This window comes from Metabacillus niabensis, from assembly GCF_020524345.1.
Lineage (GTDB): Bacteria > Bacillota > Bacilli > Bacillales > Bacillaceae > Metabacillus > Metabacillus niabensis_B.
The window spans coordinates 1-57,671 of sequence record NZ_JAIVLH010000025.1; the positions used below are offsets into that span (position 1 = coordinate 1).

General features: G+C 34.4%; 59 protein-coding genes, 3 pseudogenes and 3 other annotated features (1 of these 65 running past the window's edge). Of the genes and pseudogenes, 16 read left to right on the top strand and 46 right to left on the bottom strand.

The genetic code is table 11. From position 1 onward, the window contains the following. Positions 1-169 precede the first annotated feature (169 nt). Positions 170-448, bottom strand: a pseudogene (locus LC095_RS22040) (hypothetical protein). A gap of 183 nt (positions 449-631) precedes the next feature. Beyond that, positions 632-865 carry a hypothetical protein gene (locus LC095_RS22045; RefSeq protein ID WP_319005832.1) on the bottom strand — a complete coding sequence of 78 codons (234 nt, stop codon included), beginning with the start codon at positions 863-865 and terminating at the stop codon, positions 632-634. Positions 866-1,588: 723 nt separating this feature from the next. Between LC095_RS22045 and LC095_RS22050 the strand changes: the two genes are divergently transcribed. Continuing rightward, positions 1,589-1,732 (top strand): hypothetical protein, encoded by a 144-nt coding sequence (locus tag LC095_RS22050; protein WP_226530226.1) that lies wholly within the window; start codon positions 1,589-1,591, stop codon positions 1,730-1,732. A 566-nt stretch (positions 1,733-2,298) separates the two neighbouring features. Here LC095_RS22050 and aroA read toward each other — a convergent pair. Then, entirely contained in the window at positions 2,299-3,582 is a 1,284-nt protein-coding gene (gene aroA / locus LC095_RS22055) for a 3-phosphoshikimate 1-carboxyvinyltransferase (protein ID WP_319005833.1), read from the bottom strand. 118 nt (positions 3,583-3,700) lie between these two features. Here aroA and LC095_RS22060 point away from each other — a divergent pair, with 118 nt between their 5' ends. Further along, on the top strand, positions 3,701-4,594 hold the full coding sequence (locus LC095_RS22060; protein WP_226530227.1) for a LysR family transcriptional regulator: 894 nt from the start codon (positions 3,701-3,703) through the stop codon (positions 4,592-4,594). Between the two features lie 328 nt (positions 4,595-4,922). Here LC095_RS22060 and LC095_RS22065 read toward each other — a convergent pair whose 3' ends face one another. The 3 genes from LC095_RS22065 to LC095_RS22075 form a co-directional block, all read right to left on the bottom strand. Beyond that, a complete protein-coding gene (locus tag LC095_RS22065; protein WP_226530228.1) occupies positions 4,923-5,423 on the bottom strand; it encodes a DinB family protein in 501 nt (166 codons plus the stop codon). Positions 5,424-5,448: 25 nt separating this feature from the next. Further along, the gene (locus LC095_RS22070) at positions 5,449-6,003 is read right to left on the bottom strand and encodes an HPP family protein (RefSeq protein ID WP_226530229.1); all 555 of its coding nucleotides are present in this window, start codon (positions 6,001-6,003) and stop codon (positions 5,449-5,451) included. A 123-nt stretch (positions 6,004-6,126) separates the two neighbouring features. Beyond that, a complete protein-coding gene (locus LC095_RS22075; RefSeq protein ID WP_226530230.1) occupies positions 6,127-6,708 on the bottom strand; it encodes a CGNR zinc finger domain-containing protein in 582 nt (193 codons plus the stop codon). 541 nt (positions 6,709-7,249) lie between these two features. Between LC095_RS22075 and LC095_RS22080 the strand changes: the two are divergent. Continuing rightward, positions 7,250-8,485, top strand: a pseudogene (locus tag LC095_RS22080) (IS110 family transposase). Between the two features lie 179 nt (positions 8,486-8,664). Here the strand turns inward: LC095_RS22080 and LC095_RS22085 are convergent. The 9 genes from LC095_RS22085 to LC095_RS22125 form a co-directional block, all read right to left on the bottom strand. Beyond that, positions 8,665-8,826 carry a hypothetical protein gene (locus LC095_RS22085; protein WP_226530231.1) on the bottom strand — a complete coding sequence of 54 codons (162 nt, stop codon included), beginning with the start codon at positions 8,824-8,826 and terminating at the stop codon, positions 8,665-8,667. A gap of 234 nt (positions 8,827-9,060) precedes the next feature. Beyond that, a complete protein-coding gene (locus LC095_RS22090) occupies positions 9,061-9,567 on the bottom strand; it encodes a DNA topology modulation protein (RefSeq protein WP_226530283.1) in 507 nt (168 codons plus the stop codon). A gap of 237 nt (positions 9,568-9,804) precedes the next feature. Continuing rightward, positions 9,805-10,644, bottom strand: a complete 840-nt coding sequence (locus LC095_RS22095) for a nucleotidyltransferase domain-containing protein (protein ID WP_226530232.1) — start codon at positions 10,642-10,644, stop codon at positions 9,805-9,807. A 157-nt stretch (positions 10,645-10,801) separates the two neighbouring features. After that, positions 10,802-11,284 carry an NUDIX hydrolase gene (locus tag LC095_RS22100; RefSeq protein WP_226530233.1) on the bottom strand — a complete coding sequence of 161 codons (483 nt, stop codon included), beginning with the start codon at positions 11,282-11,284 and terminating at the stop codon, positions 10,802-10,804. Positions 11,285-11,562: 278 nt separating this feature from the next. After that, complete coding sequence (locus LC095_RS22105; RefSeq protein ID WP_226530234.1) at positions 11,563-12,429, bottom strand: GNAT family N-acetyltransferase; 867 nt, start codon at positions 12,427-12,429, stop codon at positions 11,563-11,565. Between the two features lie 130 nt (positions 12,430-12,559). Further along, positions 12,560-12,811 (bottom strand): GNAT family N-acetyltransferase, encoded by a 252-nt coding sequence (locus tag LC095_RS22110; RefSeq protein WP_226530284.1) that lies wholly within the window; start codon positions 12,809-12,811, stop codon positions 12,560-12,562. After that, entirely contained in the window at positions 12,808-12,969 is a 162-nt protein-coding gene (locus LC095_RS22115; RefSeq protein WP_226530235.1) for a hypothetical protein, read from the bottom strand. The genes LC095_RS22110 and LC095_RS22115 overlap by 4 nt, the downstream gene beginning before the upstream one ends. Before the next feature lie 53 nt (positions 12,970-13,022). Further along, complete coding sequence (locus LC095_RS22120) at positions 13,023-13,526, bottom strand: DUF402 domain-containing protein (protein ID WP_226530236.1); 504 nt, start codon at positions 13,524-13,526, stop codon at positions 13,023-13,025. 490 nt (positions 13,527-14,016) lie between these two features. Beyond that, positions 14,017-14,574: a cysteine hydrolase family protein gene (locus LC095_RS22125; RefSeq protein ID WP_226530237.1), complete on the bottom strand. Its 558-nt coding sequence runs from the start codon at positions 14,572-14,574 to the stop codon at positions 14,017-14,019. 380 nt (positions 14,575-14,954) lie between these two features. Between LC095_RS22125 and LC095_RS27315 the strand changes: the two genes are divergently transcribed. Further along, positions 14,955-15,257, top strand: coding sequence for a hypothetical protein (locus tag LC095_RS27315; protein ID WP_413467530.1), 303 nt, complete (start codon positions 14,955-14,957; stop codon positions 15,255-15,257). 124 nt (positions 15,258-15,381) lie between these two features. Continuing rightward, positions 15,382-15,852 (top strand): DinB family protein, encoded by a 471-nt coding sequence (locus LC095_RS22135; protein WP_226530239.1) that lies wholly within the window; start codon positions 15,382-15,384, stop codon positions 15,850-15,852. Positions 15,853-16,242: 390 nt separating this feature from the next. Here the strand turns inward: LC095_RS22135 and LC095_RS22140 are convergent. Further along, a pseudogene (locus LC095_RS22140) lies at positions 16,243-17,000 on the bottom strand (class I SAM-dependent methyltransferase). A 221-nt stretch (positions 17,001-17,221) separates the two neighbouring features. Continuing rightward, a complete protein-coding gene (locus LC095_RS22145) occupies positions 17,222-17,674 on the bottom strand; it encodes a GNAT family N-acetyltransferase (RefSeq protein ID WP_226530240.1) in 453 nt (150 codons plus the stop codon). A gap of 213 nt (positions 17,675-17,887) precedes the next feature. Between LC095_RS22145 and LC095_RS22150 the strand changes: the two genes are divergently transcribed. After that, positions 17,888-18,895, top strand: coding sequence for a DUF3231 family protein (locus LC095_RS22150; RefSeq protein WP_226530241.1), 1,008 nt, complete (start codon positions 17,888-17,890; stop codon positions 18,893-18,895). A gap of 76 nt (positions 18,896-18,971) precedes the next feature. Here the strand turns inward: LC095_RS22150 and LC095_RS22155 are convergent, their stop codons facing one another. From LC095_RS22155 to LC095_RS22195, 10 genes are all read right to left on the bottom strand, one after another. Next, positions 18,972-19,355 (bottom strand): YobA family protein, encoded by a 384-nt coding sequence (locus LC095_RS22155; RefSeq protein WP_226530242.1) that lies wholly within the window; start codon positions 19,353-19,355, stop codon positions 18,972-18,974. Positions 19,356-19,548: 193 nt separating this feature from the next. Further along, positions 19,549-20,406 (bottom strand): alpha/beta hydrolase, encoded by an 858-nt coding sequence (locus tag LC095_RS22160; protein WP_226530243.1) that lies wholly within the window; start codon positions 20,404-20,406, stop codon positions 19,549-19,551. 190 nt (positions 20,407-20,596) lie between these two features. Further along, the gene (locus LC095_RS22165) at positions 20,597-21,235 is read right to left on the bottom strand and encodes a DUF1349 domain-containing protein (protein ID WP_226530244.1); all 639 of its coding nucleotides are present in this window, start codon (positions 21,233-21,235) and stop codon (positions 20,597-20,599) included. A gap of 82 nt (positions 21,236-21,317) precedes the next feature. Continuing rightward, positions 21,318-21,797 carry a YjdJ family protein gene (locus tag LC095_RS22170; RefSeq protein WP_226530245.1) on the bottom strand — a complete coding sequence of 160 codons (480 nt, stop codon included), beginning with the start codon at positions 21,795-21,797 and terminating at the stop codon, positions 21,318-21,320. A 979-nt stretch (positions 21,798-22,776) separates the two neighbouring features. Then, on the bottom strand, positions 22,777-25,068 hold the full coding sequence (locus tag LC095_RS22175) for a phosphatase PAP2 family protein (RefSeq protein ID WP_226530246.1): 2,292 nt from the start codon (positions 25,066-25,068) through the stop codon (positions 22,777-22,779). Between the two features lie 308 nt (positions 25,069-25,376). Next, positions 25,377-26,132: a class I SAM-dependent methyltransferase gene (locus tag LC095_RS22180; protein ID WP_226530247.1), complete on the bottom strand. Its 756-nt coding sequence runs from the start codon at positions 26,130-26,132 to the stop codon at positions 25,377-25,379. An 84-nt stretch (positions 26,133-26,216) separates the two neighbouring features. After that, positions 26,217-26,666: a hypothetical protein gene (locus LC095_RS22185; RefSeq protein ID WP_226530248.1), complete on the bottom strand. Its 450-nt coding sequence runs from the start codon at positions 26,664-26,666 to the stop codon at positions 26,217-26,219. A 138-nt stretch (positions 26,667-26,804) separates the two neighbouring features. Next, on the bottom strand, positions 26,805-27,950 hold the full coding sequence (locus LC095_RS22190; protein ID WP_226530249.1) for an MFS transporter: 1,146 nt from the start codon (positions 27,948-27,950) through the stop codon (positions 26,805-26,807). Between the two features lie 40 nt (positions 27,951-27,990). Then, positions 27,991-28,125, bottom strand: a complete 135-nt coding sequence (locus tag LC095_RS26960) for a hypothetical protein (RefSeq protein WP_264196162.1) — start codon at positions 28,123-28,125, stop codon at positions 27,991-27,993. Beyond that, the gene (locus LC095_RS22195) at positions 28,097-28,612 is read right to left on the bottom strand and encodes an AAA family ATPase (RefSeq protein WP_226530250.1); all 516 of its coding nucleotides are present in this window, start codon (positions 28,610-28,612) and stop codon (positions 28,097-28,099) included. The genes LC095_RS26960 and LC095_RS22195 overlap by 29 nt, the downstream gene beginning before the upstream one ends. A gap of 164 nt (positions 28,613-28,776) precedes the next feature. On the opposite strand from LC095_RS22195, the gene LC095_RS22200 reads away from it, so the two are divergent. Then, positions 28,777-29,010, top strand: a complete 234-nt coding sequence (locus LC095_RS22200; RefSeq protein WP_226530251.1) for an aspartyl-phosphate phosphatase Spo0E family protein — start codon at positions 28,777-28,779, stop codon at positions 29,008-29,010. A gap of 37 nt (positions 29,011-29,047) precedes the next feature. Here LC095_RS22200 and LC095_RS22205 read toward each other — a convergent pair whose 3' ends face one another. From LC095_RS22205 to LC095_RS22215, 3 genes are all read right to left on the bottom strand, one after another. Then, positions 29,048-29,539, bottom strand: a complete 492-nt coding sequence (locus LC095_RS22205; protein ID WP_226530252.1) for a hypothetical protein — start codon at positions 29,537-29,539, stop codon at positions 29,048-29,050. A 396-nt stretch (positions 29,540-29,935) separates the two neighbouring features. After that, entirely contained in the window at positions 29,936-30,127 is a 192-nt protein-coding gene (locus LC095_RS22210) for a family 1 glycosylhydrolase (RefSeq protein ID WP_226530253.1), read from the bottom strand. Between the two features lie 121 nt (positions 30,128-30,248). Next, a complete protein-coding gene (locus tag LC095_RS22215) occupies positions 30,249-31,805 on the bottom strand; it encodes a histidine kinase N-terminal 7TM domain-containing protein (protein ID WP_226530254.1) in 1,557 nt (518 codons plus the stop codon). A 257-nt stretch (positions 31,806-32,062) separates the two neighbouring features. Between LC095_RS22215 and LC095_RS22220 the strand changes: the two genes are divergently transcribed. From LC095_RS22220 to LC095_RS22245, 6 genes are all read left to right on the top strand, one after another. Beyond that, positions 32,063-32,578 (top strand): DUF3189 family protein, encoded by a 516-nt coding sequence (locus tag LC095_RS22220; protein WP_226530255.1) that lies wholly within the window; start codon positions 32,063-32,065, stop codon positions 32,576-32,578. 129 nt (positions 32,579-32,707) lie between these two features. After that, on the top strand, positions 32,708-33,094 hold the full coding sequence (locus LC095_RS22225) for a BlaI/MecI/CopY family transcriptional regulator (RefSeq protein ID WP_226530256.1): 387 nt from the start codon (positions 32,708-32,710) through the stop codon (positions 33,092-33,094). Position 33,095: 1 nt separating this feature from the next. After that, on the top strand, positions 33,096-34,895 hold the full coding sequence (locus LC095_RS22230; RefSeq protein WP_226530257.1) for a BlaR1 family beta-lactam sensor/signal transducer: 1,800 nt from the start codon (positions 33,096-33,098) through the stop codon (positions 34,893-34,895). A gap of 179 nt (positions 34,896-35,074) precedes the next feature. Further along, entirely contained in the window at positions 35,075-35,974 is a 900-nt protein-coding gene (bla, locus tag LC095_RS22235; RefSeq protein WP_226530258.1) for a class A beta-lactamase, read from the top strand. 80 nt (positions 35,975-36,054) lie between these two features. Further along, positions 36,055-37,473 carry a Na+/H+ antiporter NhaC family protein gene (locus tag LC095_RS22240; protein WP_226530259.1) on the top strand — a complete coding sequence of 473 codons (1,419 nt, stop codon included), beginning with the start codon at positions 36,055-36,057 and terminating at the stop codon, positions 37,471-37,473. Positions 37,474-37,689: 216 nt separating this feature from the next. Next, positions 37,690-38,919: a macrolide family glycosyltransferase gene (locus tag LC095_RS22245; RefSeq protein ID WP_226530260.1), complete on the top strand. Its 1,230-nt coding sequence runs from the start codon at positions 37,690-37,692 to the stop codon at positions 38,917-38,919. Positions 38,920-38,959: 40 nt separating this feature from the next. Here LC095_RS22245 and LC095_RS22250 read toward each other — a convergent pair whose 3' ends face one another. The 5 genes from LC095_RS22250 to LC095_RS22270 all read right to left on the bottom strand — a co-directional run bounded on the left by LC095_RS22250 (position 38,960) and on the right by LC095_RS22270 (position 42,806). Next, positions 38,960-39,436, bottom strand: coding sequence for a YusW family protein (locus LC095_RS22250; RefSeq protein ID WP_226530261.1), 477 nt, complete (start codon positions 39,434-39,436; stop codon positions 38,960-38,962). A gap of 160 nt (positions 39,437-39,596) precedes the next feature. Next, complete coding sequence (locus LC095_RS22255; RefSeq protein ID WP_226530262.1) at positions 39,597-39,995, bottom strand: effector binding domain-containing protein; 399 nt, start codon at positions 39,993-39,995, stop codon at positions 39,597-39,599. Between the two features lie 112 nt (positions 39,996-40,107). Then, positions 40,108-40,578 carry a hypothetical protein gene (locus LC095_RS22260; RefSeq protein ID WP_226530263.1) on the bottom strand — a complete coding sequence of 157 codons (471 nt, stop codon included), beginning with the start codon at positions 40,576-40,578 and terminating at the stop codon, positions 40,108-40,110. 69 nt (positions 40,579-40,647) lie between these two features. Next, complete coding sequence (locus LC095_RS22265; protein WP_226530264.1) at positions 40,648-41,883, bottom strand: replicative DNA helicase; 1,236 nt, start codon at positions 41,881-41,883, stop codon at positions 40,648-40,650. Beyond that, complete coding sequence (locus tag LC095_RS22270) at positions 41,883-42,806, bottom strand: DnaD domain-containing protein (protein ID WP_226530265.1); 924 nt, start codon at positions 42,804-42,806, stop codon at positions 41,883-41,885. Before LC095_RS22270 ends, LC095_RS22265 begins: the two co-directional genes overlap by 1 nt. A gap of 423 nt (positions 42,807-43,229) precedes the next feature. Between LC095_RS22270 and LC095_RS22275 the strand changes: the two genes are divergently transcribed. Then, complete coding sequence (locus LC095_RS22275) at positions 43,230-44,921, top strand: hypothetical protein (protein WP_226530266.1); 1,692 nt, start codon at positions 43,230-43,232, stop codon at positions 44,919-44,921. A 158-nt stretch (positions 44,922-45,079) separates the two neighbouring features. On the opposite strand, the gene LC095_RS22280 is transcribed toward LC095_RS22275, so the two are convergent. The 3 genes from LC095_RS22280 to LC095_RS22290 form a co-directional block, all read right to left on the bottom strand. Further along, positions 45,080-45,424 (bottom strand): hypothetical protein, encoded by a 345-nt coding sequence (locus tag LC095_RS22280; RefSeq protein WP_319005835.1) that lies wholly within the window; start codon positions 45,422-45,424, stop codon positions 45,080-45,082. Between the two features lie 269 nt (positions 45,425-45,693). Continuing rightward, positions 45,694-47,616: a threonine--tRNA ligase gene (gene thrS, locus LC095_RS22285; RefSeq protein WP_226530268.1), complete on the bottom strand. Its 1,923-nt coding sequence runs from the start codon at positions 47,614-47,616 to the stop codon at positions 45,694-45,696. Positions 47,617-47,669: 53 nt separating this feature from the next. Beyond that, positions 47,670-47,892 (bottom strand) — a binding site (T-box leader). 38 nt (positions 47,893-47,930) lie between these two features. Continuing rightward, positions 47,931-48,151: a binding site (T-box leader), on the bottom strand. Between the two features lie 38 nt (positions 48,152-48,189). Further along, positions 48,190-48,410: a binding site (T-box leader), on the bottom strand. Positions 48,411-48,673: 263 nt separating this feature from the next. After that, a complete protein-coding gene (locus LC095_RS22290) occupies positions 48,674-49,549 on the bottom strand; it encodes a protein kinase domain-containing protein (protein ID WP_226530269.1) in 876 nt (291 codons plus the stop codon). A 252-nt stretch (positions 49,550-49,801) separates the two neighbouring features. On the opposite strand from LC095_RS22290, the gene LC095_RS22295 reads away from it, so the two are divergent. Further along, positions 49,802-50,335, top strand: coding sequence for a GNAT family N-acetyltransferase (locus LC095_RS22295; RefSeq protein ID WP_226530270.1), 534 nt, complete (start codon positions 49,802-49,804; stop codon positions 50,333-50,335). A gap of 109 nt (positions 50,336-50,444) precedes the next feature. Here the strand turns inward: LC095_RS22295 and LC095_RS22300 are convergent, their stop codons facing one another. After that, positions 50,445-50,804, bottom strand: coding sequence for a VOC family protein (locus tag LC095_RS22300; RefSeq protein ID WP_226530271.1), 360 nt, complete (start codon positions 50,802-50,804; stop codon positions 50,445-50,447). A gap of 271 nt (positions 50,805-51,075) precedes the next feature. Next, a complete protein-coding gene (locus tag LC095_RS22305; protein ID WP_226530272.1) occupies positions 51,076-52,035 on the bottom strand; it encodes an NAD(P)H-dependent flavin oxidoreductase in 960 nt (319 codons plus the stop codon). A 358-nt stretch (positions 52,036-52,393) separates the two neighbouring features. On the opposite strand from LC095_RS22305, the gene LC095_RS22310 reads away from it, so the two are divergent. Then, entirely contained in the window at positions 52,394-53,290 is an 897-nt protein-coding gene (locus LC095_RS22310; RefSeq protein ID WP_226530273.1) for a LysR family transcriptional regulator, read from the top strand. Between the two features lie 98 nt (positions 53,291-53,388). Here the strand turns inward: LC095_RS22310 and LC095_RS22315 are convergent, their stop codons facing one another. The 6 genes from LC095_RS22315 to LC095_RS22340 form a co-directional block, all read right to left on the bottom strand. After that, positions 53,389-54,015: a class I SAM-dependent methyltransferase gene (locus LC095_RS22315; protein ID WP_226530274.1), complete on the bottom strand. Its 627-nt coding sequence runs from the start codon at positions 54,013-54,015 to the stop codon at positions 53,389-53,391. Between the two features lie 219 nt (positions 54,016-54,234). Further along, positions 54,235-54,990 carry an SDR family oxidoreductase gene (locus LC095_RS22320; RefSeq protein WP_226530275.1) on the bottom strand — a complete coding sequence of 252 codons (756 nt, stop codon included), beginning with the start codon at positions 54,988-54,990 and terminating at the stop codon, positions 54,235-54,237. 481 nt (positions 54,991-55,471) lie between these two features. Further along, entirely contained in the window at positions 55,472-55,891 is a 420-nt protein-coding gene (locus LC095_RS22325) for a DoxX family protein (protein WP_226530276.1), read from the bottom strand. Between the two features lie 7 nt (positions 55,892-55,898). Next, entirely contained in the window at positions 55,899-56,540 is a 642-nt protein-coding gene (locus LC095_RS22330; RefSeq protein WP_226530285.1) for an alpha/beta hydrolase, read from the bottom strand. After that, positions 56,537-57,481, bottom strand: coding sequence for a ring-cleaving dioxygenase (locus LC095_RS22335; protein ID WP_226530277.1), 945 nt, complete (start codon positions 57,479-57,481; stop codon positions 56,537-56,539). The genes LC095_RS22330 and LC095_RS22335 overlap by 4 nt, the downstream gene beginning before the upstream one ends. A gap of 29 nt (positions 57,482-57,510) precedes the next feature. Next, a protein-coding gene (locus tag LC095_RS22340; protein WP_226530278.1) for a flavin reductase family protein crosses the window boundary here: on the bottom strand, positions 57,511-57,671 show its 3' portion. The gene runs 448 nt beyond the window's last position; 161 of the gene's 609 nt are visible here — the last part of the coding sequence; its start codon lies off the right edge, out of view; it ends in the stop codon at positions 57,511-57,513.

Genomic DNA, 57,671 nt, shown 5'->3' on the forward strand with positions numbered 1-57,671 from the left:
GCTAGGTGTGTGAGAAGCTTTTTCTTTGGTTATCTTAGGAAATTTATTAATCTTTATAAGAACATTTTAAGAAAATAAAAAAGCTTGTAGAGAAAAACACCCACTTTCTCTACAAGCTGTAAAGTAGTCCTATGGGCTACTTTTTTTATTTATCTTGCACTAACCTGCCTTAATCTTTTAGTTCTAAAAGTATAGGTGCTATATTTAATAAGATAGAAACAATTGTCAAAAACCATAATGCCCTTTCCAAAGTAGGTACAACATCCAATAAAACCGACCAATCTTAACCTTTTACCCAATTAGATACAAGGCTATGTTCTGCAAAGAGTGTCAATGCTGTAAATGATAATCCCATTGCCATCGCAAGTTTATAATCTTTTCCTGTTTTATACATATAAAAATTTATAAAAGTTGCTACTATGGCAATAAGTCCTAATATTAACCACATAATTATGCCTCCATTATATTTTTAATTAAGATGAAAATTTATCTAAAATATATATTAAAAGGTCCAGTTATCCTATTTTGAAATCCTGCTCCTTTAGTCCAATAACTTCATCAAAAAAGGGCACTTCTCCTTTTAAAGGTAAGCACCCGTACGCAGCAACCCCTTGTAAAACTCTTGCACCCGTTACTTGGATAAAGGTGTTCCATTTACCTTTACATTTTTATAAGCGAATATGAATAAAAACCACCAAACTACTAAATACAAATAGCCTAAAACAGCATAGAAGGACCACATTGAACCTTGTTGTAATTGACTTATTAAATATTCATATTCATTTAGTCCTTCTTTTCTTCCAACACTATTTAGCAAACTAATTATTGGTACAGTAATTACGATAACGATGGCGACTAAGGACATTCTTAAATTTTTTTTAGAATCAGGCTAAATATTACAGTGCCTAATGTTATAAACAAAAATAGGTAATAAATAATCCAAAACCAAGTTGGAAGAGTTTCTGTACTCAAATTTCCACCTCATTTTAAGTACATAATTTCACAAACCCACTTAAATTTTTACATATATATCCAATTAAGCAGACAGGTATTGTTCATCAATATGGCCCTATTATGAAAAAGAGCGACATCCTAATTCAAGAATGGCGCTTCTATTGCTGAAGATCCTACCTTCACAATTTCTTTGAACTGTCATTAACATAATTGTTTTTTGATTGGTAATTTGGACTCAAACATGCTTTATTCTGAATAAATAAAACGTGTCATTTTTAGTAAAATAATTTATTTAGGAAATAATATCTCCATCTATAATTTTGGAGGTGATAAGTTCAATAGCAAAAGCAGTTCATTGTTTGGCGTTGCAATCTTGAGCATACTTTTAACCACTATTTACACTGCAATACTTGCATCACAACTAATGGCCACTAAACATAAGGTTGATTACCTATACTTCAAGGATAAGTTCGATGGACATAAGAATTAATCTAATTAGACGATGTAGATTCATCGTCTTTTCCTTGAACAGAATCCACTTCCTTTATTTCACTTTTAAGCGACGTCCGCACTAACTACATATTTTTTCTTGTTTTGTAAAACATACAAATAACCACAAAAAAGGAGATTGAATATGTTTCCAAATTACAAAGGTAAGCTTTTAACAATTATGTGGATGGGTGTTGGCTCTGCATTACTTTCCAGTATTTTTAGTGCTATCCTTATAAAAATTGCTCTTGATACAAACAAAAGGATCAAAAGTAACTCCAAAAACTAGGGCTATCCTAGCTTTACCTATTTCGCAATTTAAATCGATTTATATGCGAACTGTGCATTACTACATGAATATTTAATTTAATCGTAACTTTTTAATAGTTATGATTCTACATAGAAGGGATGGTTCAGATTGTTAAATAAAAATGTAACTAATGGACTTCTTTATAGTACGATTCTCTCTACGGTTCTAAGCCTTATCGGTATTGCTTTAACAATTTATAACCATACTAAGATTGAAAATTTAATAATTAAATCTAATCAGAATATGAATTAAGAATAACCCTACTTATTTGGTTGTTCTTAGTTCTCTATTTCTCTATTTTCGTCAATTCAATATTTTCCAAACCATAAATAAGCACTTTTCCTTGTTCAAGAATAGCGCTTAGATTGTGGAAAATAGTTTATTAAACTAAACATCAAATAGGTTAAATCTTATTTGTAGAAAAGGCGACCAATTTCTGAACAACCGACATCAATATTAATTAACACCCTTTATTATTAAAAAATCTAATGTTGAACTATGTTTAAACCTAAGCTTTCCAACAAAGCAAAATACTGAGGGCAGGTTTAAGATACACATCCTGGATCATTTATTTGTATACCTTCAACTCTTGAACCGATAAGTGCTAATGACATAGCGACTCTATGATCATCATGCGTATTTAATAAAGTTGGTTTTGGGTTACCTGGGTATACTTTTAATCCATCTTTAAATTCCTCCACTTTAATTCCTAACATAGATAGTGATTCGCATATCACACTAATTCGATTTGATTCATGATGACGAATATGTTCAACATCTTTTATGGTTATTGGCCCATCTGCGAATGGAGCAATTGCTGCCAATGTTAATGTCTGGTCAGACATCTCCCTCATAGAGATTTCAAACCCACCTTTTAATTGTTTAGCCCCTTCAATTTCAATATAAGACGACCCCTTTGTTACTTTACATCCCATTTGTTCAAGAACATCAACCATTTTTATATCTGGTTGTTTTGTTTCATAAGTTAAATTATTAATTCGTATTCTACCATTTGTTAACGCAGCTAGAGCAAGAAAATAACAAGCAGTTGAAACATCTGCTTCTAGATTTATATCTTGTGCTGTGTACTTGGATGGATAAACGACTATTTCTTTTAAATTATGATCATATTGAACTTTCGCACCAAACTTTTTCATTAATTCTAAAGTTAATAGTACATATGAGTGTTGCACAATATGATCCCTAATTTTTACTGTGATTGTATCTTTTAAATTAGGTGCAGCAATCAATAGACCGCTTATAAACTGACTAGAAATCTTACCAGAAAGACTTATCTCGCCTCCAGTTAATTCTTTTCCTTGAACTAATAATGGGTAGTAACCTTCATTACTTAGATATGTTATTTCAGCACCAAGCTCCCTAAAAGCATCTACTAAGGGGGAAACAGGTCGTTTACTCATACTTTCACTGGCTTCTAATTTCCATTTTCCATCACCAGATACTGCTAAAGCTCCAGGCAAAAATCGAGCAATTGTACCTGCTGCACCAATATATAAATTTCCTGATTCCCATTTGCCTCCATTTCCCTTAATGAATACTGTCTCACCTTGAATTTCTATATTTACACCTATCTTTTTCAAGGAATCTAAACACCAAAACGAATCATCACTCTTTAAAATACCTCTCACTTTAGACTTACCACTGGCTAATGCACTTATAATTAGTGCCCTATTAGTGAAACTTTTGCTCCCAGGAATAGTAATAGATCCATCTATTCTCCTTTTGCTTGGTGAAACATTTACCATCTTAACATCTTTTAACGGTGTCCATGGGCTACGGGCTCTTACATCAAAATTATACTTTTCCAATTCTGAATTCCCCTTTATTAACAATTCATTTATTATGTTCTTATTTATTATTATAATTAGAATGAAGATATAAATGAAATTAATATAATATACAACAGTTATAGGTGGTATCTATATCATGCAATTAGATCTTTATCGAGTTTTTTATGTTACGGCAATAGAAAAGAATTTCAGCAAAGCTGCAAAAAAATTATTTATAACACAACCAAGCGTAAGTCATGCAATCAAACATTTAGAAGAAAGACTTGAAATAGAATTATTTGTTAGAACATCAAGAGGAGTATTATTGACAAATGAGGGTGAGATATTATTCGGATATATTAGTCCAGCTTTTGGTCTAATTGATAATGCCGAGCGAAAGTTGTCGGAGTTAAAAAATTTAAAAAGTGGTCAGGTTACGATCGGAGGTAGTGATTCAACTTGTAAACACTTTTTATTACCACATATACAAACATTCCAAGACATCTATCCAGAAATACAGATTAAGTTACAACATGGTTCTACGCCTCAGATAGTAGATAAATTAAAAAACGGACATATTGATATAGGTATCATTCATTTACCGATTGATCAAAATCAAATAAAACTAACCGAATTTTTAAACATCAGTAGCACCTTTATTGTAGGCAAAAAATATAAAGATTTAGCTGAAAAAACACTTTCCCTTGAAGAGATTCTCAACTACCCCATAATCTCTTTTTCAGAGAAAAGCAGTTCAAGAACATTTCTTAATCAACTATTTCAAGAGCAAGGGCTTAAAGTAACCCCCGACATTGAAGTTGGAAGTGTTGAATTGCTCATTGAATGTGCGAAAATTGGAATGGGAATTGCATTTGTTACAAAAGAATTGGTATTTAAAGAATTATCTGAGGGTGAATTAATTGAAGTACGTTTTGAAGAAAAATTAGAAAACAGAAAAATTGGGCTAATAACAAAAAAAGAGATTCCTTTGTCAGTAGCAGCAAATAAGTTTTTTGAACACCTAGGTGAATCAAGATCAAGACAATGTTGAAAAGGGCAAACTGATATTTTGTTTGCCCTTCTATATACTTCGCGAACTAACCTGTCTTCTAGTTGATAATACAATAAATTGTGCTTGACAACCAATTATATTTCAACACTCGCGCCTAGATTGTTGAATAAGATTAAAAATGTGAATTTTTTGATTAACTATTTTAATATATCCCAGTTAACTTAATCTTAACTTTTTACATAATGGAAACAATAATATAAATCATGTAATTGTTCATGATTACCTTTGTTTAACCTGCAACTAGATTGATTTGAATCAGAAAATTTAATGTTGTTTGACAATAAAATTGATTAAAAAACTAATACTTTTATATCTCTCTAAATCCTACGCTCTTCCTCCCACTTCGAATAATTCGTTTGATTGATTTAATCGCATCAAAGTGCATGCCTTCATGGTATAAGCAAAAGCTAAGAAATTCTTCTACTGTCGATAATGTAAGACCTGTGGATGTTGTATAAGGTTGTTCTACAGCTTCTTTGATCCTAAATTTCAATACTTTCTCAATCCTACAAACTTGATTTTCGAGCAAAAAGATTAATTCATGAATTGGTGGCACCTCTTCTCCCCAATCGCTTGGTTTAGTACCTGGACTGAATAATTCTGTAAATTGATCAGGTAAGTTCATTTCTTCTCCAGTAAAATGAAAGGCGAACTTTTCTTGGACGACATATATATGCCCGAGATTCCATTTAATATTGTTATTAAATCCTTCTGGAATGGAAAGTGATGTTTCATCATTCATTTCTGCCACATGACCAATCGTTTTATCCCGAACAAATCTTAATTGTTTAAAGATATAGTTTTCCACTTTATTCCCTCCTGAACATTCTTAATCATATCCAAAATGTAGGATATTCCCGGTTACTGCGCAAATTATTAATAATCAACGCAAAGAAAACAATTATCACCGAGCCGATTAATACCGGTGTAATTAAGTAACTCCAACTGTACGCGCCCAGCATAACAACAAGTGGGTCTGCCCCTGCTGGTGGGTGAGTCGTTTTTGTAATCATCATAAATGCAATCGCTAAGCCGACAGCTAAACCAATCGTCCAAGGTTCATTACCCAATAGCTGATATATGGCTAATCCAACGAATGTTGAAACAAAATGCCCCCCAATAATATTTCTCGGCTGTGATAAAGGCGCGTTCCATGCACCAAATGCCAACACACAGCTAGCACCAAAGGGAGCCATTAACCATACGGCTGCTGTCATGTTTGTTAAAAGTACTAACACAAAAATGGTTAAAAATCCACCGATTAACCCGGTTATTATGTCCTTTACATCTACCTTTAATGGACTTCTTCCTTTCCCTTTCATTTTAGATAAATAGCGTACGTGAAATAAATTTACTTCTTCTCGCTTTACTGTTATAGCACGATCCATTATTTCCCCTCCTTCAACTTAATTTTTACTTTACACCAATATAACTAACCTGTCAAAACCTATTTTAAGGGTTAGTTGTATTGTGTGCAAAAAAAACCAACTCTTGAAATAAGTTGGTTCTCATCATTCATCGGATTTACTTTGTTGAAACCGTGCTACTTTTTTTCTGTTTCCACATATCTTCATTGAACACCACTTGCGTCTTCCACTTTCATCAATAAATAAAAGTACACAATCTGGATTGGAGCATCGTTTGAGGAAGGCAAGTTTATTTTCTCCAATTAAAGTTAATGCATCAAAAGCAATCAACGATAGAAGAACATCTTCTACCTCTCCAAAAGGAATGGGAGTCAGTTTTTGATTGATTAATTTATAAGTGAAAGGTGCTTTATCGATCTTTTTTTCTAGAAAATTAATAAAATCATCTTGAATGGTCTCTCCATCTGCTATTGATTCAAAACTATCTCTTAAAACGGCACGAATTTCTAGCACACATAACAATACCTGTCTGATTCTCTCCTTAACCTTTGAGTATAGCTTATCATCCCAAAAGAAGCTTTCTTTGTTAATTACATAAAGCCAGTCCAAAACATCCCCTTCCGATAACAATAAATCCTGACGCTGACCACGCCTTACTAGTTCCGTGTTTACCAAATCAAGAGAAAGCTGACCTGAAATGAGTGGGAATTTGTTTGTTTCAGTCATTAAGTTTACCTCCCAATTTCCCTATATAATCTAACCAATAAAATAATCGTTGAAAGGTTATATAATCATTATATCTTATTTTAGATTCATATTTGCCAGCAACTTATCAAGTAATGATTTCATCAACTTCTTTAGCAAATAACGTATACTTTTTAATCAACTTTATTGGAAAATAGTTGACTTTATTTTAAATACTGTTCATTTAACTCCTTTCTATACTTGTTACATTACACTATTCAACAATCTGGCCTTTTACATAAAAAACGCAAATGCTATTACACATTCGCGCTTCGTTCGTAATATAAGTTTAACCAGGTTTTACTGGTTGAACTTTTTTTATTTAGTTTTATTATAGCGGTAGTCGGAGTAGAACGAAGCGCTCGTGGGACATTGATCCCGTCAGCAAAACTGTTCACTCCCTACTTGTATTAGCATGTTTCAGGCTGGTTGGGACAAAGATCCCGTTTAACAAGCGAACCTATGACAGTACAAGCAGCTCTAGGGACAACCGACTAATCTTAATTTTAAGGAGGAGATGATGATGAATCCAGTAGTAGGTCTGGATGTATTTAAAGGTGAGAGTCAGGTACAAGCATTCTTGGATAAAGGTCAACCTTATCGTAAAAGTTTTAGTATAAAGCATACTGTGGAAGGCATTGAGGTTTTATTAGAATTCTTAACAGAGATTGAAAGGGTAGCTGATAGTAAGAAACCTTCGGTTATCTTAGAATCGACAGGACATTACCACTCTCCTATTGTTCAATTTTTGGAGGGGCAACAATATGTTTATATTATTGTAAATCCACTTATTTCTCATCGAGCAAGGAGTACAAGTTTAAGAAAGGTAAAAACAGACGCTGTCGACGCCTATCTTCTATGCGAACTATTCTATAAAGAAGAAGTTGAGCCGTATAAGAAAAGAGGTATTCAACTCTTAAACCTTCGGAATCTTACAAGACAACAAGAGACAATTTCAGGTATCTCTACACAGACCAAGGTACAGCTTCTAAGTACTAGATCAGGTATTTCCAGAATATAGAGGTGTCTTTGGTGATTTATATTCGAATGTCTCTTTACAGACGCTTTCCTTATTTCCTACTTCTGAACATGTACTAAATACGACCGAATCCGTCTTAACTGACAAGATTGTATCGTTATGTACCAGACGTTCTGAAAAGTGGGCAAAAGAAAAAGCACAAAAGCTTATGGAAGCAGCATTAAGAAATCCATTTCAAACCAACTTGTATGAAAGCCATATTTTCAACCTAAAGATGTTAATATCCATCGTTCTTCAATATCAAGAGCATCTATCAAAATTAGAAGCAGAAATAGATGCCCTCGCTAAAGAAATGGAAGATATAAGATTATCGAGTCTATTCCTGGTATCGGAGGTAAGATTGCGGCAACAATCATTTCCGAAATTGGAGAAATAGATCGGTTTAATCATCCTAAAAAATTAGTTGCCTTTGCAGGAGTAGACCCAAGCGTTTACTCTTCTGGAAGATTTACCGCAACCCAGAATCGGATAACGAAGAGAGGATCCAGAAGGTTAAGGCAAGCATTATATATGGCTGTATACTGTGGAATTCGAGATGCCCGAAAGCAAAAGACCAGTGATACTGTTATACCTCGGAATAAAAAATTAAGAACGTTTTACGATAAGAAACGCGAAGAAGGTAAACCATATAGAGTAGCAATAATCGCTTGTGCTAATAAGCTTTTACACTTGATTTATGCGCTTTTAAAGAACAAGACCACTTTCCAAGAATTAGCTTAAAAACTATATTTAACAATAAAAAACAAAACCTTCCAAATTATAAAAACAGGAAGGTTATTCGGCATACTCATTTTTAGTATATCATCTATATTTTAATTTTTTCATTGAAAAATGTTGACAACTATTAGCTGGTTTTGCTGTGTACCCTGTAGAGTAGATGCTATGAATGAAATTTAGTGCTATTGTTCTCTTTTTTCAACAAATAACAAAATTAGTGTTGCCAATGGACCTAATACTAGTGAAAGCAAAAACCAGTTTAATCCTGTCCTATTCTTCCCTTGTGCAAGTGCAGCATTTATTAACGCAAGTGTACCCCAACCAACAAAATATTGGTTCTCCATCATCTGTCCCCCTATTTACGTTAAAACCACTTTACTTTAAGTACTTTTTTCAGAGAAAGTAGTACAAATATATGTTTTTTATATACGCAGTGTTTCTATACTGCGCAGCAAATGTCTTTCTTTGTTTTTATTCTTGTTCCAAAATAGCGCTTAGATTGCTGAAGATCAGTGGCTGCTGAAGATGGCTAGCTCTTATTGAACTCTAGCACTTGTTATTTCGGAAAGAAAAAATCGTCATTTGACTTTTTTAAAAAAATCGTCAACTTCTTTTGGTGATTTCAAGATGATAACTTCTTTCTTTTTAGAAAGCTGTTCAAGTCTGTTTAAAATTTTAGGTCTTTTCGTTTTTGGATATTCCCAAATCCATTTAAAAAACTCAAATGAAAACCTCTCTTCACAACCTTCACCCATATCTGGTCTAGTCTTATTTCGGTATTGAAGCATTCTTTTAAATGCACGATACACGCAAATTATTCTAGGAATATCAAGGAAAATTATTGTATCAGATGCATTCAGCCTTATATCTATTGTCCCACCATAGTTCCCGTCAATTATCCAGCTTTCTTGTTTTACTAAATCATATTGAACAACAGTTTGTTCATCTTTAGGAACACCTACCCAATTAGGCTTCCAAAATAATGCGTCAAGATGAAAAACTTTTATTTTCAACTTTTCCCCTAATTGCCTCGCCAAAGTAGATTTTCCTGAACCGCCAGAACCAATTAGTACGATTTTTTTCATTACAAACCCCTTATAAATTTGAATTAAGTCTATAAAAAATATTATTTCCTTGTTCAACTAACCTTCGTTACCTTAAGTACAATTATTCACAATGATCTAACTAATTTCACATTGATCCTCCACAATTAATAAAGAGCTTACATACCTATTTTAAGAATGGTGCTGATTATTGAAGATAGTAATTAAATTAATGCATCCAATCTTAATACAATAAATTAATACTATCATCTGCTTTTCTTATGATTCTATAACCATACCTAAAATTCTATCAACCCATTCAGAATTTTCTTCAATTTTAACTTTTTCACATAAACTTTTATGTGTTTTTTTGAATTCAGGAATGATTAGCTCGATTACTTCCATTAAATTATCTGTTTCTCGACTGCTTTGCCAGTCTGCTAAGAGTGAAAATTGCCAACTCTCCAATTTACTTCTTTCACCTTCATATTTTGCCCAATCTCCGAATGCATTGGGTTGTATTCCTTTATCCATGTACCAAGCAATTACCATAGACATTCTTAAATTATCCAAGCAATTTAGTGCATAATACAATTCTTGTCTGTTTACCCTTCGATAAGCTTCATGAACATAAGCAAAAAATTTAGATCTCCATAGCTCAACATCTTGTACAGACGGACAATAAAATAATTTCTGAGATTCCTCTATTATCTCTTCTATAAATCCTTTTTTATCATGTGCGATACTGATATTTTGCAGCCAGATAGAGGGTTGAATATCTACTGTTTTATAGTAGAATGTATCAACCTTTATAAAAGTGTCATAGTGAGCAATACTATGAGTTGTCGAAGGATAATCTTCAAAATACAGTACCTCTCCCCAATTTTTAGCCCTCTCTTTTTTGTTCTTCCTATACCTTTCAAATTCTTCATCTTTAACAACTATACGAAGGTCAATATCAGAATATATGTCTGTATTTCCATTACCTATAGACCCGCCGTAAAAAACAGATAATACATTTTCATCATTAATTAAGTCCTGCTCAATCTTTTGCAACATAATTTTACGATACTCAGGAATTTTCAAGTCTCTTTGACGATATTTAGTTTCTAATCCCACACATAAAAAAACAGCTCCTTTTAAGAATCTTTTAATCCAAATTCGCCATAAGGAAATGAATTCCTTCTAACACAATGTTGTTGTAAATTGAAAAAACACCTTTTCTATTCCAAAAAGGTGCTTTATTGTTGAAGATTTTAATGTAAAATAATAAAAATTAGAATATATCTTTATAGTAACTGAGTGTTGGCACAATTAGATCTGAATCATGCATACTATCAAGCTCTAATCTGTTTACCCACTTAATATCTACAACCTCATCTTCTTGCAGAACCGCACTTGAAAGATTGAAGGTTTGATCAAAAATCCAAATATCACAGAAATTATTATATAGATCTCGTCTTTCACTTTTTACTAGCTTACCGTTCGATTTTACTAATTCTATTCCTATTTCTTCTTTTACCTCACGTAAAGCTCCTTCTAAGCTTTCCTCACCTGCCAATACAGATCCTCCAGTACACTCCCACAGATTTGGATGTGTCTTATCAGGATGACGCTTAGTAACAAGAATTTCTCCTTTTTCATTTCTTATCCATACATGAACAACTATATGATATTCACCTTCTAGTAATGGAATTCCGCGTTTATGTGTTCTATTTAACTTATTCCTATTCAAATCATATAGATCCCATAGCTCCAAAATATATCCTCCTAACAATTTAATATTTTCAATTATTAAACATTTTATATTCCATACACTAGGAAACATTCCTTCTTGAATATGAAAAAGAGAAGTTAAAAAAAGTACATTCTTTCTTAATAATGCGATTATGTATTATATAGACTACTGATTACATTTATCATGGGTTTGGGTTCCATTCTTCTTTTAATAAAACGCGTAAATAACCCTATCGTGGTATTCTCCAATCTGGCCTTTAACATGAAAAAGCACTTACCTTTTATTCAAGATAAGCGCTTCTATTGCTGAAGATCAGTAATTTTTTTGGGTATAACATCGGCATTGCATGCTTTTTCATAAAATTCAAGGGGACCAGCTTCTCCTATAACAGCATATTCATATCCTATTTCCTTCATCTCAACTAAACAATAATGAAGCAGCGTATATCCTATTCCTTGTATTCTATTTGAAAATGAGGTACCCATTGGACCAAATAATCCTTTTTTTCTTCGAACTACATCAAAGCAAGCGAAACCTATAATTCCTTGGTCATCTTGAGCTATAAAAATAGGTATATCTTCTTTTAAAAAACCGTTTTTAATTGAATCTAGCCATCCATTCCCAAATTCTTTTTCCACAAAGATTTTTAAAGATGATGCATCACTTAGTTTTGCTTTTCTAAATGTTATACCACTTGTTGGAATAGTAGGAAACGAATAATCTCTTAAAGAAACAATCATATCTCTAGGAACAGACACAATTTCAAGGATGCGAGAAACGTCCAAACCATCAATTATTGCTTTAGTTATACGGTCATTATTTTTAAAAATGGCATCTACTATATGTCCTTCATTTATATAAACTTGTTTGAAACGTTTCATTTGAAAATCTGCGTGCTCCAATACTGTTTTCGTGGTTTGCGAAATATTAATATTAAAAGGTTCATAAATAATCCCTTTATCTTCTATATCAAATTGCATTTGCTCTATTCGATCATTTAATATCTCAGTAAGACTTGGATAATTAATATATAGCTCAGCACACACACCTGTCTTATCGAGTAATATCCCTAATAGTAAATGAACTGGATAAACAACCTTGGTCGTCCTTTCAGCTTCCATTTCTGCATATTTTAGAATTCTTAAAGAACGATCAGTGTATCTCAAGAACATTCAACCCCCGTTAATTTATTTTTGGTTCTATAAATACGTGAAAACGCTTCAGTAATAAGGCAATTTGTAAATCGCGCTTATTTGTTGAACATGGTTGTTGAATTAAAATGCTTAGAAAATACCATTAAAGTCTTTCAGCTCTATATTCACACAAAAACCTTTCTACTCCTGGATATTTTTCTCCTAAACTTGTTATAAAAAAGCCATATTTCCGATAAAAATCTACGGCATCCTTATCCGTTTCAGCAGTGATAAATGGGTATTGATCGGTAAGAAATGTAATCATTTTGCTACCAATTCCCTTTCCTCTTTGTTTTGAAAATACAGCAATATGTTTAATTACACACTCTTTTGAATTTATAATTTCAACCCCTATGCAACAACAATTTCCTCTTTACGTTCAAAACCAAATAAAATTCGGTTTAAGGATCCCAAGTATTTTTCATAATCTTGATCGATCTTATGATCTGAAGTGGCAAAGGTAAGAAGTTCCCGTATAGATGGATCAATTTTTTCACTGAGTATTTTTTTCATATAATTATCCTTTTCTTTATTAAAGAGCATTGATAAACCATTTGACAATCTGACTAGTAAGTTTTCAAGTTGAAAGTAAATTGATTATTGAATGGGAAATTTCCTTTTCTTACTTCTTCTTTTAACTTTGCGAGAGCTTTTATAGCTCCATCTTTTAGCTCTTCTGTATACTTGTATTTAATACTATTTGCTTCAAATTCATCCTCATCAACTACTTTCCATTCATTGTTCTTTTCCCAAACGGAATCCAAATCCAAATCAATAAAACAGATTTCTTCGTTATTAAAAACGCAAGGTTTTGCGATATTACAGTAAACAGAAACAACCTCTTCCTTTTCAATTTCCATAGCAGCAGTGTACCATTCTCTCAATGAAAAAAATTCTATTGAGGTATTGTTGAAAGTAAAAACCTTATTTTTGCTATGATGAATCAGTTTACGGCCTGGTCTACAAATGAGAAGTAAATAGTCAGAGGTTTGGTGAAGTAATTCTCCTTCCCATTCATAGTGTGGAATATCAGGGAATTTAAAAGCCTTAATTTTTAGAACTTTACCCAATTTAATCATCCTTAGAATAATTTATATCCTAAATATTTCTCCTAATTATTAGGAAGTTCCTTCTTTATTGGACAGGTTGTAACTTCTTAGAGAAATTTCCCATAACTTAATTGCCATTTTTATAAGTGAGATCATTCAATCAGGAGCTTTAAATACTAAGAAGCACACATCCTTGTTCCAGAATGGCGCTTTTATTGTGGAACATGATTACGATATGTAGATTCGTTCCTGATACAATAAAAAAACGCCTCATATCCTGTACTATCAAGGATTTAAGGAGTTTTAACTACTAAATCTTAGTTGTCTTGATAGATATTTTACACGAAGTTAAGCTTTAAGAATAAAAAGGGAGTTTCCTCCCGCTCTCCTAAACTGTTCATTATTAGTCCCTCTGGAAAAGTATTAATTTAGTTTAGTTAGATAAAATGTGAAATTAGATCTTCATCACTTGCGCTTGGTTGCTGATAAATAAACCAGTACATATAACCTATTATCGGTAATTATTATGTCTAGGTTTAAATAAGTCTTCATGTGAACTTCTAACATCAGAAAAATGATCAACATTATAATGACCATCAAGTATTTCATTATGATGCATGATAATCTGTTCGGCAGATAAAATTGAGGAGTCCGTAGTTGAATGTCCATCCTGAACTAAAGTGACATCAAAATTATTGACTGTGGCAGTTCTTACCGCTGTGTCAATACAATGTTCTGTTTTGCACCCCATAATAACAAGATGTTCAATCTTTTTTTCTGTTAAATAGTTTAGTAATGGGGTTCCATAAAAAGAATTCGTTGCTTCTTTATCAAATATTTTTGAATCAGCAGGCACTTTAATATCCTGATGTATTTGAAATCCGTTACCTTCGCCATCTGCTACATCTTTATCTCTCATAAAGACCACTAAAGAATTGGATTTTATAGCCTTATCAATAACCAAATTAATATTTTTTACTAGCTTTTTCTTTTCGAAAATGCTTTTTTCATTCTGATTACCTTCAATTAATTCTTGCTGTGCATCAATAACTAACAAAGCTTGCTGCAATAGAAAAACTCCTTTTCGTTATTATTCTTATATGCTCTCTTTAACCACTATTCGATTCTATTGTAGATACAATGGCACTTCATACCATTAATACTAATTTCGTTCATAATCCGATATACTCCTCTTTAAATTTGGCATTATTTCAAATTTACTTCTCTCTATTACTAAACAATCGTGCTTGATCGTAAAGAGCCAACCTTTTCGTAAAAGCTTTTGTGTAAAACATACAGTTGAGGGTTTCGAGAATTTAATAGAATTCTTAAAAGAGACTGAAAGAGTTGCTGATGGAAAACAACCTTCCGTAATCTTAGAATCAACAGGACATTACCATTCTCCTGTTTTTCAAATTTTTGGAGGAACACCTATGTATTTATATTATTGTGAATCCCCTAATCGCTTATCGAGCAAGAAGTACAAATTTAGGAAAGGTAAAAACAGACGCTGTAGATGCCTATCTCCTATGCAAACTATATAAAGAAGAAGTTGAGCCATGTAACGAGGTCCATCCATTCTTACATAAGAACCTATTTCATTGTAATCTGAGGATCCTGCCCAACCTATATACGTTTCTTCCAGAGCATCCTCAGATAAATAAGCATCCAGTAAACAAAAATTTGTTGTGCTCTCGCTTAACACATTTTTCTTTTCAGCGCTCCATGTATGCGCTGTTCCCGAAAAACTAATCGATCGTTGAAGTTGACTCCTTTCTCTTAACATGAAATGCGTATTTTTATCCTCCTATCGTAATATTTTCACGAACGTTTATTCGTGTATAATTAAGGTATACCTTTTAAAGGAGGATTTTGTATGAACTCTGTTGATTTAATTATTTTAAACTTTAATGAAATTCGAAGAAGAAGTATAAAGGTTTGGACATCTATTCCAGATGAATACCTTCTATGGAAGCCAGATCACGAGGCCATGAATTGCCTAGAAATGATTAGACATGTACTGGAAAGCGAATATTACTATCATTTGGCCATTCAAAATAGAGGTAGTTTATCTATTTTCAACTCCCCTTTCGAAAATCGGCCTTTCACATCTGTAAAAGCAGAATTAGAATTTGCAGATACATATAGAAATCAGTTTATCGATACGATCAAAGATTTTTCACAGGAAGATTTAGAGAACATACTGATAGACAGATCTGATGTAGGCTACATAAGGAAATTAGGTGATATGCTACTTCGTGTTGCCTATCACGAATCTGTCCATACAGGACAGCTATTGGATTATTTAAGAATAGCAGGCGTTCCAAGAATACGTATTTGGGATTAATTTGTTTGATTGGTGTATTCACAAAGTGATACACCTTTTTTCTATCTTTTCTAATCCTGCAAAAGTACTCTTTTTAGTTACAGAAAAGTTGAGTTTGCTACTTCATTCTTTAAGCGAATTGCACGTATTAATAACCCATTTTTCACAAAAAAAATAAAGTTCCATTTTATTGCCGATATACATTTAAGTGTAAACGAAAGGAGCAAGATTTATGGAAAAAACGGTTTCGCAAGGCAATCAATCTAATCCATATGATCTACTCATACAAATAAATAGTTTAAAGAGTTTTGTCAACAATCCATTTCTTAGGTGAAATGCCCCCTCAAGAATCCATCGTTCCGAAGTGTACTCTGATAGTATGTAAAATACTTATTTACCTAACCTGCCATTCTAGACATTTCCTAGATAACTTCGCGTAATGTTTTGGAGTACAATGTTTCCATTTTCACTGTACCTTTCGAATAACTCTGAAAGAAGATAAACAAAACGTTTATACTCTTTGTCAGTTTCTTTCGGAGCATAGGACGCTGATAAATTCCTCCCTAAAAACCCTTCATAATCATATTGCAAATCATTTTGATACTTCTTAAATTCATACTTTCCTTTCTTAAAAAAACAGTTAAACATTTCTGGAGATTCCTCCATTCCACCACTAAATCCTTTGAAATTCGGACAGGTTTTTTGGCAAATTACTGCAATTTCTTTAGTCATTGGATTAGTTAAATCTCTACTATTCCAAACAAGAGCGACATTTGCCTTTTGTTTCAATATCCGCTGGCATTCAATTTTGAATGCTTTTTTATCGAACCAATGAAATGCTTGGGCAACAGTTACTAAATCAATACTTTCCCCTTTTAATGTGGTATGTTCAGCTGTTGCTTTAATTGATGTATAACGAGAATATTGTTTTAATGATTGCTCAGCCAACTTTCTCATGTCATCATTTGGCTCTACTCCAATAACATTTAAACCTTTTTCAAGCAACTGAAGGCTAAAAATCCCAGTACCTGAACCAATATCGGCAACATTTTGATCCTCTTTCAGTTGGTTTGATGAAAATAAATAATTAAAATATTCATTTGGGTAATGTGGCGATATTTCGCATATATATCGGCTTTGTCGGTAAAGTTTTCTGTTGTTTTTTTCACAATACTACCTTCTTCCCCTCGATAGTAAGTTCAGATCCATCTACATAAGTACCCCCTTCTAGTCTCACTAGGTCTACCACTTATGTAGATGGATCTGCCTCCGTGATTTAAGATTCCCAATAATATCTCGTGATTTTTGTGAGAACGAACTTTTCTCAATATATAACGTAAAAAATCGGGTTTTTTCCTTACGCTCCCGATGGTTGCTTAATACAACCATATTAAATTTCCTTTATAAAAGAAGTTAGAGAAAGGCGGTCTGTTACTTTTGTTTCTCCTGCTTTTATAAATCCATTTTGCAAATAGAAGGTTACAGCTGGTATATTTTTGGATCCAGTTGACACGATCATTGTTTCATTTCCTTTATTATTGCTTTCAATGAACTTCAATAGCATCTTGGCCATTCCTTTTCTAAAATGTTTAGGATGCACTATTAACCTATGTATATCAATTACTCCATTTTCTGCTGTTATAGAAATGACTCCGCATAACTCTTCATTGATAAAATAGCCAAAGAAAGTCTCTCCACATTGTTGTAGAGTGTCAACTGTGTCTTTTAATGGCGGTATTTCATAAAAGTCAATTATTTCTGCCTCTATCTTATATGAAAGTAGTTGAATGTGTAATACTTCTTGGGCAAGTATTGGATTCGTCATATCAATTTTTTTAATCATAGCTTTCCCCCGTATCCTTTTTAATTAGATTGCCCATTTATATATTGAAGTCACTGGTTTTATTCAAAAACAGCCCTTCGTATATTGAAAATTATTGGCTCTTGAACTTCACCAAAGATTTATAAAACTCGTTTATATAAGAAAGAAGAATAAATTGTTCTCCTATGAGAAATACTTACCTAAGAAAAATCCAATATTATGAGGAGTTCTTCAATGAATACTAAACATACTGTAGGTTTATCATCAACTGAAATTGCAGGATTATGGGCCACTTATATTAATGATAGCATGTCTATCTGTCTCTCGAAGCATTTCATGGAACAGTCGAACAACGAAGATGTTAAACCTATTATTCAATTAACGTTAGATATATCACAAAAACATATTGAGGAAATCAAGAATATTTTTAAAAAGGAGAATTTCCCTATTCCAAAGGGATTTTCCGATGAAGATATTGACCTTTCAGCTCCACCTTTGTTTTTTAATTTATTTCCTGTCAGTTATGCTTACGGGATGAGTCGTATGTCTATGGTAAACTATAGTATGCTAATTTCTAATGTTGCCCGCGAAGATATTCGATCTTTCTTCTCTAAGTGTTTAACTTCCACATTGGATCTTTATAATACATTAGTAAATTTAATGCTTTCAAAAGGAATATACGACCGCCCAACAATGATCCCTTATCCCGATAAAGTTGAATTTATTAAGGAGAAGGAAACTTTTTTATCCAAATGGTTCGAGAAGAAGCGTCCTCTAAATGTTCTTGAACTATCTGAAATATTTTTTAACATTGAAAGGAACTATTTTGCTTTCGTTTTACTCACTGGATTTATTCAAGTTGTAAAAGATGACCAAATAAAAAAATTTTTGACAAAAGGAAAAGAATTAGCACAAAAACAAATTCAGTTCCTAAACCAAACTTTAATCAAGGAAGATCTGCTTGGCACTATAATGGTTAACTCGGAAGTGTCAACTTCTACTTCATCTCCTTTTTCAGAAAAGCTCATCATGAACCTTGTGACTATACTCAATACTCAAGGAATAACCTATATTGGTCATGCATTAGCTTCATCAGCACGAATAGACCTCGCTACTGAATATTCAAAACTTATTCCTGAAATATTGCAGTATGGTAAGGAGGGCACCGACATTTTGATCGAAAGAGGATGGCTTGAAGAACCACCACACACTCCGAATAGGAAGGAGTTGGCGGAAAATTAGATTTCAAATGGAACAAGGGATCCCAAAGATCTCTTGTTCCATTTTTAGCAAAATCCATCGTTTTAGCAAATTAGTATTACATAAAACAAAAAAATGTTTTAACATTAATATTTACATTCATTCTAATTCGTAAATTACTCAACAGGTTCAACAGTAGTGTATTAATTTGTAATGGAAAACTTTCCATTATCGTACCATCATATCCTACTTTTATTTTGTCTCCTAGTTGAAATGTTTCTGTAGGGTTAACCGAAAGATTGACAGATACTCTACTACCAGAACTAAGAATTTCTCCTTCTACAATGTCTACAAGTCCGATTTGATTATCCGTAATTTCTTCAATTGTTCCGATAAATGTTGCTTTTACCTCTTTCTTTTCATTTTTGGTATCTTCTGAATTACATCCATATAGTAAACAACTTAATAAAATTGCAATGAACAAACTCCTTCTTTTTATCAATATAAATCTCTCCTTTAGTAAAAATCTCCTTCCCTAAATTAGTTGAAGAAATGGGCATTAAAGTTACAGTTTCAAAAGAAAGAATAACGGATAGAAGGTGTCCATCCTCAATAAGTATTAATAACACTCATCCTTAGTTACTCATAATGAAAGTTTTTATGAAAAAACTTACAGATTTATCGTCTGTAACTGATTATTTCGTGTGAAGTTCTAATTGTCTCAAAATCCATTGCATACGTTCTTTATAAGCGGTATGACATTCTTTGAAAAGATGGTCCGTTTCATACCAAGCAACTTCCTTCGGTGAACTTGCAACATCGTAAAATGTATGTGCTTGGTCTTTTGATATAAATTCGTCATTGCGGCTAAATTGAAAGAAAAGTGATGCAGGTGCAGCTTTTTTTATGTAATGAACTGCATCCAATAGCTCAATTTCAGAGATAAATTTATTAAACTGTTCCCTGGTTAGCTTATTACGAATCAACTCAGCTAATGGGTGTTCGCTTGATTTATGCCAAGTAGATACATTAGAGAGTCCTGCCATAAGAACATATGCCTTAATGCGGTTCTCAACTCCAGCAAGCACCCCGCCCCAAGTAGCCCCCAAACTATGACCAACATATGCAAGTCGATTAGAATCTACATTTTCTAAGCTTGAAAGCAGGTCAATTCCCCTTTGAAGGTCTACAACTGTCTGAATGTATCCCTGAATGTTGACCACTTCCTCAACCATAAGGTTTAGCTTATGTTCTTGAGACAAAGATTGAGGCGGAGTTTTTCGCATAGAAGGTGCATCAATTAAAAGAGAAATTACCCCTTTCGAAGCTAAATCCACAGCTTCCGATAGAAACGTTGTTCGATCCCCTTGGCCAGGGTGCAAAAAAACCGCTGCTGGAAAAGACTTCCCTTCTTTATTGGGAACAACTAAATAAGCAGGTACGTTCCCACTAAGCGGGCTTAAATAGGATAAATCCCTAACTGTATACCCATCCTTCCTAATAATTGAAAGTTCTTTAAAACCTAAAGGCAACGAACGCTCATACTCAAACACTAATACCACTCTCCTCGGATAGTTTAGTAATGTATGAATCTACAAATCAAATATACCACATTTTCCCATTTCTAGACACTTATATCGTTTATTCAACAATCCTTAAACATGCTCAAAAAAAACGCTTTATCTTTGATCAAGATAAGCGCTTCGTTACTGAATTTTATTTTAAGAAAGTAACCTTTTGATATTATAGGTAAGCTTCTTTTGGATCAGAAGAAAGCTCTTCAATAGTAAGAAAATCAAAACGCACAGTAAGATCCTTTCCTTGAGGGCTGCATGCGAATAATCCGGCTGAAATTGTTGAATCAGACGGAATATCCAAGTGAGCTATGCGTATTTGCATCCATTCTTTTCCATCCAAGGAAAAATCAACATAACAATTTTGATCAATCCTGGATACTCGAAAATATTGGTCAATCTCTTTAGACTCCATATATTGTGTGGACCAGTCAGAGTAACCCCCATTTGTAACTACTGTCCCCATTTTACTCAAAGTATTTGTTATAAACTCTAGAGAAGTTTTAACCCACACATTCTTTGAAAAGCGAATCATCAACCCTGCGTGATCATACTTTGACTTTGGATAAGTTTTGACCTTTGTTGTCATCCTAAAATTCTTGTCTGTATTCATATAAAGAAAATGACCATTATCTGCTTCAAAACCGTAATGTGTTTTTTGCCAGTAATCTGTTTCCTGATCGGTATTTAAAACCAATTGAGAACTCGTTGTGTCAATCATCCATTTCTTAGGTTCACAACGCCATTTTAGTAAGCTATTTAATTGTTCACTTTGAAATTTCTCCTCAAGAATCCATTGTCCCCCCAACTAAACCCCTCCATTTTTTTACAATTATTACCTTTCTTATTCATTATACTGCATCTGTCCTTATTTATAAAAGAGTTCGTAATTAAACTAAATTCTCTAAATATCCCTTTCTCTTTTTCATCTTTAAATAAATTAAAAATGCTAGAGCTAAATGAATAATTCCAAGAGAAGTAAAGATCTTGGCAAAGTATCTACCTCCTATTGTTGGGGAGTCTGTTACAATTGCTCCAATTAAAAAGGTTATAATACACAGGAATAGGTAATATGTCATTCTTTTCCTATCACTTTTTAAGAGCAAGTAACCACTTAAAGTCAATATATAAAATAAGCTTAAAATAATAAACGACGGATAGATAGGGCTAAATTTTGCTGCATATATAAAATGATCTAATTGTGATAAATCTGCTCTACTTGTAATTTCACCATTTAGTAATTTCGAAAAATAGGCAGAGTATTTCCATTCCCAAGGGTTTTCTCTTATAGCACTTCCTTCATACCATGCAGCAAACATTGAAAAAACCATTACCATAAATGCTATTAAGTACTGAATCAAATATTTCACAAAAACATTCCCCCTTTAATGAAAATGACATTTCTATATTACAATCTATTTACCAGAACGAACGGTGTTATTGGAATGGCAAAGAGAACAAGTAAACCCTTCTTTACAATTCCCCTCTGAAACCTCTTTAAATAGAAATAATACCTTTCTACCTATTAATCAAAATGATAAATATTACTATTGTGATTAATAATGCTATGATTACAGAAGCAATTATAAACTTACATCGTTCAACATTATTCATAAAGTATACACTCGACACTCTTTTACATTCATTTCAACATACCACCTATAATTTTAACATAAATATCCATATTTCTTTAAGTGGTTATTCAATATGTTGAAGGTTTAAATTAATCTCTAATTACCTCCATCCTTTTTATTGTTTTGATATATCTTTTTCAAAGTATGATTTATGTTATTAAGGCTCAATAAAATAAATCCAAGCATAATAAATGTTACGATCTCTCCTGTAAAGAAAGATAATACTCCTAGTATTAAAAAATAAAAACCATACCACCAATTACTCATTATCTAACCTCGTTTCTATGGTATATCTCCTAAACTCTTATTTTTCTCCAAAATCTAGTTTCATTCACATTTACTACTGTTTCTCTAACCATTTGTTTCCTACAGTATATTTTTCTTCTTTTTTTACTTAACCCAATTACTGCAAGTATAGTTTTTGTACGTTGCTACACTATTCCTTCCTAATATTAACATATTATGTCTATTCGTTATTGCAACAACTGGTTCAATAAATAAAAAAAGCGACTATCTTTATTCAAGAACAGCACTTGATTGCGGAAGATTGCTCTTGACTGTGATACTGTTTGTTTTAGCGCTAATCCATCATACTGGATTTTCCCAATAAAGAGTAAAAAAGACCACTATTTTTTATTAGTGGTCTCAAGGCCTCTCTCCCAGAAGTCGGGGATTTCTTCACCCCCTCCTACCAGTTTCAAATCACCAAACGCTATTATTTTACTTTGATATGTGCAACGACACTATTATTTCTGTAAGTAACCGTTACCTTGTAACCATCAGCAGTTACATGATCGAATTTACCTTTTACCTTGTTGGCAGTCATTAAAGTAATGTTTGTACCTTTTTCTAATTCATAATTCGAAAGGTCCAAATTCAAGTTCCCACCATCAAGGTATAACAGTCCATCTATAGTTAGTTGACTTTTGTCATCATCCATTGCAATATCAAGGTTTCCAGCTTCCATTGTTAAATTGCCATTTATTTTTAAAGGTCCATTTCCATTAACTAAAACTGTACCATTTTCTACATAAAGATCGCCTTCACCAAAAGCAGTCTTAGAAGTAGCTTCTAACGTACCTCCTTGTAGCAATGTGCCTCCTGAATAACTATTATTTCCTGTCAGTGTAAGCGTTCCTGTCCCTTTCTTGGTAAGCATACCACTGCCAGTGATATCATTTTTCCACCAATCATGGGCATTAAATCTTCCTTTTGAAGCATCCATATCCACTGTTACATTGCTTAAAAACGCACCATATCCATCAGATGCTGTTACCAAATCAAGTCTTCCCCACCCATTTGACTCGTCGATGACAGGGTAGCCTGATTCAATTTCTGTGGTATATAATACTTCTCTACGTTGTTTATCTGTCAAATAAGGTTGACGAGTTTCCAATAAAACTTCTGCCCCTTTGGGAACTACAGGGTCTAAACCTTTTGTTCCTGTTTGAGGTAATCCGTACGTAAGTTTTTCCCGATAGAACGCTTTATTTGCTTCATAATCTTCCCACTTTTCTTCATCGTACGCACTTTCAAACTTATAATCTTCAGTTACCGTATGTGCATATTCGTACAAGCTCATATCTTTTGATTTAGCTAATTCACCGAATACTTCTCCAGCATTTTCATAAGCCTTATCCAATATCTCTTTGTTTTCTGGAAGATTGTATGCATAAGCAGTCATAGCTGTAGATTGTATTCTTGCTCCTATCACATCAAGTGGAGAGTGCATTCCAGTCACTATTCTGTTTTCTCCCATTTGAGCTGCTCTTGTTAAAAATTCAGCATATCGTTCCGGTGTTGCGTAGGCAAATCCGAATGTTGACAAATAAGATGCGCTTGTATGCCCACTTGGAAAAGCTCCGTCTTTGCCTCTTCCGTCTTCCGCTTCTCGTTTTACATATTCTAATGCAGGAATGACTGCCACATTCGTTTCATATTGTTGGTAATGTCTTTCTCCCGTTTCTTTTTTGCCACCTGAAGGTAATTCTTCTACTGTACTTTCGCCACTTCCGATTGTTTCCCACACAGGTAAACCGTTCTGATCAACAACTTCTTTCACTTCTCCATTTGAATTCATTCTGTAAGGTCTTGGAGAAGAGAAAAAGTACTTAGAAGGGTTTGACGATGAAGGGCTCCTGAATCGAATTAAATGAACTAAATCCATCGCATTTGATAATTCAGATCCCTTCCATTGTCCCATTCCTTGACTTTCATCTTCAACAGTTGTTTCCTCCAATACTTTATTCATGTCCTCTGTTGATCTTACAACACTTGTGATCGGGTTAACGATATCAACATATGTATTAGCTAAAGGCCCATAAGCTTCCATCATACTATATATCTTATCTCTTTGATCATCATAATAAGCCGCTAGAGCCTCTTCATCCGTTCTGTTATTGGTAACGTCTTCTACATATTTAATATTAGCTTCCCAAGTCTCTGCATCTCTAATTTCTTCGTTAGCATATGTTTTCTTATCTGCTACTATTTTTGTCATATCATTTTTATATCCATCAAAATAAACGGTAGGTCCGTCCCCATAGTTTGCAACCTCACCGTTTGCACCTGGTTTTGTTAACGCTGTTCCGTCTCTCCAATCTGCTTGATTCATAGACCATATTTGATCAAAACCATCTAAAATAGTAATAAAAGGATTAGTCGCAGCTATATTCTTTAAGATCGCATCATTTGCATTTCCACCGTTATCCACTGCTGGTAAAGTGTGATCAACATCAGGAGCATCAATATTTACTTCTTCAGTGGTCCCTTGTGGCTTTGCAGGTTTTGAAAACTTACCTTTTTTAAAAGAATTAGTTGATGTAATTACTGCTTCTGTACGAGAAACTTGAGGATATCCTTTTATTGAGACATTATCAAACTCAGTTTGAATTTCATTTTTCGCAGTGCTCCGCTCGATAGTAGAATATTGACTGGCGGCTTGAACAGGCAGCGTAGAAGATGCCATCGTTAGTGTTGTAAGGATTATGATTGATTTTTTGTTCATAAATTTCATACCATTTGTGTTCTCCTTTTCTGCTACAAATTTTTAAATGACTAATACTACATATTTATTCAATCTCCTAGACGAAATGTCAGACACAAATTTCACTATAAGGATTGGATGTTATTTGAATATAGGGAAAATGTTAAAGTTATGTAAATTCAAATAGCAAAGTACGAATTTCTTTGAAAAATTGTAGCTTTTTGCAGAAATCCCTAAACAGAAAAGGAGTGGCTTTAAAACTAAAATGAAACTAAACAAGAAATAACGTTCCTACTTTTTATAGGAACGTTTAATTTTGAAATGATCACCTACATTTCATTTGAAGATGTATTCTCCTTTACTGCTAAGATCATTAAAAACATGGGTCTTCGGAGTTCATCAGTCATTCCGGGTATATTCTTTAACATTTTATCAGAAGGAGTTGGTTCTTTTACTGCTCTTATACTAAAGCCTGTACCAATTAAGTTATTTAAATATGTCGAGAATGTCCGGTGATATTTTATAACATTTTCTGTTAAAAATGTCGTTTCACGTACTCCTTCTGATTGATAATGGTCTACTGGCCAATGTAGCGGATTCCCTTGTTCATCGTAATACCAATCTTGATCGTTTCGTGAAGTAAAGATTGGATGTTCAACTGAGAATAAAAAAGTCCCGCCAGGTCTTAGACATTTGTAGACTTTTTTGCAGATTTCTTCAAACGACTTAATATAGTGAAAAGCCAACGAACTAATGACCACATCAAATTGATCGTCTGTAAAATTGATTTCTTCAATTGGCATCTTTAAATAAGAAATTAATGGGTCATCTGTGTTTTCACGAGCTTTTTGAAGCATTTTTTCCGATATGTCTACACCTATTACTGAACTTGCTTCTTGCTCACGAACATAACGGCAATGCCAACCAAAACCGCAACCCAAATCAAGCACATTCTTATTCTTCAAATCTGGCATCAGTGCTTTTAAAACATGCCATTCTCCCGCCCCTTCTAGTCCTTTGACCGATCGTGGCATTTTTTCATATGCAGAAAAGAAATGTTCATCATCATATTTGTTTTGTTTCATCATTCATACATCTCCAATATAGTAAGGTAGAAAATACTAGTGTGATGTGGAAGTGCTCTATTTAGTTAAATAGTTCAATAAGAACTACTTTACTTCTAGAACTAATGCGTAAAAAGCATCTCCATTAGATAGGTTCTCTTTCTTTTCATCCATCCACCATACACCATAAGAATAATAATAAATTCCTTTTTGTGTTGGTGCGGAAAAACTATTTTCTTTAACTTTGATTTCATTCTCATTATTTTCATTCATTTGGATAAGATGAAATTCATTTGGTTTAGGTTCATAATCCATTATAAAAGATATTTTCTCACCAGGTATTACTTTGATTGGTTCTTTTCCCTTTAAAAGCTCAATAGGTCCAGCCGTATCAATGCATGTACCTTTCCAACAATAAGCACCAAGTTTTGTTTCATACCTTTCATTTCCAATAGTTATATATACCTCAGGAGGTTTATCTCCAGACATGTCCTTAGAGCATCCCATACTGATAAGAACAAAAAGCACGATGAATAAATAAAAACATTTTTTCATAACCAACCCCCTTTATAGTTAAAGACGTATAAAATAAAGAAAGGTTACTCATTTAGAAATTAAACCAAACTGTTCTGTTATTAGGTCTGCCCTATAAATAAAAAGGCTATATTCTAAGGTAATCCATCTGCTGGAAAGCTAATTTTTTTCTTGGGTCTTTGTTTGGATACTAAGCACAAAACTAATAAATGCTGCGATGCTGCAAACATACGGAAGGAAAGGGTATCCCCAGTTAGATATAACATAGCCACCTATCATTGAACCAATCGTAATACCAATATAAAGAGCCGTATTATTCCACGCCATGACAATTCCTCGTTCCTTTGGATATTCGACTGCTAATCGCGCTTGGTATGACGTAAATCCTGCATACCCAACCAAAGCCCATATAAACAGAAAAAGATAAATCCAATCGCCAGACGAAAAGAATATTCCTACACAAACGAGTATTACACTCAAAAAGATAAGTGTAGCTTTCGAAATCTTCCTTACTCCAAACCTATCTGTGAATTGTCCACTTGTAAGACTTCCTAAAACCGCACCAATACCATAAAAAGTAACAGCTATTGCAATTTTTGATGATGAGAATCTATTTTCGGAATAAAGAGCCGCACCTAAGTAAACATAAAGAGCATACATTGAAATCGCCCAAATCGAGGTAACACTTACTGAACCAAGTATTCTTAGCAAATTTCCTTCTACTTGATTTCTTGTCAAATCACTTATTGAAACATATTTCCATGTTTTGAAATTTACTACTGCCATTATCATCCCGACAACAGCCATTACAACAAATACGGAACGCCAACCAAGAAAATGCTCTAGTAACGTGCCGATAGGTGCTCCTGCCCAAAGAGCTGTTAAATGTCCTGAAACAACAATAGAGAGCCAAGTTCCTCTCCGATTAGATGGTGCAATATCCCCGATAATGGCATAAATCAAAGGGGTAATCGCAGCTACCGACAAACCAGCTAAAATACGACTCATGATTAACCAGGAAAAAGAAGGTGAGAAAGCAGTTAAGGTATTAGAGAAGGAAAATAACAATAACCCAAACGTAATAAAAATCCCTTTTCCATTTTTATCTGAAGCCCAACCAAAGAGAGGTGCTGCAATTGCATATGTTACAGCAAAAACCGTTATCATCCATCCTGTCATCGCTGGATTTACATTATACGCTTCCGAAATGAACGGTAATAACGGAGATACGACAAATAAATCTGTACCTATTAGAAACAAAGTGATCCAACCAACACTTAAACTAACTCTCCCTCGTGAGCTCATTCCATCCCCCCGTTTACCATTATTATTCTATGTATATTTTTTAGAATCCTAATTGTTCAAATAAACTGAACGTTAGATAAAGGACGATAAATAAAAAAGGCTGCTTAATAAGCAACCGATCTTCTTCATGATCATCCCATTCAATTTTACTGTCGTTCGGGTTTATTTTCTTCACTAAGACGGACGATCACATCAACGACTTCTTCAATCGGTACGGTGGCGTCGATTATGATTCCGTTTTTGGGGATGTCTTCTTTCGTTTGGTGTAGTCGTACAATGAGTTCCCGTTCCGTTTTTCTTCCCTTTCCGCCCCACTCATCTTCTGGTCGCTCGTCAAGGCGCCGGTTCAATGTGTCAAGGCCGACCTCGAGGACAAACACGCCGTCAAATAGATCTATGAATTTCGAAAAGTTCCTAGAACCACCGCAAAAAAAGGTTACCTCCTCATCCTTGTTGGCGACCAAATCTTTTACTTTATCTACATGCCAAATGTGGTGCTCGTGCGTGACACCTTCTGTCCGTGTTCCAGTTTCCGGATCACCTTGATAAGCCAATTCACGGTCACCATTAATAGCATTGTAGCCGCGCCGCTGCAATTCTTTACAGACCGAAGTTTTGCCAGTGCCTGAAACGCCTTCAATTAAATAATTCCTAATTCCCATGACTATCCCCCCGTTTCTGTCGCTAATCCTTATTCCCGTACTACTGCACTCTTTAAGTGAATAGCGGCAAAATAATATTCAATCCTTTTTTCACAATAAAACCTAAAGTTTCCCATTTAAATGCCGATAAACATCTTAGAGGAAACTAAAGGAGCAGACTTAAGATGAAACATACGGTTTCGCATGGCAATCAATTAAATCCATATGATCTCCTAGTACAAATAGATGTATTAAAAAGTGAATTGATCGAATTCGGGCTATACTTAGGCCTAAATCACCCTATTACAGTGTCATTGAGTCAAAGTTTAGACGAAAAGCTTACAGAGTTTCAAAAAATTGATTTTATGGAGATAAAAAAATTACTAAATGATCCTTCTGAGGCTCTTGTTCATCAATAGAGTCTTTTTTATGTCTTTCAAAAGCAGCCATTCACAATTACTCATCATTGTGAAATGTTGCTCTTGTTATTTCTTCTTTATTGTTTCCAATTATAATGATTTCGTAGGTTTCATTTTCTTTTAATAAAGCAGGTAAGTTATTTGAAGTAATACTCTCATTAGCGATACTAATAAGCTCATTTAGATGGTCATCACCCATTACATTCGTTTTTTCAAATGATGTTTTTACTATTATTTTAATAGGTTCAGGACTGAAGTCTATGGCTATCCCCGTGTATTCACTATTATTTTTTAACGTATCGTCAATTTCTTGAGTAACGTCCATCCATTTTTTCTGATAATCATACGGTGGAACAGGCTGAATAGCATCTTCTTCAAAGTATGGAAATTTAACCCCAAAGAATAGTAGCAAGATCATAAAAAAGATAATAGAAGCTACTACTAGAGCGTCTTTCCCTTTTTTATTCTTTGCTTCTATTTCAGTTTTATATTTTCGTTGAATTTCCCTCATTTTTGAATCTACTTTCATAGAAAACCCCTTTATAAGTTAATTAAGTACATTAAAAAATTGATAATAAAAAACCTACATATAAAATTTACCATATTTTAGTTAGTATTAATTATTTTTTATAAAATGTTCCATTTCGTAAAAACTGTATTCTGGCAGATTGCTAGCAAAATGCGTTTATATAAAATGATAAAAAATAGTAAAGGTGAACTTCTTTTGTATTAACGCCAGTTAGATTATTGATAACACTACCTTATACTACTCATAAAAAGAAATCGAATTAGATTGCTACTTATTTTTGTGTGCGTTTATATCTCATATGGAGTTAGCAGATCACCCATTTATATACGAGAAATAAAGGTATAATGACACTATGAAAGTACCATTATACCTTTTAATGTTTGGTTTTATTTAGAATCAGCGGACCTCCAAATTTGCCGCCAATTTATTTTCTTTTGCCACTTTCCCTAAAAGATACGCGCTATTCTTAGGAATTCTTTCTTGTGTGGTACGATCAACTTCAATTAATCCAAACTGCATGCCATACCCTGATTGCCATTCAATAGGGACATGGGTAGGGACATGGGGACAGGTCCGTCGTCCCACCATTTATTGGAAATCAACAAAGATTACATAAGATACACATAATTTTGATTAAAAAATTCCCCACTTATCAAAAAGCAGGGAATTTTTTATTTAGGTTGATAAATATAAAACCTTGACCGAACACTCAACCTACCTTCTCAAAAAGTTCAACACAATTTCTTCCCTTCCGCTTTGCGGCATAAAGGGCTTGATCAGCTTCTCTTATGAGAGTTTGCAAGGCTGCTTGATCAGCTTCACCACTTATCAAGACAGAAGATATACCAAAGCTTGACGTAACCGTAATTTCCTTCTCCAAATAGCGTACAACCGTCTGAGATATATTCCTTCGAATAAAATCTGCCATCTTCTCCGCTGCAAGTAAGGACGCATCAGGCATACATAGGATAAATTCCTCCCCGCCATACCTCCCAACAATATCACGAGATCCCAGACATTTCTTCACCACACTAGCAACACGTGCTAAAACCAAATCTCCTGCTTCATGTCCGAATGTATCATTAATGCTTTTAAAATGGTCAATATCAAACATGATAATGGATATGTTTTCACCCTTTTTATTTAAAGAATCTACAAGTCTCTCAGATTCTTCCATAAAAAAGTGACGATTATAGAGTTGTGTTAACCCGTCAATACGAGCTAAATATTGTAACTTTTCTTGTAAATCAACTCTCTCGCTCACATCAACAAACGTGATAATTTTCATGAGTTTATGTTTATTTTTCACATTTGAAAACCGAATATGATAATAGGTGTTTTCAATTGATGAAGTTGATTGAAAGTCACATTCTTTTTCAAGTAAGACGATTTCAGCAAGGTGTGTCCCTCTTCCTATAACATCCACGATAGGCTTTCCAATACATTGAGAGCTTAAGGTTGAAATGATATCAAGCATAGCGTGGTTATAATCAACAAGCAATCCATCTTGATTTAAAACAATAACCCCCTCTCTCATATGTTCAAACACTGTCTCTCTCGCAACAGGTGTAACCCGAAACATTTGATAAGAAAAAAGGGCTGCACCATGAAGGATAAAAGAAATACTCATAGAAACCGGTCCCAAATCAATACCATATGGACTCAAATTATTTAAATAAAAATAGTTTGCTATGATTGGCACCATAATTCCTGCTACCATCAATATCATTTGCATACGAAATCGAAATAATGTTGTTTTTCTCAATTCCAAACCTAACGAAATCATACTCACCATGAAACACAAAAAGAAATAAATCGAATGAACATAAAACCAAGGACCGTATTCCAACTTCAAGATCGGAAATGGACTGTCACGATTTAATTCAATCGATGTGTAATAAAGGTGATGAAGCTCGTTTGTGGCATGCATAAAGATTGTCAAAATTGGAAGTAGAAATAAAAGATAGTACATCCATTGTTTTAATTTTTGCCCCACATACCCTAAGCACATCAACAGGATGAATGTCGGAATGAATGGCAAAACAAGATATTCGACACTTAACCAAATGAGGATTTTCTCCAAAGTTGTACTTGATAACTCAACAGCATAGGAAAATGTGAAAATAGCTGAAAATAAGGTGACGAATATATACGGCTTACCCCCTGGAACATCCTTCAGGCGAAAATAAGCGTACAAACATAACAAAGAACTTAAAATTCCGGCTAAACTAACGACCACTATGTATACGAAAGCTTCATTAGGCATAAATTCAACTCCATTGATTGGAAAAAACAGACTTTCAATTCATATTATAAAGCAGAAAAGGAAATATTGACTAGTACGAAGGTATTACTAAAGTTGTTTTTATTAAAAAAATCTACAACATCATTCGTAATTTTGTCGTTCATACTGGTGACTCAGGTATATATTCTTCATTATGTGAAAAGATGTAAAAACAAAAACCATTTATGATCATTCAATTAAACTTTATACGAAATATGATAAACAGGGGGAATCATATCATGATCTATGTGTATCATGATTTTGGCGGGACACACACTACATCATTAGCAGCAGCATATCATCTAAACATTGTAAGTAATCCGGAGAAGGTATTAGATAAAAAAGAAATTCTAAACATTCCATATTTTAATAAATTATCAAAACATGATGCGGGCAAATTTATCTTTCATGGAATTGATCAAGATGGCCATTCTGTTTATACACTTGGGAAAAGATCGTCCAAACTTGTGCTCCCCTCCCTTTCTCACTTCAGTGAAATATTAACAGAGCGTAATCAGCTTAACGAGAGAATTATTTTTTCAAACACATCACCTGTTGTACCTTTCGCAATGACTGTCGGCGGTTTTTTTTCACGGGGATTAAAGCTCGATGCTATTGGTGTACCATTGCTCATTATTGGTGCTAAACAATGCTGTCTGCATATTAGCCAGCTCGTTGAACAAACAAAGGAAATCGCTAAGAAAACAGCAGAACAACAGGTCATAACGATTGATAATCATAAGTTTCAAGCGTAATGATCGTTTTACATCCTACATGATCTATACGTTTTTCAAAATGCTGCTTCTTTCTCAAGCAAAATTGACTTCATCCTATAGGCGGAATATAATAAAAATACTACAAACGTAAGTTTAAAGGTGGTTATGATGAAAAATATCCCGCAAATTTCAGATGCTGAATTAGAAGTAATGAAAATCGTATGGAAACACCCTTCGATCAATACAAATGAGGTGATCGAAAAGTTATCTAAAACGAGTGATTGGAGCCCTAAAACCATTCAAACGATGCTATTGCGATTAATTAAAAAAGGCGCCCTCAAAAACCATAAAGAAGGCCGTATCTTTGTTTATACAGCAAATGTTGAGGAAAGTGATTATATAGAAGTAGAGAGTCATAGTTTTTTAAATCGGTTTTATAATGGTACTCTCAATTCCATGGTCTTAAACTTCTTGGAAAAAGATAAGCTGTCAGAGCATGAAATTAATGAGTTGTATCAAATTTTAGAAGGTCGCAAGAATAAAGGGAAAGAATAATATGGGCAATTCTTTCTTCACTCTTTTCTTCATTAGTAACATAATTGTATCTGTGATCTTTTGTATCATTTTTGTTATTAAAAAGGGATTAAAAAAGCAAATCACTGTCAATACCCACTATCACATCAGTCTAATTTCACTTTTGGTTTTGTTTGCACCTTTTATCCCCTTGCAATTCCTTGAAATCAACTCATTTTTTCGTCATTTCATAAACTTTGGAGTTGATCATTTAAGCAAAACCAACTTCGATTCTACAGCAAATATGTCAGAAACGTTTTTTCAACATGGAAATTGGCAACAAAACTTTTCCAATTCTATCGAACAATCACCGTTAAACATGCTGGATTCTGTCTTTATTTGCCTATGGGTAATAGGAATGATTGTCATTTTGCTGGCTACTTTTTCTAGTAATTTAAGAATCCATAAGATAAAAAAGAGTTTACTAGTTAATGAAAACCGAGATTTAACAAACCTACTTACAGCCTGTAAAAAAGATATAGATTTTCATAAAAAGGTCATTTTAGCCTATTCACCTTTGGTAAAGTCCCCCATGACGTTTGGGTTTTTCAAACGATATATTGTCTTACCAATCGATCGTTCAATGCTTACTGATGACGATATGAAAAGTGTGTTACTACACGAATTGGTTCATTGTAAACGTAATGATATTCTCATCAATTATATAATGGGTCTATCCAGAATTGTTTATTGGTTTAATCCTATCGTTTGGTACTTCTTAAAAGAAATGCAAACAGAGATGGAGATAACTTGCGATTATGCTGTTTTAAAAAAGCTTGATGAAGATTCTCAGCTTAAGTATGGTGAAGTTATTTTAAAATTTGCTTCCCAATCAAAACAAACTACACCATTAGTTGCTGCATCAGAAATTAGCAGCTCGTATAAACAAGTAAAACGACGTATTGTCACCATTGTAAATTTCCAAGAAGAAACAACAAAGCAAAAAGTAAAAAGCGGACTAATCTTTACAGCTGTTCTTGCGATCATTGTAGGTAGTATTCCTTCAATACCTGTACTTGCTTTCAACAAAGACACACATTCATTTTCGCATCAACATATTGTTAACAAAGATTATTCTCCTTTTTTTACAGATGTTACAGGAAGTGCCGTTTTATACGACACCAATATGGATCAGTACATGATATATAATGAGGACGAAAGTACTACGAGGTATGCTCCCAATTCTACTTATAAAATTTTCAGTGCATTGTTTGCGTTAGAAAATGGGATTATTTCAAAAGAAAATTCCGAAATAGCCTGGGACGGAACAATACACGAATATGATAAATGGAATCAAAACCAGGATTTATTTAAGGCTATGAAAAACTCGACCACATGGTATTTTCAGCATCTTGACAAGCAGATCGGTAAAAAGAAGTTGCAAACTTACTTTGAACAATTGAATTACGGAAACAAAGATATGTCAAATAACATAACTGATTATTGGATGGATGGCTCACTAAAAATCTCCCCAATTGAACAAATCGGTATGTTGGAAAAGTTTTATCATAATGATTTTTCTTTTGATCCATCTACTATTCAAACTGTCAAAGACTCAATACTACTAGAAGAAACAAATGAACATCGATTATCCGGAAAAACGGGAACTGCAGAAGTAAACGGTAAAAATATTGATGGGTGGTTTATTGGATATGTAGAAACTGCAGATAATACGTTCTTTTTTGCTGTACACATACAAGGTAAAAAAGATGCTGGAGGAAGTACTGCATCTGAAATCGCCCTTTCCATATTGAAGAAGGAAGGTATTATTAAATCATCGTAAATCTTGAAAGAATCAATTATCCCCACAGATTAACATCTGTGGGTTTTTTATTATGATGATGTAAAACACTCACAATAAAAGTGTTGACTACAAAAACTTACATGTGTAATATTTTAAGTATTACATATGTAAGTTTTATTCGAATAAAGCAAAATTAACAAAGAAAGAGGTAAATTGTAATGAAAACAAAAAACAAACTGACATCTGTGTTATTCCTTTCCTTTCTAGTTCTGATGGGATGTTCAAATGATCCAGCACAATCAACTCAATCTGAACAACAAAAAAATGAACCTGCTGGTCAGGATGAATTTTCTAAACTTGAAGAAAAATATGATGCTAAGCTGGGAGTTTACGCTCTGGACACCGGAACAGACGAGGCCATTTCCTATCGACCTGATGAACGATTTGCCTATGCATCAACTAGTAAAGCTTTGGCAGTAGGTGTCCTATTGCAGCAGAAATCTATTGAAGATCTGAACGAAAAGATCTCCTATTCCCGTGATGATCTTGTTACATATAGTCCAATTACAGAACAACATGTCGATACCGGTATGACACTTCGGGATCTTTCTGATGCATCATTACGCTACAGTGACAATACCGCTGCAAATCTCATTTTTGAGACAATTGGTGGAGCCGAAGAATTTAAACAAGCCTTACGACAAATCGGTGACGATGTTACAAACCCTGAACGAATGGAACCAGAATTAAACGATGTATCCCCCGGTGAAACCCATGATACAAGTACAGCAAAAGCACTTGCTGCAAGCCTTCAGACTTTTGCACTTGAAGATGCTCTTCCACCTGCGAAACGTGAGCTTTTAGTTGACTGGATGAAGCGAAATACAACCGGTGATGCATTAATTCGTGCCGGAGTACCAAAAGGTTGGGAAGTAGCAGATAAAACCGGAGCAGCATCTTACGGCACTCGAAATGATATTGCAATTATTTGGCCACCAAATGAAGATCCAATTGTTTTAGCCATTCTATCAAGCAAAAATGAAAAAGATGCCACTTATGATAATAAGCTCATTGCAGAAGCAACAAAGGCCGTATTTGCAGCTTTTGAGAAAAAATAATTACGAACTTTCATAATCCCTCTCCTCTCAAGACAAACTAATCTAAGCATTGTATTTTTTTGTCTCGGGAGGAGTAACTTTTGAATCAAACCTGGCTCTCATTATTACCTTTCATTATCGTTATTGGCATGTCTGTTTGGCTAAAAAATATCCTGCCTGGTTTAGTTGTTGGAATATTAGTCGGATCGATTCTGGTTTCCTCCGATCTACTTTCTGGAACAGAGCAAGCTGTACTCTACATTGTCACCACCCTTTCTGATGAAACAAATATTAAGATCATCGTTTTTTTATATTTATTTGGCGGTCTTGTCGGGATGATGAATATATCTGGCGGCATTAAGGGGTTTTCAGAATGGGCCGGATCGAAAATTCGCACTGAACGGGGGCTTCTCGTCTTTATTTGGCTTACCCTTCCCTTCACGTTCATGATGCCAATGTTTCGGATTATGATGATAGGACCGATTATTAAATCCCTTATCAAAAAAATGAACCTTTCCAAGCAAAAAGTAGGGTTAACATTGGATATCTCAACAGAGTCCATCATCGTACTGTTGCCGGTTGCAACAGCTTTTGTGGGTTTTATGGTGTCTTTAGTGGAAGGCGGCATAAGTGAATTAAATTTAGGTATGTCTCCTTATGAGGTATTCTTATTAAGTATTTTGTTTAACTTTTATGCGATCGTTATGCTTCTCATCGGAATTGTGCAGACGTTTTGGACACCTAAAAAATCTAAAACCGACAAGCGAGGAAAAAAAGATTTGGAAGATGAAGAACACGAATTTCACCGCATGGGAATTAAAAAAGAATTGTCCCTTGTAAAAGCACAGCCATGGCATTTAATTGTTCCTGTCTTTTTATTGCTTTCATTATCTTTATCTTTATTATGGCAAAACGGTATAGCTCAGGGGGCTAAAACGATTTTCCAGGCCTTTTCTATGGCGGATGCTACATTTGTCATGCTTCTGGCTGTTTTTATCACGCTTATTTTAACTTTTGTTTTTTATGTATTTAGATGTGTGAAAATGAACGAAACGCTATACCATTTTTACGACGGCGGTAATCAGATGATGGAAGCGATCAGCCTCCTTATTCTCATATGGGCCTTAACCTTAGCAGCTGAAGATCTTGGTTTTTCCGAGTTTATTAGCAGTTCACTAGGAAGCTTTTTGCCAGCCTATCTGACTCCTGCCGCTATATTTGTTCTTGGATCTGTTGTCGGTTACTTTATCGGAAGCTCCTGGGGAACGTGGGGATTGTTCATGCCACTCGGCATCACACTAGCCGTATCCACCGGAGCCTCCATTCCATTAACAGTCGGTGCAGTATTCGCCAGCGGAGCATTCGGTGCACTAACCTCCCCGCTAGGCGACACAACCATCACAACCGCATCCATTCTCGACATGGACCTCATCGATTACGCACGCTATAAACTAAAAATCTCCACAATCGGCGGAATTATTGCAGCTATATTATTTGTTGTAACTGCCTTGTGGACCTGAGGGACAGGTTCGTTGTCCCTCCATTTATTGGAAAATCAAATTAAATAATTCCACTCTCTTTCATAAGTTGTCTCCTCAAACTCCTGAGCTGAACTTTTTCTACCTATACCTTTCCCTTTTACAAGTTTGATAGTAAAAAAGAATTTCAGTTATCACGTGTATAATTAACCTATATAATAAGGAAAACATTACTAATTATAAGAAGGAGACATTCTCTTGGGTAAAGCTATGTTTTTTAATATTCCAGCTCATGGTCATACAAACCCAACTCTCGCTTTAGTCGAAGAGTTAATTCACCAAGGAGAAGAGGTGCTTTACTACTCTTTTCCTGATTTAAAGGAAAAAATTGAAGAAACTGGTGCTACATATATGCCTTATAGCATCAGTCGTTTAGAGGATACAAATTATACAGAAGAACAGCTAAAATACTTCCCCATTGTTTTTAGGGTTTGTATTGAAAGCACCGAAAAAATGTTAGACTTTTTATTACACGAAGTCGACAGAGAAAAACCTGACTATATTATTCATGATTCTTTAGCAACTTGGGGTAAATATGTAGGTCAAATTAAAAAGATCCCTACCATTTGTTCCACAACTACCTTTCCTTTTCATGAATCATTCTTAAATATTCCAAAAGAGTTCCTCAATTTAATGGTTCAGTTTGCAAGAGGAGATTTAAAACATCTTGTTAAAGCATTAAGCATTCAACACCATTTATGCAAAAAATACAATATAAAGAAACCTCCTCTTTTAGATGCTTTGAGTAGTAGTGAAAAATTGAATATAGTCTTTACTGCTGCGGAATTTACTCCAAACAAAAATGTGTTTGATCATACATATTGTTTTGTTGGCCCTTCTATATCGGACCGAAAAGAAGGAGAAATCGTTACACTATCTAAAAGTAAAAAACCAATCGTTTATATTTCTTTGGGAAGTATATTTGGAGATAACAAAAAATTTTACGAAGACTGCTTTCAAGCTTTTAAAGATATCGAAGCAACGTTCATCTTATCTTTAGGAAATAAAATGAACGAATCTGATTTTTCTTTTATACCTGAAAACTTTATTCTTTATAACTATGTAAACCAAATAGACTTACTGCAAAAAGTAGACATATTCGTTACACATGGAGGAATGAATAGTGCTCAAGAAAGTTTGTATTTTAAAGTCCCTTTAATCCTGTATCCTCAACAACAGGAACAAGAAATGATCGCACAACAAGTTGAACGTTTAGGCTGTGGCATCCATTTAAAAGAATGTAACTCAGAAACTATGAAACAATCATTACTAAACCTATTAAACAATAAAAAATACAAACAAAACTGCACCGAATTTGGAACCCTCCTCCAAGAAAAAGGCGGCTACAAACGCGCCGTATCAGAAATCATGAAATTTGGACACAGGGACAGGTTCGCTGTCCCACCATTTACTGGAAATCACCAATGAAACAACATGTCAATAAAGATGCAGGTTAAAATCTGCATCTTTATTTCTGTTCACTATATTCTTTTTCCGTACCATCTGCAAACTCAACTTCTACTTTGATTCTCGTATAATCATCGTTAATCTCAAAGACATCTTTCACTTCACTTAGGACATCTTCATTTTTTGTGTTTTGATCAAATGTTAATTTTTCAAATTTTGGTTTCAGCTCTTCAAAAGCCTCGTCACCTGTAAGATTGTTTTGATTTAACGTATCTTCAATCTCTGCTTCCATACCTTCCTGCTCATTATCATAATCAACATCATAATTTTTGTTATCCGGATAATCTACGTCTAAGTCAAAATTAGTAAAATGAAACGTTGCTTCAGCATTTTCATTTTGATCAACGGTATCTTGATTTGCTGAATCATCCTTCTCCACAGGAGCTGCCGGTGGAGGATCTGACACTTCATCATTGTTACAAGCTTGTATAATGCAAACAGTTGCTAATAATAAGGCTAGATTGATTAACTTTTTCATTAAAATCACTCCTTTTTTATTGTTAGCTTTGACATTCCCCTTTTTATTCATACCACTTCCCGAATTCTTCTCTTTACCTTTATTTGGACTCAAAATTAAATAAAAATAGGGAACCCTTATATACTGGTTCCCTATTTTTATAAAAAAATTCCTCTTTTGATTATTTTATGGCTATGTATATCTCAATTTTTCCATCAGGATCATATTTCTCAAAATCGTATGTGTACGCTCTTTTCAATGTACCTGAATTCTCACGTTCCCAAATCAGTTTCCAAGTGTTTATAATACCTTGTTCATCTTCTGTGTCCACTTTGAAGATTTCATACTTTTCATGATCTGGTATTTCTAGTGAAGGGTCACTTTTGCTATCTTCAATTGCAATACTTAATCGGTAATCACCTTTATAGTCACTTTCGTAATCATGATAAACACCGTAGATATTCATACCTTGATCAGGTAAATGATTAGAAGCTTCCTTCCACAAACCTGTGATCTTTTCCACCAAGAGGTTATCGTTAAAATTATTTGTTTTTATACTATTAATCATTTTTAATCTCATTCAGTTTCTTCACTCCATCCTGTATTTATCTAAATGATCATTCTACAAAAAACGATCATTTCCTTCTTTTTCCTAATAAATAAACAAATCTTTAATTGGTCAAACTTTAATTTTACATCGAAGCAAATTCAGTCATAGTTTCTGTCATATTTTCCTTCCCCCACTCCCTCTCAAAATACCCGACCACAACCGGAAAACTCTCAAACTCCTTCCTCATCTCCCGAAACGAAATCACACCATTCCCTCTTGTAAGCTTAAAATCCAAGGAATATTCCATGCAGTTTATTGGGATATCTTGAAATGTTTTCATGTAGAATTTGGTAGCTTGTTCCTTACTTCCAGCAAAGATAAAAACAAATTCATTCTCATTCATCTTCAGTGAATAAATATGTATCTTTTGAAAACCTAATCTATTCTCTTCAATTAATTCCGCCACTTTCCGCTGATCAGCTTGATCAAAGTCTATTTTGGATACATCGTCTTCTAATGATATTTTCTTTTCCTCAAGTAAATGGCATATATAATGGGCCAATGAAGATTCCTCATCACGTATAGATTCCAGGTAAAGGTCTTTTACAATCATATATAACACCTCGATATAAGAATTTTACATCTTCGTTCTTGCTGTTATTCAAAGCGAAACTTTGTACGATTACTCCTCAATCTTTCCTGTAAACTCGTTATAATTCACATTGACTGAGCCAACAGGACCATTACGGTTTTTTGAAAGAATAAGTTCAAGTGACCGATCCTCCGTTTCCTTGTCGTAATATGCTTCACGATACAAAAACATGATGACATCGGCATCCTGTTCTATACTGCCTGATTCCCGAATATCTGACATCATCGGCCGTTTATTTGCTCTTGATTCTACCGAGCGATTTAACTGAGCCAAGCAAATAACGGCACAATCAAAATCCTTTGCCATCGTTTTGAGTGATTTTGAAATTTCTGTTACTTGTAAATGAGCATTCCCGCCATATGTTTCACTGGATTGAATGAGGGTTAAATAATCAATCAAAAGAATTGGTTTTTTCGTTGGAAATTGGTTGATTATTTTTCTGGTTTTCGCTCTCATCTCAGCGATTGTTTGTCCTGCTCCATCAAAAATCTGCATAGATGTTTCATTCAGTTCACCAATGACATCTGACCATTTCTTCTTTTGTTTTTCACTTAGCATTCGTTTAGGTTCCCTCATTTTACTGCGGTTAATGTTACCTGTTGATGCAATTAATCGTTTTGTTATTAAGGTTTCCGGCATTTCCAATGAGAAGATTAGCGGTAAATATCCTGCCCATCCCGCCAATTTGGCGAAGTGAAGCATAACATCAGTTTTACCCATTGATGGTCTTGCTGCGATGATTGTTACTTCCCCACTCTGAAAGCCACCCGTCATTTCGTCGAGCTTTTTGATGCCTGTTGGCACACCTTTCGAAAATGGTTGATCCTCCCAAGGTGCATCATAGATATTTAGCAACGCTTGTTCCAGTGATGTATGATCATCCATCTTGGCTTGATTAATTTTATCCAGTTCAGAAATGACCTTAGCAATCTCCCAATCATTCGCTGCCGCAATGGTTAAAATATTTCGCTTTTCCCGTTCCTTCCAAAGGTCTAGCATGAGCTTTTCTAGTACTTCAAATTTATCAACATCTGCAAATGATTCAAGCTCCCTAAGATAAGTCATACCGCCAAAAGATTCAAGGTCTGGTAAGGTTGTCAAGGAGACTAAATCCGTGCTCTTTCCCGCTCGGTTTAATTTCACCATTCTGTGCATTAACTCTTTATGACGTGTACTTTCTAGTTGCTCAGGTTGAATCACCGTATCTTTAAGCAGATACTCAGCCTGCATCAACGTTCCTAAGAAACCTTTTTCTGCAAGATTCATCACTCTTCACCAGCCGTTAGATCAAGATCAAATCCACGCGGGATATCTCTCCCGGTTGGAAAAGAGTGAGTTGTATTTCTTGTGTTCTGGTCCTGCTTTTTGCTTTTTTGATAATCCTCAATTTCTTCAACGGTCAATAACGATTCATTCTCCCAGTTTTTAAGAATGCCAACAACATAGTTTAGCTTGCGCTTGTTATTTGAGCAGGCGATTATTAAGGCTTTTAAAATAACGTCTTTTGGCTTTGAAAAGGTGGAATCGTCCAACCAAGCTAACAGCTGATGTTTAGCATTTATGTTTGATAATCCAAACCCATTATTGTCCCAAAACTCAACAATCTCTTTCACATCATTTGGATTTTGATTATGCATTTGTCCTCGCGTATTAGGATTACTCTCTATATTTGTTTTAAGAGCTTTTTGTTGTTGTTTTTTTTCTTTTTCTTCTTCTTTTTTTTGCCTACGTATCGTTACATCTGGTGCAAACGTATCGTCCCTTGCCTCATAATGACCATTTCGGTCACCAAACTTTTCGTAAAGACTACGAATTTCAGGTCTTTTAATAGAATCCAAAACATATGAAATAAGCGTGGGATCTTCAACTTTTCTTAATTCTGAATGAATACAATCCATGACAGGTTTACCACCTCGACTATGAATCCTATCTGCCCAATGTGTTATTACAACCTCTCTTGTTTCTGGATTGTAACGAATCAAATTATGCTGCTGTTCTAAACTTTCCATTAACGATTCAACATGGTCTAACGAAAGCCCCATTTCCACTGCTATTTGTTTCTTTAAAATTCGATAGATTCCAATTTGAGTTGTATGATAATTTGTCAGAAGATAAATATATAAATACCTTTCATATGCTGACAACTCCTCCCCCACAATCGGTGTCATCCAAAAATCAGTGTTAAACATTCGGTATCTCGCCATAGTTCATCACTACCCTTTCTTCTGATAAGTTATCTTTCACCCTCTATATATAAAAATTAGGAAGAAGAGTAGCGTAATTTTTAAAAAAATATATAATTTTTTTAAAAATAAAAACTTATACTAGTCTCGGCAAGTTATTTGAAGTAAGTGGTGTCGAACTTTGACAAATAGTAAATAAATTTTGATAATCGAAAATAGATCAAAAAAAAAAAACAATAAAGCTTATTACTTATCTTTTTTATCGTCGAGCACTGTATGCGCTCCCTATTTGTATGCCAATGAAAGAAAGAGAGGAATCCCTCCTTTTAACTGCTTTAATATGCAGGTAAACGATTCCAACAATATAAATGAAACCATTCATGAACGTAAACCGTATTAAGAATATACACAAACCGAAGGGAGAGCATCATGATCAATATTCTTATCTTTTCTCTTATTATTGGGCTAATTTCAGCCATTCTGATTATTCCTTTTACAAAGAAAAAGCCATCAAAAAAAGAAACCAAAACGGCTCAAAAACCGCTCAGTATAGGGGCTATTAGCGCACTACTCGCCTTCATTATGATCGGTACGTTTGCGTTTTATTACATTAGCAATTTAGATCGAAATATATCATCATTATGGATTTTTATGATTGTTGTTTCTGCATTGGGAGCAGCGATTGCTTCAGGAAAGGAAAAAATAATAAAGGGCGTTATTTTCTTAGGAAGTTTAGTATTTGGTCTATATCTTCTCTCAGCACCTTTCTTTAATGCAAATGAAAAATTCGAATATGCTGATATGAAGGAGTCAGTTGAAATTAAAGCCTTTGATGAAACCAAAACACCAGCAAGTGTACCGCCGGAGTTTGCTAGAAATAAGATGAAAAAGGCATTTGGTCAAGTACCAAATACGAGTTATTATGAACTGGGACATCTACAAATTCAAAAAGTAAATGGCGAATTTGTATATATTGCACCTGTTGAATTTTCAGGATTTTTCAAATGGCTAAACGGTGATGAAATACCTGGATATTTCACGTTAAGTGCTACTGATTCATCTAAAAATCCTAAATTCATTAAATCTGAAATGACCTATACACCCTCCTCTTATTTTAATAAAAAAGTAGAGCGTCATATTCGAATGAACTATCCTAAACATATTTTTTATGGAGATGTTCAGTTAGAGATTGATGAAGAAGGAAAACCATATTACATCCGTACTTACGGCCAATTTGTTTCAGCACGTAATGGTTTCAAGGTGGAAGGAATTGTTATGGTTGATCCTAAAAACGGGGAGACTCAAGACTATAAACTAGCTGACGTCCCTTCTTTCATTGATGGAGCTGTTTCCCCTGAAACGGTTAGCTTACAGAACAGCTACTATGGAAATTATATACATGGATTTTGGAATAGTATGTTTGGCAAATCTGATGTAAAACTACCATCTGACGAAGGAACGGAAGCCAATGTTAGTCCAATTTTTGACGAAAATGGAGACATGTATTACTTTACCGATTTTACCAGCCCTAAAGAAGGCGTTGATTCTATGTTGGGATATTCACTCACTAACTCAAGAACGGGTAAAGCCACTTACTATACTGGAAATCTTGAAGAATCATATATGGATTCCCAAGGAGCTCTGCAAATCATCGAAAAGAAATTCATCGAAAAAAAATGGCATGGCGAAATGCCTGTTTTATATAATTTCTATGGAGAAGCCAGCTGGTTAACACCTGTTTTGGACTCGAACGGATTTTTACAAAATTACTTTATTGTTTCTGCTGCCAACCCGGAAATATCTGTATATGCCGCTACACCTAACGAAGCATTAAAGAATTATAAAATCGCCTTGCAAAAAGGTGGAAGCAGTGTAGATGGAACATCTAATGCAGAAGAAAAAACTGTAACAGGAACAGTTGTTCGTGTTTACAAAGAAAAAACCGGTGATTTTACTGTTGTTTCATTCCTTTTAGACAATCGTAAAAATTTCGTCATCTCATCTGAAAATCAACCGTTGGCCATATACCTGCAGGAAAACGATAAAGTCACGATAACCTTTCTCGAAACGGGTGAAAGTTTCTTGCCAGTGAAAAAAATGGTGATTGACGGGTTGGAATAAGGCCTTTAATAAAAACACCTAAAAACAATAGCCTATAAAAAAGAAACTCGCCAAATTAGGCGGGTTCTTTTTTTTTCACTTTCTCAACAAAAATTGTGATGAATTATATGAATAAAAATATCCCCAAACCACCTATTATAGAACGCAACACAATTGCTTTAGAAACGTTTATTATTTGCGTAAGCTCTTCCCATTGACGAAGGTGAAAACTTTATTTTATATATACCTCTGAGCTCTAACTTAACTTTTCCTGTTAAATAAGCACCTTGTCTGTTATGTTCTTCCTCTCTTTCAACACCATTTTCAATTAATTGATCTAAATCCCAATCAATCCATTCACCATACGTTTTTGCCCACTCGCTCAATTCTCTTTTTAACTCTATGGAGATTGGAATATCTTCTAAATTAAAATTACATCCGCATTGATTACACCAAATAGGGTCAGCTCCAACATCACCTTCGACCTTTAACTTATATGTTTCTTGTTGTTCACTAAAACACATCATTTTCGGCTCCTCTGTTAAAAACTTTTTTCTTTTTAGTATATATTCAAGTCAATTAGTTGCATATCCTTTCTCAACAAACCCCCAACATACTTCAAAACAAAAGGCGAATACCCTTGTTCAGCATTCGCCTCAATTTCAAACAACTACAAGAATAATTCTCTTTTTTAAGATTCAATCTTTTTAAAATAACATTTATTGTTAGTAAGACAATAGCTCCAAATCCATAAATGGATGAGTTGCACGAATCCCCTACTTTGTTTAGCTATTTAAATACTACGCTGTTTTACTTGTTGTACAACCTTTTGTTTAAATTCTACAAATAAAACACTTTCAGATTGTTGATTCCCATGCTTTCTTACATTTATAGCATTCTCTTCAACTTCCTTATCCCCAATTATGAGAGTATATGGAATTTTCTTCATTTGTGCTTCTCTAATCTTGTATCCTAGCTTCTCACTTCGCTCGTCTATATTTACTCTTATTCCTAATCGTTTAAGTTCTGATTGGATCATCAAACAATAATCCATATGGACGTTTGATACGGGAATAATTTGTACTTGCTTTGGTGAAAGCCATATTGGAAAAGCACCTGCAAAGTGTTCAATTAATATGCCAAAGAATCGATCAATCGAGCCAAAAATTGCACGATGAATAACAACTGGACGAACCTTTTCATTATTTTCATTTATATAAGTTAAATCAAATTTTTCTGGCATTTGAAAATCAAGTTGAATTGTTCCACATTGATGACTTCGTCTTAATGCATCTCTAATATGAAAATCAATTTTTGGTCCATAAAATGCTCCATCACCTTCATTTAACTGATAATTAACCTTTAATTTTTTAAGTACATTTTTTAATGAATTCTCGGAAACTTCCCAAAGGTTATCTTCGCCTAATGAATCCACTGGACGTGTAGAAAGCTCAACGGAATATTCAAACCCAAAAGTACGATATACTTCGTCAATTAACAGAAACACTTGTTCAATTTCACTTTCAATTTGATCTTCACGTACAAAGATGTGTGCATCATCCTGACAGAAAGTACGAACTCTGAGTAAACCATTCAGCGCGCCACTGTATTCATGACGATGAACTTGACCAAACTCTGCCATTCGAATCGGTAAATCACGATAGGAGTAAAGATCATTTTTAAATATCAACATATGTCCAGGACAATTCATTGGTTTCAACGCAAATTTTGTATGATCGACATCAGAGAAATACATATTTTCGTGATAATGCTCCCAATGACCTGATTTCTCCCATAGTTGTTGATTCATCATAAATGGAGTGCGAACTTCATCATAATAGGCTTTGCTTTGAATCTCTCGCGAAAATTTTTCTAGTTCGTTTCTAATGATTTGGCCATTTGGTAAATAAAAAGGCATCCCTGGTGCTTCATCCGAAAACATAAATAATTCTAATTGCTTCCCTAGCTTACGATGATCTCGCTTTGCAGCTTCTTCTAAAAAGTGTAGATGCTGCTTTAAATCTTTTTTCTGTTTAAAAGCAACGCCATAGACACGTTGGAGAACTTCATTTTCACTATCACCACGCCAATAAGCACCTGAGACATGAGTTAATTTAAATGCCTTTATTAAGCCAGTAGAAGGTAGATGTGGTCCTCGACATAGATCTATAAATTCTCCTTGTTGATATAGTGAAATTTTCTCTTCTTTCGAACGAAGGTCCTTTAATATTTCTAATTTAAATGATTCGCCCTTTTCTTCAAATAACTTTTCAGCTTCGTCAAAAGAAACTTCTATTCGGTTGAATTCTAAATTCTCGCTTATGATGTTTTCCATCTCTTTTTCAATCGCAAGTAAATCATCAGTAGTCAAGCTGTGTCCTAGTTTTAGATCATAATAAAATCCATTTTCAATGACTGGTCCTATTGCTAATTGCACATTACCATAAATTCTTTTAATCGCTTGTGCTAATATATGTGCAGACGAGTGACGAAAAATCGATAATCCTTCATCTGAATCGATTGTTAGAACTGTTACTTCAGCATCCTTTTCTAATTTGTAAGTTAAATCAACAAGTTGTTCATCTACTTTTCCTGCAACTGCATTTCTTCCTAAAATTGAGCTGATCGATTCTGCAACATCTGAAATTGTACATCCTTTGTTATACTCCCTAACCTGACCGTCTGGAAATGTAAGTTTGATTAATTGTTCTTTCATTGATAGAAACTCTCCTTTTATTTTAGTTATATAAAAAACACACCCATCCCTATATAAGGGACGAGTGTGTTTATTACCCGTGGTTCCACCCAATTTCCCATAAGCGAATAAGCTCATGGCTTTGGTGCTGTAACGCAGCATGTACGGTATTGGATACTTTAGTTCCCCAATACAGCTCTAAGGTGGTAAATTATTTTCCTAAGTTGGGAAGCTCTCACCTTTCCTTCCCTCTCTGAAAATCGTAAAAATAATTCTTGTCCTTTTCTTCGCAAATTTATCTAGTTTTAAATATAAAAAAACACACTCATCCCTAAACAAGGGACGAGTGTGTTATACCCGTGGTTCCACCCAATTTCCCATAAGCGAATAAGCTCATGGCTTTGGTGCTGTAACGCAGCATGTACGGTATTGGATACTTTAGTTCCCCAATACAGCTCTAAGGTGGTAAATTATTTTCCTAAGTTGGGAAGCTCTCACCTTTCCTTCCCTCTCTGAAAACCGTAAAAATAATTCTTGTCCTTTTTTTCGCAAATTTATCTAGTTTTAAATATAAAAAAACACACTCATCCCTAAACAAGGGACGAGTGTGTTATACCCGTGGTTCCACCCAATTTCCCATAAGCGAATAAGCTCATGGCTTTGGTGCTGTAACGCAGCATGTACGGTATTGGATACTTTAGTTCCCCAATACAGCTCTAAGGTGGTAAATTATTTTCCTAAATTGGGAAGCTCTCACCTTTCCTTCCCTCTCTGAAAATCGTAAAAATAATTCTTGTCCTTTTCAGTGCATTTATAAAAATGAAATGATATGTCGTAATTTATTTTTTTAAAATTCTATAATATAATTTCAAAAAATGCAATATCAAATTTGGAATTTTTTATAAAAACCAATTTCTTAGTTTAGGTACATTTTTCTCAAAGTTAGTACAGGCAGATTTTGTTTTAATGCTCATTATAGACTCTACCGTAACTAAAGTTCTGCTCCAATCTGGCCCGATTAAAAAATAAGAACTAAAGCTATTCATCAAGTAAACCCAGTTATTTTAAATGCAATGTTTCACAACCCTCGTTTTGAAGCTGTTTCCCAAGCAGATAGGAATTCTTCTATTGTTGAATATCTTTCCACTCTATCTAATTTAACTGCCTTAATTGCTACTTGATAAAGTTCCTGTCCAGCATCCCACTTTGAAAATGAGCGGTCAAGTTCTCCGCCCAACAGTCCAAATGCGATTGCTCCCATATTAAATACGTTTGTTCTTTCGTCAATTTTAGCACCTAATTCAAATTCTTCCGGGGACATAAATCTTGATGATCCCCACAGTCGCCCTATTGGATTGATAAATGGTTTTTTCTTGTATAAATCAATGTCACAAATCTTCGTGATATTATTTTTAAAGTCGTATAAAATACTTCCGTCGTAAAAATCAACTGCTACATAATCATTCCTTTCTACATGTAGATGGAATTCTACTATACCTTTAAATGACTTTAAACGTTGTTCAATTGGTAATTGTTTAAACCGATAAAAAGGTGAATCATGGTGAGTGTATTTATGTGGTGGCGGGAATGACCAATGGGAGTGAAGACATTCACCTTCAAACCACTCAAAAACCAACACATAACCTTTATCCATCTCAAAATGATCAAGTAAATTTATCAAGTGTTTATGTTGCAAATTTTCATACAGGGGAATTGAATTCTTTAATATCTCGATCGCATTTTCTGGTTGTCCCGTATATTCTTTTGTTTTTGCACCAGCAAACTTCACAAATTTTTTCACTCCATCTTTTTCAATACCAAAACATATATTCCCTGAGTCTTGCTCATCAAAAACACTGAAAACTTCTCCCATATCTGTTAGCCATTCGAAGTTATGTTTTTCTCTTAATTGAAAGGATACTTTATCTAAATTGATAACCTGCATATCACCCATTTAACTCCTCCATTTTCTTATGAAGATTTTTTCTATTCATGTTAAAAGGTTTACCTTCTTTATGATCTGTTAGTGCATGAAGAAAAGCTGCCACAAACTCTCCACCCCTCTAATTCTTTATGCATATTTCGTTTCTTGATCAGAAATTACCTTGTTATTAAACCAGCCTGTACATTTTATAATCATAATCGATTAAAATTGAAATAGGATGTCAACTAGTCATTTTTCAGGCATTAGATAGGAGGATCATTTTTGGAATTTAAAACGGAAAGATTAACAATTAGACCTTTTAAAAGTAATGACTTACATGATGTATTTACTATTTACAACAATGATGACACATGTAGATATCTTTTGCATGATAAGTGGTCACACGAAAATATGCATGAGGAGTTTAATAAAAAGTTAAAAAATAGAGAACTTACTAAAGAAACAACTTTAAGTTTGGCAGTAATCAACAACACGAAAGTAATTGGTGATTTATCTGTATGGTATACACCTATGAAAGATACGGTTGAAATTGGTTATAGCTTTTCTAATAATTCTTCAGGAAGGGGTTATGCTACAGAAGCCGTGAGTAGTTTAGTCAAGACGTTATTTGATACTTTTAATGTGCATCGTATACAAGCAAACCTTGATGCAAGAAATAAAGCTTCACAAAAATTATGTGAGCGTATAGGAATGAGAAAAGAAGCTCATTTTATTCAGGATTTTTGGAATAAGAATGAATGGACAGATAGCATTGTCTATGGGATGTTACGTTCAGATTTAGATTTACGGAACTAACGGAAGGTTTACACTTAGATATGTAAGGCTACATTATTAAATCTATGATACTCTAAAATATTACTCACGGATTGGGAATCTTTTTATAATCCGTGAGTGTTCCTTCACTTTATCTTTTATTTTTAAATTGAATTAGACCGAAACCAATTCCAACAGGGTCTACCAAATATGCGAGATAAAAGTCATCAAATTCCATTTTATCTCGTAAAATCATTGCCCCATTGTTTTTAGCTTTTGATAAAGCCTGATCAAGTGAGTCAACTTCAATTTGAATACGAGTTCCATGAGGAAAGTCATGTGGGCCTTTCCCGATGCCACCATCAATTCCTGACGTATCATTATTTCCTGTTGTAACAGCCCTATATTCCCATATAGGCTCAGCAATTTCCCAACCAAAAACATTCGAATAAAATGCTGCAGCTTTCTCAGGTTCTTGGCTACTTAGTTCAAATCCAATTACTCTCGCCATTAAAATTCCTGCTTTCCCAAGATCGATTAAAAATCTTTATTTCTATAATTCAATTCCATTTATATCAGTTAAATCGAAGTGTCAATAAATATATCTAGTACTTGTTCATTCATAAAACATAATCTCCTTTTTCTATGGATTTTTTGAAATTCACTAAAACAAACTGAATTATTATTTCTATAAAATCCAATAAATCCCTTTATATTTTAGAATAAACATTCGACAAACGATGGTTTCTCATTTTCCTCATTGAAAGAGCAACACACCACACTTAAAAAATCTTATGTAAACGACTCATTCCTTTTTCCGCAGTTAAAATCATTTCATCAAATAAATCTTGAACCGTTGGAATATGATCGATAAGACCGATTACCTGACCAGCCCAACCAAAACCTTCCATTTCATTCCCGTCATATATATATCTAGTATTAGCTTTACCGCTAATCACTTCTTTCAGATCTTCATAGGTTGCACCTTTCTGTTCACGCTCGATAATACCCAGCGCATATTGACTTTTCAACACTCGTCCCGGTGAACCTAAAGTTCTCTTTATCACAACTGTATCTGTCTCTTTTGCACTAAGAATTTCGTGCTTATATGTTTCATTCGCATGAACACATTCTTGAGTAGCTATAAAACGAGTACCCATTTCAATGCCTTCCGCACCTAGAGCGAATGCTGCTAATAGCCCTCGCCCATCACCAATACCTCCACTTGCTAATACCGGGATGGAAACAGAATCTACGACACGAGGAACAAGTACCATTGTGCCAATATCGTCACGTCCTAAATGACCTCCACCTTCCTGACCTACCGCCATGACAACATCTGCACCTAATTCTTCAGCTTTTTGCGCTTGTCTTACTCCTGATACTAAAACTAGTGTCTTTATGTTGCATCCTCTTATTCTTTCTAAAACAGGTTGCGGGTTACCTCCAGTTATCGAAATGGCTGGTACCTTTTCCTCAATAGCCATTTCAAGTAATTCTTTATACTGACCATCGTGTTTTGCAATTGCTAGATTCACTCCAAAAGGCTTATCTGTGAGTGTCCGCACTTTACGGATTTCCTCTCTAAGTCTTTCAGGTGTACGTAGTGTTGCAGCAGTTATTTGTCCAAGTCCTCCCGCATTTGATACAGCTGCAGCTAGTTCGGCGTAAGCTAGGTAAGCCAGCCCTCCTTGGACAATTGGGTATTTAATGCCAAATATCTCTGTTACTCGTGTTTTCATAACCTCTCATCTCCTTTTAAGGATGTTACCTTATAAGATTAGATATTCGACACCACGATTAATTAATCCTATAAAGGGAACAGAAGCAACACATTTTTATCATGATCCTTCCTCTAATACTAAAATTCTAATAAAGGTGAAGTAAACACCCCTAAAGTAAATTGAAGAGTTCCTTCACCGCGTCTTTATTTCCGTCAAGACATACTAGATACCATCTTTCTTACTCATGTTTTCATCGTCGGTTCTTTAATCTATAATGATTTATGTGTATAAAGGAATAATTATATCTTTTATCTAGATATACTTGATATGCATATCATAACTAAATTTTCTATATCATGAAAAAGGAGGATTATTTATGGAATTAAGAGTTTTGCGCTATTTTCTTTCTGTTGCAAGAGAAGGAAGCATGACAGCTGCTGCTGATTACTTGCATGTAACCCAGCCAACCTTATCAAGACAAATAAAAGACCTTGAACAAGAGTTAGGGAAAAAGCTCTTTACTCGCAGTAGTCATAGTATCATTCTCACAGAAGAAGGAATCCTGTTGCGAAAAAGAGCAGAAGAAATCGTTGAGATGGTCGATAAATTAGAGACAGAATTTCATTCCATGGAAGAAACAGTAAGTGGTGATGTATACATAGGCAGCGGTGAAACAGAGGCCATGAAAGAGATTGCGAGGGTGGTAAGAGATTTACAACTTCACTATCCACATATACGGTTTCACCTCTATAGCGGAAATGAAGAAGATGTGACTGAACGCCTTGACAAAGGATTACTTGATTTTGGTATATTAATTCAACCAGCGGATCTATCAAAATACAACTATGTCAATATCCCAGCCAAAGATGTTTGGGGAGTTGTTATGAGAAAAGACAGTCCTCTTGCTAGCAAAGAAACGATTCAAGCAATTGATTTAGTGAATATACCGCTCATTTGTTCACGTCAAGTGATGAAACAGACATCATCCAAAAATGAATTCGCCGATTGGTTTGGTGAAGAATTTACCAATTTAAACATCGTCACGACATACAATCTTGCCTACAATGCTGCCATTATGGTTGAAGAAGGAATTGGTTACGCATTAGCCCTTGACAAAATAGTGAACACGTCCAGTGATCGTAACCTTTGCTTTAAACCACTCGAGCCAAAACTTGAATCCGGCTTAAATATTGTTTGGAAAAAGCATCAGGTTTTTTCTGCAGCTGCTGAGCAGTTTTTAAAAGAAATTCAGAAGAAATTTTCAAATTCTTGAGAGAAAGTAATGGAATACAAACCAAAATAGGCAACTGCCAATGTAACAGTTGCCTAGAATACTTTAGGAATATATGTTATTACTCACTCTTCATCCAATCATAGATGTTTATGACACTTAATCATCATAAAATTTATTGAAGGTTTCCCTTTCATGTGCTTATTTGGCTCGTTAATGTCTGTACACTCTACTAGTCCGTATTTTTCAAAGTCTTGTTGTATGGAGTCAGTATCATAAAAATACATTTTTACTCCGTCCATAATCTCGAAATAATCCTCATCCAATTGTTTGCCCTTTCCGAACATTGGGGCTTTCTTTGAAACAGCTGTGAAAACCATATATCCATTTGGCTTTAACTGATCATAGCAATCTTGAATAAATTTTTTTCTTTCGTCTTTATTTAATAAATGAATAAGTGCATGGCTAAATATACCGTCATATTGTTTCTTTTCAAAAGGCATGTCCGACACAGAGCCATGATAAATATTGCAATCAAGGCCGTTTTGCGCTGCCAAATCAATTGCTGTTTTTGAAATTTCAATACCTGTTACATTTATACCATTATCAATAAACACCTTTGCATTTCTGCCATATCCAAAACCAGGTATCAGAATATCTTTCACATTCTTTTTTAGAAAAAAATCATTTGTTAGGATGGCAGAGTCTGTAGGTTCAAATCCCCACATCGTTTGTTTTTCGATAAAACTTGATTCCCAGAATTCCATTGTATATTTACCCCCCTTAATTATAGATATAATAACTCTTTAATAACTATAATAAGAATTAATCTATTTGTAAATAGATTAGTTCCTTACACGTCATTTTCTATGATTCATTCTTGTAAGATAAACTGATTATTATCGTGTAGTAAAATAAGAAAATGGTGCGTTATCACTCATGATTAACGCACCAATCTCAAGATTCCATATTCATGTGTATTCATCCTATCCCCGATAAAACCCACCTTCTGAATGGATAACCTGACCTGTTATCCAACCGGCATCCTCACTAGCAAGAAATGAGATGATACGGGCTGCATCGTCTGGTTGACCAATACGACCCATTGGGAATTTAGGTCGGAGATAGTCTCTTATCTCATCTGTCATCCAAGTCGAATCTGTTGGACCAGGATTCACAGCATTTACTGTAATACCCAAATGCGCCAATTCAGCAGATAAAGAGAGCGTAAAGGATGAGATTGCACCTTTTGTTGCAACATAGGCTAAATTTCCGGGCATTGGTCCTAATTGTTGACCAGATGTTAAATTAATAATACGTCCATACTGTCTATTCGTTTTCTGTATTAGTCTAGCAAACTCGACACAGAGAAGACTTGTCGCTCTCACATTCACAAAATAATGGTCATCCAAAATCTTTGCATCTAAATCCATAAAACTTGAATCAATTGAATGTGCAGCATTATTTATTAATATTGTAGGGATGCCTATCAATCTTGTGACTTCTCTAATCAAAAGCTCGGGAGAATCACTCTTTGCCAAATCTAATTCGATCCCCGCACAGCGGACTCCCGATTCAATCATTTCCCTTCGGAAATCCTCTTCCCAGTTAGAATCGGCATTCCAATGTGTAAAGAAAATGTCTATTCCCTCAGTTGCCAGTCTGCGACATATTGCAGCACCAATTTCTTTTTCGTTACTAACTCCAGTAATAACCGCAATTTTTTCATTATGACGATTCACTAAAACCCCTCCCAAATTAGGGACGGTCTGATTGTGTCAATAAAGATGTATTTTTACCCATTAATAAAAGCAGATATACAAAGGTATCTGCTTTAGAATACGGGAGTTTAATTGTCCACACCGTGTGTCCCTTGAATGAATTCAGATAGACAGTTCCGCACACTTAATAAGCACCGATTAGTCTTTCTGTCTCTATCCAATTAATGAATCATTACAAGGTTTTCCACATATGGATTCTTGATTCCCCTCTCATTACATCTCTTACTAAATTTTAGCAAAGAAACAACAGTAAAATCAAGGTGATTTCAGGCTTGTTATTAAAAAGTACTAATAAGCACGTTACTAAATGGAATGAAGTTTAATTAATTATTACTAAGTTTACTCTATTTCACATTCCTCAATTTAAAGTATTATCAATTCGAGATAAATTTTATAAAAAAACTTTTATCAATCAACCTATGACGTTAGGTTAATTGAAATTTCAACTAGTTTTTGAGATAGAATTATCCTTATTGAAGATTAATTGATTAACTGAAAACATTTTGCTTCCATTGATAACAAGATAAACTGCGATAGCCAAAAATGCTAAATCTAATTCATATCCTGCCATTTGTCCATTACCTAATAGTCCAACTGAGAGTTTCACTTTTAACGTTGCGCCAATCATTAATAAACCGAATAGGGCAGATATTAGTTTTGTTGCCAATCCAATGATTAAAGCCACACCACCAACCATCTCAAGCAATGCAACCCCATATGCGAGAAAACCTGGTAAACCTATTGCTTCAAACCATCCTACAATATTTTCAATTCCTCCTTGGAATTTATCCAGCCCATGGATAAAAAATAATACTCCTAACGTTACACGTAAAATAAGTGCTCCTAATTCATGTTTAAACATACTTTATTTATCCTCCAAAATCATTTTTCTTTTCATTAATGGTTAATAAATGACGATACCACTGTGCCGCAGCATCAACTTCTTCTCTTGTTAATTGATGACCCCTATTTTCCCAATGAATTTCTACATTTGCATACGCGCTTTTTAATAATGACTCTAGTTCTTTGGATTCCAAGGGGGAGCAGATTGGATCATTTGTGCCAGCCGCAATAAAAACAGACTTTCCAGATAAATTAGGAAGTTCCATTCCTTTTCTAGGGACCATTGGGTGATGAAGAATGGCACCTTTTAATGCATGTTGATAGTGAAATAATAAACTAGCAGCAATATTAGCCCCATTAGAATATCCAATGGCAAATAGATTATCACGGTCGAAATCGTACTTTTCTGCTGCTTCATCAAGAAACTCATGTAATTCCTTTGTACGAAAAATAAGATCTTCTTCATCAAATACACCTTCAGCTAATCTGCGAAAGAAACGTGGCATTCCATTTTCTAATACATTCCCTCGAACGCTTAGAATAGATGCTTCATCATCAATCATTCCAGCAAGAGGTAACAAGTCTAATTCATTTCCACCTGTACCATGAAGTAATAATAATGTAGGCTTAGTTAAATCTTTTCCTTTATTAAAAATATGTTTCATTATTTATCTCCCTCTAAATTACGTACTTCTATACTAGGCAAGTGTTCTTCTAATTCTTGTCGTTTTGACTCTAGCCACGACGGCAACATAAGTTTAGTTCCAAGTTCATCAATAGGTTCGTCAACTGAAAAACCTGGTGGGTCAGTTGCTATTTCGAAGAGTATCCCTCCCTGTTCATGAAAATACACGGCTTTGAAATAGTTTCGGTCACGGATTTCTGTCGGATAAAATTCCTTTTCTTTAAGAAGAGATTCCCATCTAAGAAGATCTCCTTCATCCTTTGCCCGCCATGCAATATGATGTACAGTTCCTGCTCCCATTAGACCTCGAACGGATGGAGATAACTTGATGTCAATGATATTACCTATGTTCTCCTCAGTTCTAAATCTAAGAAACCCCTCTTCATCACCGATACATTCAAGTCCCAATATATTTTCTAACACATCTGCAGTTTTACTAGGTTGGGCTGAAATTAATGTAGCTCCGCCAAACCCTTTAATCGCATTCTCTATTTGAATTCCGCCAAAGGTCCAACTATTTTTTGTTCCTTCATGTCGTTCTACAAGCTCAAGCTGAAGCCCATCTGGGTCATTAAATAAAATCGTTCTCTCATCAAACCGTTCAGAATGCTGGAATTCAACCCCGAATTTTTGTAAACGATGTTCCCAAAATGGAAGGGAACCAACTGGGATCACAAAACTAATTACTCCAACTTGACCAGTTCCGATGCGTCCTTTTAACTGCTTAGCCCATGGAAAAAAAGTAATGACGGTTCCAGGTTCTCCCCTTTCGTTACCAAAATAGAGATGATACACTTCTGGACGATCAAAATTTATCGTCTTTTTTATAAGTCTTAACCCAAGGACACCAGCGTAAAAGTCGATATTCCTTTGGGCATCATTCACCATTGCTGTAATATGATGGATACCAGTTGTTTTTTGCATTCTCAACCCCTCCTTACTTAAAAATTGTTTTATTTTGGTCGTTCTATGGAAAATATCTCACCTATTTTTGCGTAGTTTACACCTGCTAATCGACTAACAGCTCCTAAGCCCTTAGGATCAATTCTTCCTTTTTCATAAATACTATCTTCAATATGAAATTGAACAACTTTTCCTATGATAACATCACATC

Excerpts from the sequence above, each read along its gene's own strand:
- LC095_RS22045 (WP_319005832.1), bottom strand. The coding sequence starts at position 865 with ATGTCCTTAGTCGCCATCGTTATCGTAATTACTGTACCAATAATTAGT.
- LC095_RS22050 (WP_226530226.1), top strand. The coding sequence starts at position 1,589 with ATGTTTCCAAATTACAAAGGTAAGCTTTTAACAATTATGTGGATGGGT.
- LC095_RS22060 (WP_226530227.1), top strand. The coding sequence starts at position 3,701 with ATGCAATTAGATCTTTATCGAGTTTTTTATGTTACGGCAATAGAAAAG.
- LC095_RS22070 (WP_226530229.1), bottom strand. The coding sequence starts at position 6,003 with ATGGATCGTGCTATAACAGTAAAGCGAGAAGAAGTAAATTTATTTCAC.
- LC095_RS22075 (WP_226530230.1), bottom strand. The coding sequence starts at position 6,708 with ATGACTGAAACAAACAAATTCCCACTCATTTCAGGTCAGCTTTCTCTT.
- LC095_RS22085 (WP_226530231.1), bottom strand. The coding sequence starts at position 8,826 with ATGGAGAACCAATATTTTGTTGGTTGGGGTACACTTGCGTTAATAAAT.
- LC095_RS22090 (WP_226530283.1), bottom strand. The coding sequence starts at position 9,567 with ATGAAAAAAATCGTACTAATTGGTTCTGGCGGTTCAGGAAAATCTACT.
- LC095_RS22115 (WP_226530235.1), bottom strand. The coding sequence starts at position 12,969 with ATGAAAAAAATACTCAGTGAAAAAATTGATCCATCTATACGGGAACTT.
- LC095_RS22135 (WP_226530239.1), top strand. The coding sequence starts at position 15,382 with ATGAACTCTGTTGATTTAATTATTTTAAACTTTAATGAAATTCGAAGA.
- LC095_RS22145 (WP_226530240.1), bottom strand. The coding sequence starts at position 17,674 with ATGATTAAAAAAATTGATATGACGAATCCAATACTTGCCCAAGAAGTA.
- LC095_RS22150 (WP_226530241.1), top strand. The coding sequence starts at position 17,888 with ATGAATACTAAACATACTGTAGGTTTATCATCAACTGAAATTGCAGGA.
- LC095_RS22175 (WP_226530246.1), bottom strand. The coding sequence starts at position 25,068 with ATGAACAAAAAATCAATCATAATCCTTACAACACTAACGATGGCATCT.
- LC095_RS22180 (WP_226530247.1), bottom strand. The coding sequence starts at position 26,132 with ATGAAACAAAACAAATATGATGATGAACATTTCTTTTCTGCATATGAA.
- LC095_RS22185 (WP_226530248.1), bottom strand. The coding sequence starts at position 26,666 with ATGAAAAAATGTTTTTATTTATTCATCGTGCTTTTTGTTCTTATCAGT.
- LC095_RS22190 (WP_226530249.1), bottom strand. The coding sequence starts at position 27,950 with ATGAGCTCACGAGGGAGAGTTAGTTTAAGTGTTGGTTGGATCACTTTG.
- LC095_RS22195 (WP_226530250.1), bottom strand. The coding sequence starts at position 28,612 with ATGGGAATTAGGAATTATTTAATTGAAGGCGTTTCAGGCACTGGCAAA.
- LC095_RS22200 (WP_226530251.1), top strand. The coding sequence starts at position 28,777 with ATGAAACATACGGTTTCGCATGGCAATCAATTAAATCCATATGATCTC.
- LC095_RS22205 (WP_226530252.1), bottom strand. The coding sequence starts at position 29,539 with ATGAAAGTAGATTCAAAAATGAGGGAAATTCAACGAAAATATAAAACT.
- LC095_RS22210 (WP_226530253.1), bottom strand. The coding sequence starts at position 30,127 with ATGGTGGGACGACGGACCTGTCCCCATGTCCCTACCCATGTCCCTATT.
- LC095_RS22215 (WP_226530254.1), bottom strand. The coding sequence starts at position 31,805 with ATGCCTAATGAAGCTTTCGTATACATAGTGGTCGTTAGTTTAGCCGGA.
- LC095_RS22220 (WP_226530255.1), top strand. The coding sequence starts at position 32,063 with ATGATCTATGTGTATCATGATTTTGGCGGGACACACACTACATCATTA.
- LC095_RS22225 (WP_226530256.1), top strand. The coding sequence starts at position 32,708 with ATGAAAAATATCCCGCAAATTTCAGATGCTGAATTAGAAGTAATGAAA.
- LC095_RS22230 (WP_226530257.1), top strand. The coding sequence starts at position 33,096 with ATGGGCAATTCTTTCTTCACTCTTTTCTTCATTAGTAACATAATTGTA.
- bla (WP_226530258.1), top strand. The coding sequence starts at position 35,075 with ATGAAAACAAAAAACAAACTGACATCTGTGTTATTCCTTTCCTTTCTA.
- LC095_RS22250 (WP_226530261.1), bottom strand. The coding sequence starts at position 39,436 with ATGAAAAAGTTAATCAATCTAGCCTTATTATTAGCAACTGTTTGCATT.
- LC095_RS22255 (WP_226530262.1), bottom strand. The coding sequence starts at position 39,995 with ATGAGATTAAAAATGATTAATAGTATAAAAACAAATAATTTTAACGAT.
- LC095_RS22260 (WP_226530263.1), bottom strand. The coding sequence starts at position 40,578 with ATGATTGTAAAAGACCTTTACCTGGAATCTATACGTGATGAGGAATCT.
- LC095_RS22265 (WP_226530264.1), bottom strand. The coding sequence starts at position 41,883 with ATGAATCTTGCAGAAAAAGGTTTCTTAGGAACGTTGATGCAGGCTGAG.
- LC095_RS22270 (WP_226530265.1), bottom strand. The coding sequence starts at position 42,806 with ATGTTTAACACTGATTTTTGGATGACACCGATTGTGGGGGAGGAGTTG.
- LC095_RS22275 (WP_226530266.1), top strand. The coding sequence starts at position 43,230 with ATGATCAATATTCTTATCTTTTCTCTTATTATTGGGCTAATTTCAGCC.
- LC095_RS22280 (WP_319005835.1), bottom strand. The coding sequence starts at position 45,424 with ATGTGTTTTAGTGAACAACAAGAAACATATAAGTTAAAGGTCGAAGGT.
- thrS (WP_226530268.1), bottom strand. The coding sequence starts at position 47,616 with ATGAAAGAACAATTAATCAAACTTACATTTCCAGACGGTCAGGTTAGG.
- LC095_RS22290 (WP_226530269.1), bottom strand. The coding sequence starts at position 49,549 with ATGGGTGATATGCAGGTTATCAATTTAGATAAAGTATCCTTTCAATTA.
- LC095_RS22300 (WP_226530271.1), bottom strand. The coding sequence starts at position 50,804 with ATGGCGAGAGTAATTGGATTTGAACTAAGTAGCCAAGAACCTGAGAAA.
- LC095_RS22305 (WP_226530272.1), bottom strand. The coding sequence starts at position 52,035 with ATGAAAACACGAGTAACAGAGATATTTGGCATTAAATACCCAATTGTC.
- LC095_RS22310 (WP_226530273.1), top strand. The coding sequence starts at position 52,394 with ATGGAATTAAGAGTTTTGCGCTATTTTCTTTCTGTTGCAAGAGAAGGA.
- LC095_RS22315 (WP_226530274.1), bottom strand. The coding sequence starts at position 54,015 with ATGGAATTCTGGGAATCAAGTTTTATCGAAAAACAAACGATGTGGGGA.
- LC095_RS22325 (WP_226530276.1), bottom strand. The coding sequence starts at position 55,891 with ATGTTTAAACATGAATTAGGAGCACTTATTTTACGTGTAACGTTAGGA.
- LC095_RS22335 (WP_226530277.1), bottom strand. The coding sequence starts at position 57,481 with ATGCAAAAAACAACTGGTATCCATCATATTACAGCAATGGTGAATGAT.